Source organism: Paenibacillus sinopodophylli (assembly GCF_005930355.1).
Classification (GTDB): Bacteria; Bacillota; Bacilli; order Paenibacillales; family Paenibacillaceae; genus Pristimantibacillus; species Pristimantibacillus sinopodophylli.
This window is the reverse complement of sequence record NZ_VDBO01000008.1, coordinates 115,344-172,386: the sequence shown is the minus strand read 5'-3', so window position 1 is coordinate 172,386 and position 57,043 is coordinate 115,344. Positions and strand designations below refer to the sequence as shown.

General features: G+C 46.2%; 31 protein-coding genes (1 of these 31 running past the window's edge). 3 read left to right on the top strand and 28 right to left on the bottom strand.

The annotated features are described in order from the left end of the window. From FGT79_RS31315 to FGT79_RS22870, 14 genes are all read right to left on the bottom strand, one after another. The coding region (locus tag FGT79_RS31315) for an Ig-like domain-containing protein (protein ID WP_171056389.1) at positions 1-1,383 on the bottom strand (1,383 nt) is incomplete at its 3' end. A gap of 316 nt (positions 1,384-1,699) precedes the next feature. Beyond that, positions 1,700-5,971: a helix-turn-helix transcriptional regulator gene (locus tag FGT79_RS22930; RefSeq protein WP_138755171.1), complete on the bottom strand. Its 4,272-nt coding sequence runs from the start codon at positions 5,969-5,971 to the stop codon at positions 1,700-1,702. 435 nt (positions 5,972-6,406) lie between these two features. Beyond that, positions 6,407-7,261: a carbohydrate ABC transporter permease gene (locus FGT79_RS22925; protein ID WP_246096566.1), complete on the bottom strand. Its 855-nt coding sequence runs from the start codon at positions 7,259-7,261 to the stop codon at positions 6,407-6,409. 51 nt (positions 7,262-7,312) lie between these two features. Further along, a complete protein-coding gene (locus tag FGT79_RS22920; protein WP_138755170.1) occupies positions 7,313-8,224 on the bottom strand; it encodes a carbohydrate ABC transporter permease in 912 nt (303 codons plus the stop codon). A gap of 109 nt (positions 8,225-8,333) precedes the next feature. After that, complete coding sequence (locus FGT79_RS22915; protein ID WP_138755169.1) at positions 8,334-9,701, bottom strand: extracellular solute-binding protein; 1,368 nt, start codon at positions 9,699-9,701, stop codon at positions 8,334-8,336. Positions 9,702-9,755: 54 nt separating this feature from the next. Then, positions 9,756-11,066, bottom strand: coding sequence for a glycoside hydrolase family 125 protein (locus FGT79_RS22910; protein WP_138755168.1), 1,311 nt, complete (start codon positions 11,064-11,066; stop codon positions 9,756-9,758). Between the two features lie 258 nt (positions 11,067-11,324). Continuing rightward, a complete protein-coding gene (locus tag FGT79_RS22905) occupies positions 11,325-12,500 on the bottom strand; it encodes a GntR family transcriptional regulator (protein ID WP_138755167.1) in 1,176 nt (391 codons plus the stop codon). A gap of 312 nt (positions 12,501-12,812) precedes the next feature. Then, positions 12,813-14,360, bottom strand: coding sequence for an ABC transporter substrate-binding protein (locus FGT79_RS22900; RefSeq protein ID WP_246096565.1), 1,548 nt, complete (start codon positions 14,358-14,360; stop codon positions 12,813-12,815). A gap of 73 nt (positions 14,361-14,433) precedes the next feature. Then, entirely contained in the window at positions 14,434-15,330 is an 897-nt protein-coding gene (locus FGT79_RS22895; protein ID WP_425465040.1) for a carbohydrate ABC transporter permease, read from the bottom strand. Positions 15,331-15,351: 21 nt separating this feature from the next. Continuing rightward, entirely contained in the window at positions 15,352-16,221 is an 870-nt protein-coding gene (locus FGT79_RS22890; RefSeq protein WP_138755209.1) for an ABC transporter permease, read from the bottom strand. A 390-nt stretch (positions 16,222-16,611) separates the two neighbouring features. Then, positions 16,612-18,219, bottom strand: a complete 1,608-nt coding sequence (locus FGT79_RS22885) for a helix-turn-helix domain-containing protein (RefSeq protein WP_138755166.1) — start codon at positions 18,217-18,219, stop codon at positions 16,612-16,614. Further along, entirely contained in the window at positions 18,216-19,967 is a 1,752-nt protein-coding gene (locus FGT79_RS22880; RefSeq protein ID WP_171056388.1) for a sensor histidine kinase, read from the bottom strand. The genes FGT79_RS22885 and FGT79_RS22880 overlap by 4 nt, the downstream gene beginning before the upstream one ends. Positions 19,968-20,251: 284 nt before the next feature. Then, positions 20,252-23,452, bottom strand: coding sequence for an outer membrane protein assembly factor BamB family protein (locus FGT79_RS22875; RefSeq protein ID WP_171056387.1), 3,201 nt, complete (start codon positions 23,450-23,452; stop codon positions 20,252-20,254). A 380-nt stretch (positions 23,453-23,832) separates the two neighbouring features. Then, entirely contained in the window at positions 23,833-28,209 is a 4,377-nt protein-coding gene (locus tag FGT79_RS22870) for an S-layer homology domain-containing protein (RefSeq protein WP_138755163.1), read from the bottom strand. Positions 28,210-28,566: 357 nt separating this feature from the next. On the opposite strand from FGT79_RS22870, the gene FGT79_RS22865 reads away from it, so the two are divergent. Both FGT79_RS22865 and FGT79_RS22860 read left to right on the top strand, forming a co-directional pair. Next, positions 28,567-28,782 (top strand): PspC domain-containing protein, encoded by a 216-nt coding sequence (locus FGT79_RS22865; RefSeq protein WP_138755162.1) that lies wholly within the window; start codon positions 28,567-28,569, stop codon positions 28,780-28,782. Positions 28,783-28,810: 28 nt separating this feature from the next. Further along, positions 28,811-29,476, top strand: coding sequence for a PspA/IM30 family protein (locus tag FGT79_RS22860; protein WP_171056386.1), 666 nt, complete (start codon positions 28,811-28,813; stop codon positions 29,474-29,476). 107 nt (positions 29,477-29,583) lie between these two features. On the opposite strand, the gene FGT79_RS22855 is transcribed toward FGT79_RS22860, so the two are convergent. The 4 genes from FGT79_RS22855 to FGT79_RS22840 all read right to left on the bottom strand — a co-directional run bounded on the left by FGT79_RS22855 (position 29,584) and on the right by FGT79_RS22840 (position 43,473). After that, complete coding sequence (locus FGT79_RS22855) at positions 29,584-32,715, bottom strand: hybrid sensor histidine kinase/response regulator (protein ID WP_138755160.1); 3,132 nt, start codon at positions 32,713-32,715, stop codon at positions 29,584-29,586. A 36-nt stretch (positions 32,716-32,751) separates the two neighbouring features. Then, the gene (locus FGT79_RS22850; RefSeq protein WP_138755159.1) at positions 32,752-33,888 is read right to left on the bottom strand and encodes a response regulator; all 1,137 of its coding nucleotides are present in this window, start codon (positions 33,886-33,888) and stop codon (positions 32,752-32,754) included. Positions 33,889-33,950: 62 nt separating this feature from the next. After that, positions 33,951-42,494 carry a cadherin-like beta sandwich domain-containing protein gene (locus FGT79_RS22845; protein ID WP_171056385.1) on the bottom strand — a complete coding sequence of 2,848 codons (8,544 nt, stop codon included), beginning with the start codon at positions 42,492-42,494 and terminating at the stop codon, positions 33,951-33,953. A gap of 160 nt (positions 42,495-42,654) precedes the next feature. Next, entirely contained in the window at positions 42,655-43,473 is an 819-nt protein-coding gene (locus tag FGT79_RS22840) for a PPK2 family polyphosphate kinase (protein ID WP_138755157.1), read from the bottom strand. A gap of 226 nt (positions 43,474-43,699) precedes the next feature. Between FGT79_RS22840 and FGT79_RS22835 the strand changes: the two genes are divergently transcribed. Further along, on the top strand, positions 43,700-44,515 hold the full coding sequence (locus FGT79_RS22835) for an alpha/beta fold hydrolase (protein ID WP_138755156.1): 816 nt from the start codon (positions 43,700-43,702) through the stop codon (positions 44,513-44,515). A gap of 42 nt (positions 44,516-44,557) precedes the next feature. Here FGT79_RS22835 and FGT79_RS22830 read toward each other — a convergent pair whose 3' ends face one another. The 10 genes from FGT79_RS22830 to FGT79_RS22785 form a co-directional block, all read right to left on the bottom strand. Beyond that, a complete protein-coding gene (locus FGT79_RS22830) occupies positions 44,558-45,250 on the bottom strand; it encodes a hypothetical protein (protein ID WP_138755155.1) in 693 nt (230 codons plus the stop codon). A gap of 176 nt (positions 45,251-45,426) precedes the next feature. Continuing rightward, positions 45,427-45,960, bottom strand: coding sequence for a type 1 glutamine amidotransferase domain-containing protein (locus FGT79_RS22825; RefSeq protein ID WP_246096564.1), 534 nt, complete (start codon positions 45,958-45,960; stop codon positions 45,427-45,429). Between the two features lie 71 nt (positions 45,961-46,031). Next, positions 46,032-50,984, bottom strand: coding sequence for a DUF4132 domain-containing protein (locus FGT79_RS22820; protein WP_138755154.1), 4,953 nt, complete (start codon positions 50,982-50,984; stop codon positions 46,032-46,034). Positions 50,985-51,002: 18 nt separating this feature from the next. Then, positions 51,003-51,455 carry a hypothetical protein gene (locus tag FGT79_RS22815; RefSeq protein WP_138755153.1) on the bottom strand — a complete coding sequence of 151 codons (453 nt, stop codon included), beginning with the start codon at positions 51,453-51,455 and terminating at the stop codon, positions 51,003-51,005. A gap of 168 nt (positions 51,456-51,623) precedes the next feature. Then, complete coding sequence (locus FGT79_RS22810; protein ID WP_138755152.1) at positions 51,624-52,487, bottom strand: STM4011 family radical SAM protein; 864 nt, start codon at positions 52,485-52,487, stop codon at positions 51,624-51,626. Continuing rightward, positions 52,484-53,842: an STM4012 family radical SAM protein gene (locus FGT79_RS22805; protein WP_138755151.1), complete on the bottom strand. Its 1,359-nt coding sequence runs from the start codon at positions 53,840-53,842 to the stop codon at positions 52,484-52,486. Before FGT79_RS22805 ends, FGT79_RS22810 begins: the two co-directional genes overlap by 4 nt. Positions 53,843-53,854: 12 nt before the next feature. Then, the gene (locus FGT79_RS22800) at positions 53,855-54,640 is read right to left on the bottom strand and encodes an STM4013/SEN3800 family hydrolase (RefSeq protein WP_138755150.1); all 786 of its coding nucleotides are present in this window, start codon (positions 54,638-54,640) and stop codon (positions 53,855-53,857) included. 6 nt (positions 54,641-54,646) lie between these two features. Next, positions 54,647-55,882 (bottom strand): STM4014 family protein, encoded by a 1,236-nt coding sequence (locus tag FGT79_RS22795; protein ID WP_138755149.1) that lies wholly within the window; start codon positions 55,880-55,882, stop codon positions 54,647-54,649. After that, complete coding sequence (locus FGT79_RS22790; protein ID WP_138755207.1) at positions 55,855-56,691, bottom strand: STM4015 family protein; 837 nt, start codon at positions 56,689-56,691, stop codon at positions 55,855-55,857. Before FGT79_RS22790 ends, FGT79_RS22795 begins: the two co-directional genes overlap by 28 nt. A 137-nt stretch (positions 56,692-56,828) precedes the next feature. Further along, positions 56,829-57,043 carry the end of an ABC transporter ATP-binding protein gene (locus FGT79_RS22785; protein ID WP_138755148.1) on the bottom strand. 1,816 nt of this gene lie beyond the right edge of the window, so only the last 215 of its 2,031 coding nucleotides appear in the window; its start codon lies beyond the right edge, outside the window — the gene reads right to left on this strand; the stop codon is at positions 56,829-56,831.

The window sequence follows — 57,043 nt, the reverse complement described above, 5'->3', positions numbered from 1 at the left end:
AAAGGTAATCGTGATCGTTGCACTTCCTGCACTGACGGCTTGTACAACGCCTGACGCATCAACTGTAGCTACTGCGCTGTTACTTGTGCCGTACACAGCACTTGGCGTAACTGTCGTTTCACTTTCATCGGAATAACTCGCTTTTACGCTTAGTGCTTGATTCTGTCCTGCAATTAACGATACCGTTGCTGGTGTTGCAGTGATTGCTTCTAGCACAGCAGACTTTGGCGTTACCGTTACTTTAGGATAGACTGGTCCTACTACACCTGTAATCGATACCCAGGAGCTTGTTGTTCCTTCAGATTTTGCTGTAACATTTCCTTCCCAATCGAAGGAATAAATCTTATTATCAATAAAGGTTGGTATATAAGCAACACTTGTCATATCTAATGTAGAACCATCACTCATTGCAGCAATGAGCTTTAACTTCTTACCGACTTCACCCATTTCCATTACTAACTCTTGTGGTTCAATTGCTACTGAAAGTATCACTGGTGGTTTAATAATCGTTACCTCAATTTCACCAATCACTCCCCGATATTCGGCGGTAACTATTGTTCTACCAGGTGAAACTCCTGTAACCCTGCCGCTTGCAGCAACAGTTACGATTGATTGGTCATTTGACCTCCATATAATCTCTGCATTAGTCGGATATTCAAAGCCAGGAAATATATATCCAGGGATCGGTTCCCGCTTAGAATCCCACAGTGCTGCTCCTAGATCTGCTCCGCTTCCAACTTCAAACAATATAGGATGCGTTGAACGGATGTTTAAACTAGTTACCGTCTGCTCTATAATGTTTACATTCAAATCCTGTCCTAGCACAGATTCCGAAGGAACGGGAGCTCCTTTTCTGTCATAAATGGTATGTCCCTCTGATAGCGATAACATTGTTCTTCCTGATTGTGCAGATTCCTTAGCATTTAGACGGAATTTTACTACTGGAGCATTAGCCTGGGGGATAAAATCAACTGAAGTCTTTCCCTCAACAGTTAAAATAATTCGACTAATCCCATTACCTTTATCCTCAACTGAAAAGTCTTTGGAGTAGTTGTCCCCATTCAAAGGACTTTGCCATTCAATAGTACTTCCCAATTGAGATGCATCTAATTGACTATTATCAAACTCAATAGCTAGGGATGCTTTTTTCAGACCTCCTGGCGAAGCCATAAATACATCGTACAAACCAATAACTAAACCAATACTTCCACCTGGTGCTACATCATTATAGGAAACATCACTATTTGCCCTAATCTTCATAGCCAATGGAGTAAATTCAACATCAGCAGCAGATGCAGTAAGTGGAATTGCCGAAAGCATCACAATCACAGCCATTATTGCTGATATACTACGAAGAAACTTTTTCATACTTCTTTGAAACATAAATAAGATTACCTCCCAATTTAGTTCTAGTTGATCTAGCAACTGCTACTATTATTAGTGCTAATCTCTTATAACACATCCCTCAAAAGTAGTAGTACACCAAGTTGTCGTATAAAATATGCTTAATTTCTCTACTCGCTCCTTAGAAAAATAACAATGTATGGGATTTTCAGATATAAATTATAAATGAGTAAAATTCGCTTCCAATTCCGCAAACAAGTTCAACTGAATCGCCTGCAGTTTGCTCATTAATAGATATAAAGAAAAGTGCACGCTCCAGGATATATCATCCAGAACATGCACTTTTGTAGAAATCTCATGAAATCAGGTGTAATTGTCTTGCCTTTGCAATTGCTTGTCCACGACGCTTTACTTGAAGCTTTCCATATATGTTAGAAGTATGTTTTTTGACCGTTGTTTCTGAAATATTCAAGCTTGCAGCAATCTCTTTATTAGACATTCCTTCAGCAATCGTAATTAACACTTCTAGCTCACGATGACTTAATGGTTCGAGAAGCGTCTCTATTTCCACAGAAGACGACTTGAGTTCTTCATCTGATTTGCCGATCCCTTTGTTTTGTAAAAGTATAAGATAAACAAGACGAGTAATCATCAATGCAACCACATTCAAACTTTTCTCATCAAAAGCTGATGATAAATTGCGATTTTCTATATATAGAATTAGCGGCTCTTGTTCACTCGGCAGTTGTATGGGTATCGCCATAATGGAACTTAAACCATTCCCTTCTATGTACGTATCATTAGTTGCATGTAATAAATACGACGAATTTATCAGAATGGGACTTTGACTTACTTGCACCTTTCTTACGACAGACACTGCATAATCTGCTTGCTCCGTGTTAGATTGATTGCGATCAGAGCAGGCTTCAACATGAAGTTTGTTGTTAGCATATCGTAAAATATATCCACGTCCCCCCCCTACTTGACGAAGTGTAATCTGAAGAAATTGTTCTAATATATCTCTATCATATCGTACAGACCAGTCTGTAATTTCTTGCAGCCAATGCTCTTCTTTATCTTGATCCCAGTTGCTATTTGTAGGATTTTTCTCGACATGATCAAAGGCTTGTTGTTCATTCGAACCATTATTCCCCGTTTTCTGCTTAGGCAGATACCACCATAAATGAGGATGATTATCTTTGAGCATATCTACTTTTGCAGAAATTCCCCAGTCTGAGTAAGCCGTACATGCATCTAGTAGAGATACAGTTGAACCAGCTTCACTTCCTGTTTCTTCATAATAAACGGCAAGACGCTCACAGGTAATTCCTTCTACCAATCCATGCTTCTCGCTCTTAGCTTGTAAGACAGCTGCTTCAAACTTGGCATGTGCTTCCTTCAACTTACCAGTAACCTTAAGGCTTTCTGCTTGAATCAACACATGCATAGCGGACCCCGTTCCGTAGTAGCCATTCCATTTGCGCATACGATGAATCCGTTTCTTCAATAGTTTTACAATGTCCGCCTTTTCTGAATAGGTTGCTTGCGCATAGCTCGCAGCATAGGCTAATGCTTCATACACACGTAGCTTACGGTTTCGTATCCAATCTTCATTAAATTCTTGCTTTCTACCCTCCTGTGCCCAAAACAGTGCTTCGTGGTAATATCCAGCTAAGTAAGCAGCCTCTAGCTTCGCGATACACATATAATTATCATTCACGGCAGGATCTTCGCCCTCAGGTATCTTGATAAATTGTGATAACACATCAACATCTTGCATCGACTGGCAGTACTGCTTCACTAATTGAATAAAACTAGCCATTTTGAGATCAATTACGTAGCGTTGATCGCTTTCCATAACATCCAACTGATCTTCTAACAGCTGCAATTTACCATTATAAGTTACGATAAATGTAGTCAAAGCGAGACTAGTAAACACCGAATCACCATGTCGCATGCTTCGACGCATTGCTTTCTGCAAGTAGCTAGCCGTTTCATCATAATGATCTAACTGCTTATATAGTGCTACTACATATGTGACCCGATACTCCTGAACAGGTAAACTTACATAACTTGAAATTTGCAAAGTATATAGCGCTCGAGTTGGCATTAGGTCAACTAATTTTGGAATTGTACGTTGAATGATCATTTCGTAGCCACCAATAATACACAACAGCGAACCATTTATACCGCGCTTTAATCCATAGCGAATAAATTTAGCAAATAGAATTAGAATTAATGCAGGATCTGTCTTCAATAGTGGAAACATAATGACAAGAATGGTCTGGCAAAGCTCTATATACTCAGGATCTTCATTGTGCACAAAGGTTTTCCTTCTACTATGTACACGACTTAGTTCTTTCTGAGTCAATAAAATTTCTTTCACTAAGGATAGTTTGGATGATTTCTCAGGCATGTTCCAACCGAAAACTTCTAAAGCCGTTTTCCCATACTCTACTGCGAGCTCATCGTTAATAAACGTAAAATAATTAATCTGATATCGATAAAAACGGGCGCGATCTATTGGATCAAGTCTATCTACATAGTTTGCTAAAACTTCATATCGTCGCTTCGAGCCTGCAATATCACCACATAAATGCTCACACACAGCTAAATATAACCAAGTTTGATATAGAAAGGGCTCGTTGTCGGCATCCAAGTCTTGAAATTGGGACACTACAAAATCAAAATAACGCTTTGCTTCAGCATATTGATATCCTTCATAATACTTCTTACCAAGTTCAACATTATCTAACACTAATTGATATCTCTCATGATCTAGCATCTCAGAGGAACCTAGAATTAAATGGTCCATATAGGAAGGTGCTTGCTGATCCTCTGTCCTATGAATGGCATGCCTTTGTAGACTTCTACCTATTTTCAAATGCCAGCTTGCTACATCATTGGTCTGTTCTTCATACAAAGCACGACGAACATGCTCATCAAGAAATAGATAGTTAATGATTTTTTCATCCTGTTCGACTACACAAATCCAGCCCTCACGTTCAACTGCGTTCAACATGTCGAAGACTTGATCTTTGGATAATTGACATACATCTGCCACAGTAGAAAGTTCAAAATCCTGTCCAATTATAGCTGCAATGGAAACAATATGCCTCTCCGCCTCAGTAAGCCTCTTGCTTCCCTCTTCCCATAGACGAGATTGGGCAGCTTGATCTGATTCCCTCAGGCCGAGAAGCTCAACATCCCACATCCATTCATGCCGTTCCTCGTTATAGCTGAGCTTTTGCTCACTGTACCACTGATCGAGCAAGAGTCGAAGCGCTCCTCCATTCCCCCCTGTTAGCGCATAAGCAGATTTCGCTAGCATACGAATACGAGCAGTATCCTCATGCAACAGTAATGAAATCCAACGTCTTACCTCATCAAAATGCAGCGCATTTAATCTAATAACCGTTGTACTATTATGTATATTATTTTCTATTATTTCCAATCTGCCCAACATGAGCAGCAACAAACCACCATGCTTTATATGGTCCACTACATTACTCAAAAATGCTCTAGTCTTGTCATCTACCCATTGTACATTATCAAAAATTACTACTAGCTGACCAGAAATGTCTGTCATACAATACAAAATATCTGGCAACCATCGTTCTAGTCTAAGTAGTAGCTGATCCTGACTTTGTGAGTAGGTTACGACGGACTCTGGCCATAAGTATTGAGCAACCGGCAACCAGCTTGTTAGTAATGACAAGTCTGATCCCATAAGCTGTTGCAACTTCCCTTTAGCTGCAGCAATCGTAGCTTCCTCTTCGGTCCATAACATCTCAAACCATTGACTGAATACCTGCCTTAAGCAATAATAAGCGTCCTTTTGACTCTCAGCATAACAACTGCCTTCTATGCACAATACTCCCTTGCCTTTTGCCATACTACTAAACTGTGAAACTAGTAATGTCTTGCCTGTTCCTTGTTCACCTATTAACACAATGGCAACAGTTTCCCTAGATTCAACTTGTTGTAGTGCTTGCTCTAGCTTGTCTAGCTCCTTATTCATACTACAAAATTGTTTAGGATGACGGAACTGACGCAGGGCATCCATCTCACCAATCACCATAATATGCTCTTTGGACACTTCCGAAGTTCTACCTACACATTGCCTTAAGTCATAAAGCAGTCCATACGAAAATTGAAAGCGTTCATTGGTATTTTTATATAGTAATTTCATCACGACTGAGGCTAACACTGTAGATAAACCTGGACTTATCTTGGAGATATGAAGTGGATTAACAGCAAGATGTACATAACTCCAGTCTTCATCACCTTGTCGCTGAAATGGTAACAATCCCGTAAACATTTCATAGAAGATAACGCCTAACGTATACAAATCACTGCGCCGATCTGGAACAGATTGAATGCGCCCTGTCTGTTCGGGGGCGCGATAAGCATCATTACGCTGACCAACTTCTGCTATTCGAACTACAGTAGCATCTGCTTCTACTATTATATTATCGGGACTTAGCGTTCCGATTATTTCTTGTTGAATATGTAAGCTATAGACCATTTCAGTTATAGCTATTGCTGCCTGAAGCTTATCGTCGAGTGATCTATTGTCTCGACCCAGCCATTCCTTTAATGTTACTTTATTCTGTCCAACGACCATACTTAACTAGTAACCTCCCAGAAGCTTTGATCATAAGCATACAAGGCTAATTATAACTTATAGCTAGCTATCTTGCAGTAGCTTATTGGGAACGAGGTCATTCCCGTAGCATATAACAGCTACTATCGATTAGAAGCTTTCAACGTTAAAGACAGTCACTCTCGCAAAGCAAGCTACCTAGATAACGCATACATCGAATCCTTCTTTTCGCATCTCATGACAGAGAAGTTATACATTCAACAATATATTTTCGAAGAAGAAATTCATCAAGCAGTGAAAGATTATATCTAATACTACAATTATCATTGGTTTCAAACCAAACGAAAACAACGCGCACCGATTGAATAGCGGTGCGCGCTGGCTGCTTAGCTTTTTTAAAATTGTCTACGTGACAGGTATGACGGGATTAGAAGCCTTTATCTTCTCTGCTCAGGCTTAGCCTTTGTTAGCTCCTCCGAAGCTGAAGCCTTGGGACATAAAGCGCTGGCCGACGATATACATAATAACGGCCGGCATCGTGTAAAGAATAGAGAATGCGGCAAGCTTGCCGTATTGCACGATTCCATTCTGCCCGAAGTACTGATAGATCGTAACCGCCGCAGGCAGTTTATCAGGACTTTGCAGCAAGATGAACGGCACCAAGAAGTTGCCCCAACTTCCGGAGAACGCATAGATGCCAACCGTGAAGATACCTGGCAGCATTAGCGGCGTGATAACAAGACGCAATGTTGTCCAGATAGACGCGCCGTCCACCCATGCAGCTTCCTCCAGCTCAACCGGAACGGAATCCATGAAGTTTTTCATCATCCAGATGGAATACGGCAAAGCGGACGCCGAAAGGAACAAGATGGTGAAGAACAGGGAGTTTTGGATTTTAAAATAGAGAAAGAATTGATAAACAGGAACCATAACCGCCGTAATCGGCAAGCCCGTCGCAAACAAGATGATGTACATAAACATCTTCTTGTAGCGCAGCTGGTACCGAGACAGCGGATAGGAAGCAAGACCAGCCGTAACGACGACCAGCAGTGCTTGTCCCAGCGCCAGAATCAGACCGTTGACGAAGGACCGCTGATTCTCCGCACTAGTAATAGTAGCTGTGTAATTCCCAAGCGTAGCCTGCTCCGGCAGCTTCAGCAGCAAGGTGGCGTTGGCATCGAACGAAGCCAACACCAGCCACAGCAGCGGAAGCAAGAACAACACGCCGATGATGCTTAAAACGATATAGGGCAGCGCCCTATTTGCCATGTAGCGGTTGAACAAAGGGCGCTTGCGTTTGACGTTGCTCATAGTTGCATCCTCCTTAATTTTCGCGAATTGCCTTGGTGTTCTATGCGGAAGCTACAGCTTCACCTTGAGTACCTTCATGTACACCAGGCTGGCAATAATGCCGATCATGAGCAAGATAAGCGAAATCGCCGTTCCGTAGCCAAGCTGATAGTTGACGAAGGCCTGATGGTACATGTACAGCGGCAAGGTTTCCGTAGAATTGCCCGGGCCGCCGCCCGTCAGCGCAAAAATCAGGGTGAATGAACCAAGCGTCTGAAGCGTGATCAGGACCATGTTAGTCACGACCGAGCTCATAATCATAGGAATTGTAATGCGAACAAGTCGCTGCCACGGAGAAGCGCCGTCAATCATAGCTGCTTCCTCGACTTCCTTCGGAACATCGCTAAGCGCCGTCTGGAACACCATCATGGAGAAAGCAGTTCCTCGCCAGATGTTAGCAATAATGATGGAAACCATGGGAAAGGTATATAACCATGTTATCGGCTCAAAGCCAATGCTTTCAATGATCGCATTGACTGTGCCGGTATCATTCAGAAATGCAAACCATACAAAAGCGGTAACGACCTCTGGCGCAACCCAGCCCGATATAACAATGGAGCCGATGATGCTGCGGAAGGTTCGATTGCGGCCATTCATAAGAAACGCGATGATAAAGCCAAGCACCTGCTGGCCGACAACGGCTGAGAAAATCAGAAATATGATTGTGTTCCACACTGAGATACGGAAGGTTTCATCCTGAAACATGTACGTAAAGTTTTGAAAGCCTACAAACTCGGTATTGGCAGCCGCAGCCCCAGTTAAAGCCATATTCGTAAATGCTAAGTAAAAGGTTAACGCACCTGGTATAAAGAAAAAGAGCAAAAGTAATACCCAAGTGGGCGATAAAAAGAGCGCCGCCCTCCACTGCTCGCTGCGATTCCCATTCCGCTTCCGGTCGGAAGTTCGGTTCTTGGTGTCTCCCATCTGGCACCCTCCTGATGTTATTTAGACAGGCAGGCCGATTGCTGACGAGAGGTTGTTCAAAAGGACTTTTTGAACACGCACTGTAGGCAACAATCGGCTTCCCGTTCTGTTACTTCGTCGTTACTTTATCAGCACCGACTTTTCTTTCCACGCTCTTGGCATAGTCTTTCATGGCAGCATCAGGCTTAAGCGAAGCGCTCGCTACCTTTTCTACCATCTCCTGCACCGCCGTGGATACAGCTGGGTAATCCGAGTTCGTCGGACGAACATGCGTATACGTGATAAATTCAGCGGCTACGCCATACAGCGTGCCCGGTTGGCCTGTATACTCTGTGTCGGATGCAACATCTGTACGAGGCGTCAAAGCGCCATCCAGCATCGCGAACTCTTTGTTATGTTCTTTGCTTGTTGCCAGCTTGATAAACTCAAAGCCAAGTTCCTTCTGTGCGGATTTGGCACCAACACTCAACGTCCAACCACCAGACATCGACGTAAACCCTTGACCTTGTCCATTTTGCGTCGGCATCTTAGCGAAGCCGTATACGTCCAATGCTTCAGGCCATGGCTTGCCGCCTGTTGGCGACCAGTTGCCTGTCAACCAGTTGCCGTTCAGTGCAATGGCAACTTTGTTATTCGGCATCAGATCCGTTTCGAGAATTTGTCCAGCTTGTGCTGTCATCACTTGCGAAAGCTTAGGACCCATGCCTTCGGAATAAATCGTGTTAATAAATTCAAGAGAGCTGAGCAACCCTGGGCTTTCTGTTACCCATTTGCCATCTTCAAACATCGTGTTGTCCGTACCGTAAAGCAGCATTTGCAGCGTCTGCATCGTAGTAGCCTCTTGACCTGCTTTACTGGAGTTCATCCAGAACGGAATAACGTCTGGAAGTTGCGCTTTGATAGCGCGCGAAGCTGTCAGAATATCTTCCCAGTTCTTAGGCTCCCAAGGCACAGGAAGTCCGGCTTGTTCGAACAGCTGCTTATTATAGTAAAGTCCGCGAACGTCCGTGGAGAATGGTACGCCATAGATTTTTTCGTCTGTTCCTGTTACAGCCGCTTTGATGCCTTCATTAAAGTTGCTCCAATCGTCCCAAGCATCTACAGCCAGCGGCTCAAGATAGCCTGCTTCGCTGTCCGCATTAATCATAAAGGAATCTTCAGCGAGTACCTCAGGAGCTGTTGATTCATCCATCATCAATAGCGGGATTTTTGTAGCATATTGCGAGCCTTCAATCGGATTCAATACAACTTTAACGCCGGGATTGGAAGCTTCAAAATCCTCTTTGACGCTTGTCAGCCATTTGCCCCAGTTGTCTGTTTCATTCCATTTGCCGTAAGCGACTGTAATCGTTTTATCAGCGACTGAAGATGAACCGTTGCCGTTCTCCCCGGAAGTATCCGTATTGCTAGAGCATGCTGCTGCCAACAATGTCACTGCTGCTAATGTTCCCGCCAAAACTGTCTTTCTAATCGTCATCCTAATGTCTCCCCTTTTGACTGAATATAATTTTGACTTGACGGTGTTCCTATGTTAACGAGCATTCATGCTCGATGGAACCGAATAACCAAGGTAGGTCAGGATCAACTCGCTGAATAGAGAATTTGCCCAGGAGAACCATTCGCGTGTATATTCCGCAGGATTATCCTTGTGAAAACCCTCGTGAAGGAAATCAGTGCCAGCATCAGTACTCTCCAGCACATTCAGCAGATGTTCAATTTCTTCCTTATTCTGTGAAGTGAGCGCTTGCATGGCGAGTGAGATATGCCAAATGTAGCCTTTCGGCGTATGAGGACTACCAATACCCATGGCTGCCGTACCACTGTAGTAATAAGGGTTTTCTTCACTCAAAACAAATTTCCGCGTATTCAGGTACACCTGATCGTTGATATCGCAGCATCCCAGATAAGGCAAGGACAAAAGGCTAGGCACGTTGGCGTCATCCATGAGGTTATAGCCACCTAGGCCATCTGTCTCGTAAGCATAGATTGTGCCGTGAGTTGGATGCTCCACTGTCGCATGCTTGACTGTGCCTGCCTCGATCTCGGAACGCAACATCGCAGCTTGTTTGGCCAGCTCTTCATCCTTCAAGACTTTCACAGCGATAGTCTTCATGTAGCCCAGAATAACAATCGCGAACAGATTGGATGGAATCAGGTAACCGTACTCACAAGCATCATCGCTTGGACGGAAGCCCGACCAGGTCATGCCCGTTGGAGCGCTTGGTGCTCCTTTACCTCCACTCGGCAAGGTATCCGAAACCGGACAATCAAATCGTTGGAAGCTGTAGGCCGAATGTTGATCGTGATTCTGCTCCGTTCTCCATAATTTCAGGATACTGTAGCAAGCATCGCGGAAATGGTTATCCAAATGGCTGGTTTTTCCTGTTGTATTCCACAACAGATACGCAAGCTGGATCGGATAACATAAGGAATCAATTTCATACTTACGTTCCCAAATCCAAGGCGTCATCACAGTATCATCGTTTTGATGGCCTCTCCCGTCAGCAGTTTCATTAAATGCATTGGCATAAGGATCATGCAAAATATATTGAATCTGCTTTTTGACAACGCCTTCAATCATTGCCGCGAGCTCTTGATCTCCTTTGGCTAGAATCAGATAAGGCCGAACTTGAGCTGCCGAATCCCGCAGCCACATGGCCGGAATATCACCGGTAATAACAAACACGGAGCCGTCTGCTTGCGGCTTAAGTGTGGTTGTTAGCGTGTTCGCGTAACATTTGCCGAACATGCGGGCCAACTTCGGCCGATCAGTCAGCTTCTCTTCTACATCCCGAATCAGCCCTTGCACAGATTCAGGTAACACTCCTATTTCTCTAGACATGCAACACATCCCTTTCAATTAACCGCTTTCATGGTGTTGATTAAGATATTAATATACCTAAACTAATATGTCAATATGTTATGTTATATCAACTTAAGCGAAGCGTTATAGCTTAATATGTACAAAAAATCCCTCTTCCATGTAAGAAGAGGGATTACAAATGAGAGAGAAACAGCCCGTTGGCAATAGGCTGCTGCATGCCCAATAAATAGCTGAAGTAGCTGTTCAAGTTGAATATGGCGCTTAGCCGAATTGTTGTTAAGCCTGCTGCGGCGCCGGACCTGTTGATTTGCCCAAAACTAGCTCTACATCAAGCGATATTTTGCTAGGAAGCGAATCACCTTCGATGAGCTTAAGCACATTGTGAACAGCCAGCTGTCCAATTTCCTTCTGATTTTGCAACAAATGAGTAAAGGAATACAGTGCCGACGTGCTCGGCGGGCTGTCAAAACAAATAATAGAGATTTGGCCCGGTATGTGCATACCGAGTCCCTCCACAGCTTCCTTGGCAATCAGAGCAAGCTCATATTCCATGGCGAACAAAGCTGTAATGCGGGGATGCTCAAGCAACATGCCTTGAATCATTTTGACATTTTTATCAATTTGTTCATCCGCAGGCTCGGATCCTGTCCAATTCATATCCGTCAGCCAGGAGGATCTATCCAGCAGAATACCGCCTTCGGCATGTGCCTGAACAAAACCCTCAATGCGTTCCTCGATCGCCACATTATCCGTTACACGCGAAGCCAGCAAGCCAATGTGACGGTGCCCGCCCTGAAACAAATGCTGTACCCCCATGCGGGTGGCAGCTACGTTGTCTGAACTGATCGCTGTTGTATCCGTCCATTTCAAATAACGGTCCACCAGCACATGCGGGAACTTGTCGATCACAAGCTTGAGAATTTCCGTGCTGAAATTCTGCCCGCGTGTCGGATAAATGATTAACCCGTCAACGCCGTATTCCCGCAGCATCATAATCGCCTTCTCCTCGACCTCCGGCTGGCAGAACGAAATGCGCAGCAGCAAATAAACGCCTAGTTCCTGAGCGGTACGCTCCATCTCCGCCAACATTTCCTTGCCATAGCTATCGCTGAAATCTTCCATAATTAGCCCCAGCACGATCTGCTTGCTCTTCACGGAATCCTCTCCTGATGGCATATGCTCTTGCTGGTGCGTCTGCCCTGGCTCCGCTGTTTCTACGTTATTGTAGTTAATGACAAAGGAGCCGCGCCCTGGCTGTCTCATAATATATCCATCCTGCACAAGCATGTCGAGCGCTTTCTTGGAGGTGATCCGGCTGACAGAAAATTCCTCCATCAGTTCTTTCTCCGATGGGATCCGGTCACCGACCGCATATTCCTCTGCTTGGATTTTGTTGCGCAGCATGAGATACATTTGCTCATAGCGCGGCTTTAAAGATTTTATGCTTTCCATACTACTCACCTTCAGTATCTATTTGACATAAATTCATTACTTCCTTATAGCTTCATTAGTCATTACCATTTAGTATACTATGTTATATCATTTATGGAAAGGTTGATATCGCTTTATTTTCAATCTGACGAGAAAAACAGCACCGCTAGCAGTCTTATGCCGAACAGTGGTGCTCTGGGTCAGACTGATAACAACCTAATGGCCTTCGTCCCTTTATTGCTTACCTTCTATTCATAAAAATAGCCAACAGCTTTGCATGAAATGCACGGCTGTTGGCTGAATTCTTAATACGGGTCTATGGATGTTAGCTAATTATTTGTTGGCAGCTGCCCACTCATCAAGCTGTTTCTGTTTCTCAGCAATGACTTTATCCATACCTGCTGCCTTCAGCTTCTCGATAAATTCTGGCAAGTATTTCACGGGATCAAGCGTTCCGTTCTCCAGACCGATCTTAAATTGATCCTTAACGTTCTGGATGGCTGCAGCTTCTGTTTTGACCGGGTCCACGGTGAAGCTGAAACCCATCGCTTTCGATTTGGTCGCTGCTTTGTTGAACGCATCCTGCAATTCCCAAACTTTCGGATCATCGCCCTCCCATACATGTGAGAGGAACTGGTTGCCCCACATCCAACCAAAATTAGGGTTGTAGGTAGCTGTATTTGCATCAACACCGCTTGGGAAGCCTATGACCTCACCCTTAACTTCATAATGCTTGCCCTCTATGCCATAGTCGATCAGATTAACGAGTTCAGCATCAGAATACAGAAGGTTAAGGAACATCATCGCACGTTCTGGATCACTCGAGTTTTTTGCAATACTGAACATAATGTTAGATATCGAGGACGTCGTGGCAACTGGCGGAAGAATCCGTACCGCAACCATTTCCGTACCTGTCAGCAACGACGTTTTGTTCTCATAGCCAGGCTTCATATGGGCCATAAATGCAAATGCCTTGCCCGCTTTGACAAGCTGTTCAGAAGCGGTCTGATTCGTCGAAATATCCTTTGGAATAAAACCAGCGTCATACCATCTTCTTACCATTGTTAGTAAGCTGGCATATTGCTCCGTTTCGAACCAGTTCACAACCTTCAGATCATTATCCAAACCTGGCAACACGCCATTATCATCATTTAGTGGATCAATAAGTCCAGGAACAAGGGATGTAACTACCGCAACGCTTGCCGCTTCTGGAATAATAGCAGCCATTTCCGGCTCATTCTTTTTAATGATTTCAAATACAGCATCCAAATCGTCGAATGTCTTCACTGTACTGAGATCAATGTTGTACTTGTCTACCAAATCCTTTCGCATCAGTACCCCATAGTCTGCCGCCCAGTCTCTCACGCTCGGCACCCCGAAGATGCTTCCACTCGAGGATGCCGCTTTCAGCACATCCGGCTCCACGATCTTCTTAATATCTTGACCATATTTCTCAAGCAGATCTTCGAGCGGCACAAGCTGACCCTTGGCAGCCTGCGTACCAAAGTTTAATCCTGAACCGGTAACGAGCAGATCCAGTTTCTCATTGCCTGCCAGCATCAGATTGATCTGCTGCTGCCAAGCTCCGAGGTCGATTGGCATAAACTTAACGGTCGCGTTGATTTTCTCTTTTGTAATTGCATTGACCGCAGCTTGTACTTCAGGCATATCTGTTGCTGTTCCTATATTCAAATAAGCGACATTCAGCTCATAGGGTTTAAGCTCGGAGTTCTGCTCTTTGCCATCCGTACCTGCAGCAGCCCCATCATTTGGTGTATTGCTGCTTCCCCCGTTTTTCTGCCCGGAACAAGCACTAAGCACAAGTACCAACGCCAGCATAATAAGACATAAACCTCGAAACGAAGTCATTTTTTTCCCCATTGTAAAAACCCCTCCCAAGCATAATAATTGACATGTGAAGCTGCTAACTCGTTCAAAGCACGAATAGTCTACATTATCCTTTCACTGCACCGATAACTAGCCCTTTTACAAAATACTTCTGGAAGAATGGATACGCACATAACAGTGGAACGACCCCTATAACTGCCATTGCCATTCGAATCGTCTCCATAGGAATTTTGGCACCCGCCGAAATATCCGACATATTCATAGAAGAAGCGTTGCTCTGAATGAACTGGGCATTAAGCAAAATTCGGTTTAACAGGTTCTGTAAGCTGAATAGCTTGCTATCTGTGATGTAGATCAAACCATTAAACCAATCATTCCAATAGCCGATCGTCTGCATCAATCCAATTGTAGCAAGAATCGGCAATGACAACGGAAGTACGATTTTGAAAAATATTTTAAACTCCCCTGCTCCGTCTATGGAAGCGGATTCAATGATTGGAACCGGAATCGAATTCATGAAAAAAGTACGCATGATCAGAACGAAGAAACCATTGGTCAGCAGCCCTGGGATGATGAGAGCCATCATCGTATTCTTAAGCTCAAACACTTGGGTGTAAATAAAGTAAGTTGGAACAAGTCCGCCGTTGAACAGCAAAGTGAAAAATACGAAGAAGGCAAGCGCCTTGCGCATCGGCATCTCTTTGCGAGCCATCGGGTAGGACAGCAAGGACGATATTGACAACCCAGCGAAAGTTCCGACTAAGGTTACCATAATCGTAGTGAAATATGCACGGAATATGTTTTCTTTGTCATTCCATAAGAACGCGTAAGCATCCAGACTAAACTTACTTGGAAAGAAGGAGTAGCCTTCACGCAGAATCATTGTCTCATCAGTGAACGAAGTCATAATAAGCAGAACGAACGGCAGCAGGCACATAAGCACGATAGCTGAGAACACGACATGCAGCCCTATCTGAAACAGCTTTTGCTTCCCATTTACCACGAATATATCCCCTTTCCGCGCTTAAAACAGCGCATTGTCACGATTTCTTTTACTAACGACATAATTGGATAAAATAACGAGAACAAAACCTACAACCGATTGATACAAGCCCGCTGCAGAGGACATTCCGATATCTCCAAGATTCATTAATGCACGGTATACGTAGGTATCGATGACATTCGTCGTGGACAATAACGCTCCCGTATTAAGCGGTACCTGATAGAATAATCCGAAGTCAGAGTAGAAGATGCGCCCAATCTGGAGCAGTGTCATTATCGTAACAACAGGTGCGATGAGTGGAACCGTAATCGCTCTTACCTGCTGCCATTTCGATGCGCCGTCAATCGTAGCCGCTTCGTAGTATTCTGGATCAATACCTATGATCGCAGCCAAGTAAATGACACATAGATAGCCGACGTTTTTCCAAATATTTACGATTGTTAGAATGATAGGCCAATACTTCGGTTCACTGTACCAGGATATCGCTTCTATGCCGAGCATCGGCAACAGCTGCTTATTGATAAAACCCGTCTCGCCGCTCAGCATCGCCAGTACAAGATAACCTACGATAACCATGGAGATCAGATAGGGTATGAGGACAACGCTCTGATAAAATCTGGAGAAAAACTTTTTCTTCACTTCATTAAGCATGATTGCTACTGCAATGGCTATAGTTGTATTAAGCAAAATAAATATAGAATTGTACAGAAGTGTATTTCGAGTGATCAGCAGCGCATCTGATGTTTTAAACAGGTATTCGAAGTTTTTGAATCCGATCCAGTCGCTTGCCAGAATACCCTTCGTAAAATTGACATCCTTAAATGCAATAATAAGTCCGAACATTGGCAAATAGTTGTTAATAAACAAATAAACGACTCCCGGTATAACCATAACGAGCAGCGGCCAGTATCTAAGCGAATTGCTTAGCTTTTTCTTAAAGCCCAGTTTCCGACCGCTCTTTATGCCCGCTTCTTCCTTAGCAGTGGTCTTGGCAGCTACCGTATTCACAGATCATTCCCCCTTCGTGATTTATATCCTCATCTTAATTTTTTTGATCTAGCGCCACTACGACTAATCCGACATCCAACTTGCCTATTTCCGACTTTTTCAAAATATAAGAATGTAGAAGTTTCACCCTTACACGCCGGTTATATTTCTCGGACTGAAACGCGCTGCGCCGCCAAAGAACGGCGACAGCCGTTTCACCCTGCTTGCAGCAAATGAAATACTAAAAAACAGCCAATCCGATAAGGATGGCTGTTCACGATAGTATAGAAGCCTTTACATACAATGAAGCTTGCGATATTCCTGCGGATTCATCTGCGTAGCCTTCTTGAACATTTTGGAGAAATAGGAGTAATTGCCGTACCCAAGCTCATAGGCGATCGTTGTAATTGCGAGGTCTGAGCCCGCTAACAGCTCCTTCGCCTTCTGGATACGCTCCTGCAACACATATTCAGAAATCGTAAGCCCAAGCTCGCCCTTGAACAGTCTAGCCAAATAATCAGGATGCAGGCAGACATGACCAGCAATATCGTCGCGCGACAAATCCTCGTTCAGATGACTTGTAATATATGCACGTACTTTTCCGACCACTGTTTGGCCCTCATCCATCGTCTGAATCTGTCTCATGACTTCATGGATCAGTTTATTCACCCATTCGCCAAGATCAGCAAGTGAACGCTTCGAATCTCTCGTATGACTGGGCTTAATCATTTCGGAGAATACCTGATGTGCCCTAAGCCCCTTGAAATGGAGCACATGATACATCATCTGCAGCATATCCTCGTAGAAGGCATTTAGCCATCGTCCATCGACACGGCCAGACAAACGCATTTGCTCTAGGAATATCGTAATTTCGCGCTGTGCCTCCGCTTGCCTGCCATACTTGAGCATCTCCGTCCAGCCGTTCATAATCGGCAGTGGTGCGGCATCAGGCCTCGAAGCGTACTCCTGCAGCCTAATCACCTCATTACGTCTCGTTACATTATGCATCTCCTGTTCAACCAGAGAATCATACATATCCGGAATGCCTTCCGCTTCTATGGGCTCCCCGACATAACAGCATATATCGCAAAAGAAATAATCGTTGCATGCGGCGATATATTTGCGAAGCTGCTCCATATAACTGCCGCCGACTTCTGCCTGCTCCTGTATAATGACAAGCAAGGCGCCGCTGCGCAGCGAAATGAGCTGGCCGCTGCGCTGCTTCGTCAGTGCCAGCTCCTCAAACGCATTGCGAAGCGCATATTCCATAATCTTCTCCTCACGCAGCGTCAGCTCCTTATGCCAGCGCTGGATGCTGATTAGAACAGGCTGGAATCGTTCGGCTTCCCCTAATTCAATGCGCTCCTTAGAAAGTGCCTCTCTAATCTTCTCCCTGCTTGCAGGCACCGCTCGATTAATCAAATCCTGCCAGAAACGCTCTAGCCGCAGCGGCTGGTACGCCTCCCATAAGTTGTAATAGTGGGCGTACGTATCGACAAAGCTAAGCTTCTCACGCTCACTCTCCACCTTCTCGAGCTTGTCCACAGCTTTACGCACTGCCTTCTCCAGCATTTCAAAGCGTACCGGCTTTAGCATATAGTCGCAGCTGCCCAGCTGAAGAGCCTTTTGTGCATAACGGAAGTCAGCATGACAGGTCAAGAACATCGTCTCCGTACTAGGTGAATGCAGCTTCACCCACTCAAGCAGCTCGAAGCCTGTTTCCTGCGGCATTTCAATATCACAGATCAACACATCAATACGTCTGCCGTCGAACACCTGCTTGGCCATATTGACACTGTAGGCCTCATGAATCTGTGTGAAACCAAGATCCTCCCAGGACACACCTGCTCGGATGCCTCGTACTGCATGCTTCTCATCGTCGACAATGAGCAGTTCTCTCATCTGTGTTCAATCCCTTCCTGCTCGTTTATGATCGGGAGCCAAATATCGATTCGAGCCCCTCCTGTGTCTGCCACGGAAAAAGTAATCCGAGCCTGCCCCCCGTATAGCAGCGCTAATCGCTGGCGTGCGTTCCAAATACCGATCTGCTCACCGTTTGAGTTATGACGCTCCATATTGTGCTGCAGCAGCGTTAGTACCTCTGGACGAAAGCCACGCCCATTATCGCTAATACAAATATGCAGCATACCATCGGGATTGGAGCCAAAAGTAACTTGAATCGCTATATGCAATGGATACTCGCTATCCATCCCATGCTTAATTGCATTCTCTGCGAATGTCTGCACCATTAAAGGTGGAACAAGAACATTCAGAAGCGAGTCAGGAATATCCAGCTTGTAGGTTAAGGAATCTGGAAACCGAAGCTCCTGAATACGCAAATAATTGTACGTATGCTCAAGCTCGTCGCCCAGTGAGACAAATGGAGAGTCGCTGCGGAACATAAATCTGAAATATTGAACCAAGCTGTGGGTCATCTCTTGAATTAATTGGTAGTCTTTCACTTGGGCGAGATTATAAATAATATTAAGCGAATTAAGAAAAAAATGCGGGTTGATCTGCAGCTGCAAATGCTTCAGTTCTGCCTTCTGGCGATGCAACTGCTCTTCAAGCACATTGATTGTGAGCCCTTGAATCTGATCAATCATCCGGTTAAAGGAGCTATTCATCACTTCAAATTCAAGTGCAGGCGCTTCCTCACTTATTCTGACATCCAGATTTCCGTCCTCAATTCTCCGCATTGCTCGTATAATCCGGTTGATAGGAACGAGAATCAGCTTGCGAAGCAGGTATACAATAATAGGTAAAATAATTAAAGCACCAATCGTAATTCCCATTACAATCCGGCGCAAAAAGGGCAGATTCTCCAGTACAGCACTATTCGGAATAATTGCTGCCAGCCCGAACGTCCCCCGATGCGAGCCTTCGCCAACTAAAATATATTCATTCTTACTACCCGTTAATTTGTAATTATCACCTGTGTAATCCAGTTGAATATTCATAGCCGATACAGCTTCGGCATCGTCAACCAATGGCTCAAAATGATCCGTGACGAGGAAGGCTCTTCCTTCATCCCCTAGATCGAGTAAGCTTAGCGGGACTAGATGCTGCTCTATATTACCAAGTGCTCCAATGTATATCCCGCCATACTGTACGACATTGGCCAAGTAGTAGTTGTCGCTGATCGCATGTACGAACCAGCTTTTATCTGGTATAGATTCCTCTGAGAGCAGTAGTTTCCGTAAGCTCTCCTCTGCGGCAACTTGCTCTGAATAACTAATCTCATTACCCGTAACAGCCATCAAATCCTGATTAGCAGGAGAATACATAAAGAAAAAATCAACGCTGCGATAATTGCCAAGATCCTTGAGCATACTTTGGAACAATCTAATCTTCTCCAATGAATACTTACCCTCGTCTCGTGTACGTGGCTGTTCTAGCACGAGCAGTCCTGTATTCTGAGCAGCGATGTTATATAGATACTTCTCCACTTCCTCCAAATTCCGATCGATCTGGTCCATATAAAGGGTGATCATATTTTTGTTCGACTGTGCAACCTGATTTCGAACGACATCAATTGCATACATATTATTGTAGATCATGAAAGCAACTAGCGGAATAATGAGCAGCAGAAATCCAGACAGCAGCTTGAAGCGCAGCGTTCTGCTTACAAGTAAAGAATGTCGTTTCATCGTCCGCCTCCTTCTATCGCCATTATAAGAATTTATGTAATCGTTTACAACATGTATAGCAAAGTCTCTTTCTGTTTGGTTAAGACAATGAAGGCCCTGACCGATTCTTACATTTATAAATAAAGACAGCATGCTGTTACTTTCCATTCCGGTTTATCCCCATTGATGATAGGTGAGCGGTAAAACTTTCACAGAAAAAGAGCTTGCTTTTAGGTCAATGACCTTTAAAGCAAGCTCTACGCATTAATTTTATATGGAAAAAAATCTATAGATTTTCTTACCTGCTAACGTATTAATCTAGACAATAGAATCGCTGCTTCTGCACGAGTCAATGTCGCCATCGGCTTAAAGCTTCCATCCTCATAACCATTAATGATACCCGCATCAATAACCGCGCCAACGAGGCCTCTGTTCAATGACTTAATTGAAGAGCGATCAGAAACCTTATCCAGCCCATCCGATTTCTCCGTTAGTTTCAATGCTTTAGCTGTCCATACCGCCATTTCTTCCCTCGTTACAGGATCATTCGGCTTAAATGTGCCGCCATATGCTGCCGTATCAATCCAACCATCAGCCACGGCAGACTCGATCACTGCTCTCGACCACCTCGTTTTTGGAACATCAGAGAAAGATAACTCGGTTTCCCTCAGAGTAGTATCGAGCTGCTTCGTAAGCATAGTCAAAAACTGCTCCCGTGTGACTGCAGCATTCGGTCGATACGTTCCGTCAGGGAAACCAGAAACAACTTCAGTCTCTACCAGCTTCTCGACAGCTTCCCTCGCCCAATGCACCTTCATATCATGAAATAGATTTTCCGAGGATCGTGTCACTTCAATATCAAATAAGCTTAGTTCATTTCCATTATCAATCACTGCTACTTGAAGATCATTAGTCATACTGCTCACACTAGACTTATCACCCGTAAGATCGATTCTCCATTTCTGCTTGCCAGCCGTATCGTAAGACGCAATGGAATGACGGCTTTTAGCAGCAATAGCATTCTCCTTTAAAGTGAATAGCCATTCATTCTGCCTTTGATTAATTGCTACTGGATAATCTTTCATGTTAAACAATTGAACGTCATTCTCTTCCTCGGTTATACCCCCAGCTATATTTTGTTTGACGATAACTAGTTTGTTCTTGCTTATGAAAGGTGCAGACTGTGAATATATTTTAAAGTTATTTTTCCATTTCAGCTTCCCTTCCATATCAACTGCACTCAATATTCCTTCCGAGCTCGCAACGGCAATTGTGCCATCTTGAAGCAGCAATGGCTTGTAGAACATTGAATTCGCATTTCCAAGATCGTATTTCCAACGAATATGGCCGGACGAAGCATTAATTGCATATAGCGTACCTAAAAAACGAAGACTGATCATCCCTGTCGGATTTGATGAAACCTCACCGACCGCTTCACTGTTCTTCGTAACGACGTAAAGCGTGTCTCCATTGATGTTCAAGACAGGTTCATCATGCGTAATTTCTCCAACCAAGGAAGTAGTCCATCGCAAAGCATCCGCCGTACTAACCGCTTGCAGCTTACTGCTTTCACCTCTCACTGTTCTGGAAGAGGTACTCATGCTGAATCCCGTATATCTGTTCCCTGTACGATCCCAGCCGAGCAGTTTACTAGAATAACCCGACGCGATATTCTCATTATGCAGCTGATCTCCGCTAATGAGATCATAAGAGATTAACCGCCCGCTATTTGTCCCGATATATAGTCGTGCATCAGGACCAAGCAACGGCTTCTTGCTTATTTGCTGATTCAAATTATGCTGCCATTGAATCTTGCCATCCGAGCTGACAGCTGCGATTTTGCCCTGGCTACTTAGCGCATAAATCGAACCATCTTCTGATAGAACTGGCGCTAGATAACTTTCATTTTTACTTACTTCAAGCGTCGGCAATACGTATGACCACTTTTTATAAAGCATAGCGCTATATTTGATTTTCGCCTTCTCCGTATTGGGCCGTTCATTTACCTCTACTTTAATTGTCGTTTTCACATTAAGGTATTCAGCTGTCACCTCCACCTCACCTGGAGCAACCGCATGGAACACCGATTTATCGAAATATGCGATTTTTTCATTACTGGTGCGGTAGATTACACCTGATGGATTCAATTGTTCTTTTCCATCTGCATACTTCACACTTGCTTGTAGCGTGCTATTCGTTCCCACTTGAAACTGTGTAATTATATTTCCGAAAGAAAGGGACACAACCTCACGCTCATTTGTGATGCTTCTTAGCTCCAGAGCAATTACCCTTCCACTGTTTGTCCCTATATAGATCTGTTTCTGGTCTATGTACGTGAGATGAAAGAAAGAACTAGCATCAAATTCTCTAACTGTTTTCATCTCTGAATCTGATAATATAAGCTTATTGTATCCGTCGTACAATACCATTCCATTATCGAGCCATACAACTGGATCATCATATTTTCTAACGGTAGAAGAAATAAGCTTCCCATCTGGACTAAATCGATGGAGCTCAAGTTTGTGGAGTTCGCTTTGATCTGACGAAGCATTGACGGACTCATAACGATAAAGCCTACTATAGAATAAGAGTGTTCCGTCCTGTTCAAGATGCAGAACCATCCCATTCTCATTTAAGTCTGTTCGCTCATCAAGCTGGTTCTTCCAAATAAGCTTGCCTGATGAATCAAATTTAGAAACAACAGCATCCCTTGTAACAACGTAAGCATTTCGCTGCTCATCGAATAAAATCGGTGCTGTCGTACTACCTGATAGAGAATAATTTCTTCTCACCGTACCTTCATTGATAACCTTTACTTCAGATGGCTGCCTAGATTGAACGTAATAAGGCATTTTAGAGTCTCTACTAATTTCCGAAGGTTGAATAAACACCAGCATATTCCCATCAACGTCTACACTTGGATTCGTATAGGAGATCGTGTTATTTAGATTCAACTTCCAGCGTGTTGAACCATTTGTATTCAATTCCTCAGCGTAAGTAGTAAAAGAAGGAACGTATTTATCACCGACATTTTTAGCTGAAATTTCGAGAGAAGTCAGATAAATTTTATCTTCACTAATGCCTTTATATTTCAAAAGACCTGTAATATTTTTCTTTTCGAATGCTTTGGTTCCATCCAAACGAATAGCATGTAAGGATTGAAAATTTAGTATATAAATCAATCCATTACGCTGTAATTCTACCTTATCAAAGCGTGGATAGGTCGTTTCATATACCCATTTCACTGTTCCATCAGCTTGAATAGCATGTAGGTTCCCGCCTGAGCTTACATAAATAACCCCATCGTTCCCTAGTAAGACCTTTCCTTTTTCATTCGTATATTCTTTACTCATAGGACTAACCGTGGCTGTCCATATCACTTTGCCTGCCGGACTTATTGCATACAATTTCCCGATTTTCGTTAAGACGTACATCGTCCCGTCAGCTCCAATAACCGGTTCTGCACCTACTCCGCCTTCGACGTTCAGAGCCCAACGCTCCGCCAAATATGAACCACTTGATGAGGCAGACTCCGCTTGGACAAACAAAGGAGCCATCCAGCTTGGAAAACAACAGACAAAAACTAAGAGTATACAAACTCCTCGTTTATAACAGAATCTCTTTCTCAATTTAGCCTTTCCTCCCATACCTACTACTATTTCTCTATCAAATCTAGATTCATAATAGGAGATTATGTGATTGCTGTAAAGCATACTTTCATATGGAAACGATAGATCAACTTCCTTTTCAGTGAGCCCCTATCCGACTTTTTACTTGCAGAACTTATCCTGAACAGCTTGATGTACAAATGACTGTTTCAAAGTGCTGGGCTTACCCCAAAAAAAGAGGCCGAGATTCGGCCCCTTCAACTAAACCAATATAAAAGCTAAATTAAATCAGACTTGGTTAGAAGTCTTTGAATCATCGCAGCTACCTCAGCTCTTGTCATATGCTCTTTAGGTGCGAGCTTCGTTTCACTTCTACCCGTAATAATACCCGCCTGCAAGCTGTCCTGAACAGATTCCAGCGCCCAAGCAGATATTAGGCTTTCATCCACATACGAATGCAACGCAATCTCTGAACCTACGGTTGGAAGCTTGTCGCTTAGACCTGTTAATTTCATCGCTTTGGAAACGATAGCCATTGCTTGTTCTCTTGAGATTTTGTCCATCGGACGGAATGTTCCATCTTCAAAGCCGTTAATCAAACCAAATTCATAGGCCGTTTGGATATAACCGCTGTACCAATCTGCTGCTTTTACATCAGAGAATGAGCCTGTACCCTGCTCCTGCTTGAGCCCAAGTCCTCTAACAATAATTGCCGCAAATTCTGCGCGGGTAATGTCTTGGTTCGGGTTAAAAAGCTCATTACCAACGCCGCTGATTACCAGACGTGAGCCCATATCATTGACAGCATCCTTCGACCAATGCTGTTCAACATCTTTAAAGGTAATCGGATTCCATATAATGCTGTAAGTGCTGTTAGTTAAGCTATTCACCCTTGCATAATACTTCTTTTCCTTTTCAACAACTCTTGTTGGCACATGACGGACTGTTCCATCAGATTCGACCACAATTCCCGTAGTAATTTTATTTGGGTCGACGCCATCTGGAATAGCGATGGTGCGCTCAATATAAACATCAAATTGGGTCAGTTCAATCAAATCGTTTCCATATTGTACATGTACAGTAAAGTTCAAAGAAGGTGCCGCAAGTACAAACCCGCCTTTTTCTGCAGAGCTCGCAACAACGTTCAGCGTTCCCTCGAGCGGTTCTGCAATACCGATATTGACTTTAATATCATTCAATGAGATCTCTTTTCCCAGCTTATCCGAGAGCTCTTGTATATTAATTTGTGAAGCAGGCAGCGTATACGTAAACTGGTCATTTTGTATGACGATGGTCGCTTCCTTACCCTTCAAGCTCATAATCATTTGTCCATTAAGCTCTACATCAAAAACATCTGATTGCATAGGAAGTGGGAACGTAATTATGGCAAGTTGTCCCTCTTCGGCAAGCCTTTTCTCAAGCCTTGCTTGATCCACTTTTACATTGACAACCTGTTGACCATTAACCGTCGTTGTCACAGCAATTCCTGCATTTTCTACCTTGCCATTCACTAGCACCTCAATACCTGTCTCCGAGATAGCTGGCGTTGATGGTGTAGATGACGTAACATTTGCAGCCGCTGTTACAACCGAGCGTACATTGGAGATTCCCTCGTTCGCACCGCCTGTTATCACAAGGCGGAAATCGTAGCCTGTTGATGCGCTTAGGCCTGTTGCCGTTGCGCTGGTTGCATTCGTTGCAATCGTGCCTGTTGTCGCAGTCGTCCATGTGTTTGTACCGATTGGCGATTGCTCGATCACAATATTTGTTGCTCCGATTGCAGCACTCCATGCGAATGTTACGATAGAGCTTGTTTTGCTAGTGTCAGCGAAGCTTGTTAACGGAACTGCGTTCGTCGTCACGGTTACGGTGTTCGAGTCACCTTCATCCGTTCCGCCTGTCACAACTAAGCGGAAGTCGTAGCTCTCTGCTGCTTCTAGCTCAGTGACTGTTGCTGTCGTCGCACTCGTTGCGATCGCTCCTGTTGTCGCTGTTGTCCATGTACCCGCTCCAGCAGGCGATTGCTCTACGGTTATACCTGTCGCTCCACTAACCGCGCTCCATGTGAATACAGCTGTTGTTCCCGTTTTGCTTGTATTCGCAAAACTCGTTACGGGAATTGTGCTTGTCGTCACTGTTTCCACGTTCGAGTTGCCCGCATTTGCCCCACCTGTTACAACAAGACGGAAATCATAGCCGGTTACTGCATCTAGGCCATTAACCGTTGCTATCGTCGCACTCGTCGCGATCACTCCTGTTGTCGCTGTCGTCCATGTGCCCGCTCCAGCAGGTGACTGCTCTACGATTATACCTGTCGCTCCACTAACCGCGCTCCATGTGAATACAGCTGTCGTTCCAGATTTGCTTGTATTTGCGAAACTCGCAACAGGAACTGAGCTTGTTGTCACTGTTTCCACGTTCGAATTGCCTGCATTCGCACCGCCTGTTACAACAAGGCGGAAATCGTAGCCGGTTATTACTGCCAATCCGGTTACTGTTGCCGTTGTCACATTCGTTGAGATCGCTCCTGTTGTGGCTATTGTCCATGTGCCCGCTCCTGCTGGCGATTGCTCTACGCTTATACCTGTCGCTCCACTAACCACGCTCCATGTGAATACAGCTGTTGTTCCCGTTTTGCTTGTATTCGCAAAACTCGTTACAGGAATTGTACTTGTCGTCACTGTTTCCACGTTGGAATTGCCCGCGTTCGCACCGCCTGTTACCACAAGGCGGAAATCATAACTGGTTATTGCATCTAGCCCAGTAACCGTTGCCGTTGTCGCATTCGTTGCTATCGCTCCTGTTGTGGCTGTCGCCCATGTATTTGCTCCAGCAGGCGATTGTTCAATGGTTACGCCTGTCGCGCCACTAGCAGCGCTCCATGTGAATACAGCTGTTGTTCCCGTTTTGCTTGTATTCGTAAAGCTCGATATTGGTGCTGGATCTGTCGTCACCGTCACTTCGTTCGAGTTGCCTGCGTTCGCCCCGCCGGTTACAACTAAACGGAAATCGTAAGCTGTTGCTGGGCTCAGTCCCGTTACCGTTGCTGTTGTCGCACTGGTGGCAATCGCTCCTGTCGTCGCGGTTGTCCATGTACCCGCTCCAGCAGGCGATTGTTCAATAATAATGCTTGAAGCCCCACTAGCCGCGCTCCATGAAAATCCAGCAGTTGTTCCTGACTTACTATCAATCGCAAAGCTCGTTATAGGTGTTGAATTCGTTGTCACCGTCGCCACATTAGAGCTGCCTGCATTCGATCCCCCCGTTACAACAAGACGGAAATCATATGCTACAGCTGCATTTAGACCCGATACGGTTGCTGTTGTCGCATTGGTAGCAATCACTCCTGTGGTCGCAGTTGACCAAGTATTAGCTCCAACTGGTGATTGTTGAATCACAATAGTTGAAGCACCGGTTACACCGCTCCATGTAAAGTTTGCTGTCGATGCACTTTTATTTGTATTTGTAAAGTTCGTTACTGGAGCCGTATTCGTTGTTACTGTGACTGTATTCGAGTTGCCTGCATTAGCCCCGCCCGTAACAACTAAGCGGAAATCATACGCTGTTGCCGGATTCAACCCTGTCACTGTTGCTGTTGTCGCATTTGTAGCAATCGCACCTGTGGTTGCAGTTGTCCATGTGTTAGCACCTGCAGGTGATTGTTGAATGACAATGTTGGACGCCCCGTTTGCTGCATTCCACGTAAAAGCTGCACTATTCGCATCGTGAACTGTTTTCATGAAATTTGAAACAGGAACAATAACTGTCAAAGTCGCCTGATTCGAGATTGCATCAGGCGCAGCCGCTCCACTAGCAACCACTTGATACAAATATCCATTCATATCCGCAGTTACACTTGATAGAGATAGGGTTGATGTATATGCCCCACTATAAGGAGCGACATTACTTATATTCACAAAACCAGAACCTTTATTGACCTGCCATTGGTAGTTATTCGCATTAGAAGCGGAAGCCGTAAAGGATGTACTCCCGCCTACGGTAACTGACTTATTAGCAGGATCACTTGTAATGGATGGTGGAGTTAGTACCGGATCATTAATTTGGACGTTGTTTATACCAATCCACATTTCGCTCCCTTGAGGTACAATTTGAATCTCATCAACATTGTCAAATATGCTGGTTAAACCATTCCCTCGATTAAATGTGAAGGAACTCGGGGCAGTATTTATTGATAAATCAATCCAGTTCCCGATTTGAGTGCCATTATCAAATCCTCCAATACGTACATTTATTAAGCCGTAATCCTCCAATTGTATTGAGTGTAGCGAGAAGTTTTCTGATGGCGTACTGCTCTTGATATACCATGCGGATTGTTCAGTATTTGCAGCATACCCTGCGGCTAGTGCGGTTGAACTGTAACCCTGTGGCACCTCATGTGTTAAGTTTAAATCGTTGTTTGAAGTACCTTTGGCGGAAAATTCTATATCGATTCCAGCTATATTGCTAGACCCGCCTTGTCCATCCGAAACGACCTTAGTATTCGCTGGAATACCGTTATTTGAACTAAAAGTAATCGTATTTGGACCTATTGCAGCTGATGCTGTAGGAGCTAGCCAAATAACTTGTGTGAAAACAATAAAAAAGCAAAGAACTGCTATTGCAGGCTTTCGTAAAAAGACAGCATTCTTATTCATAATTTCAACCCCTTTTTGATTTTTTAAATATACGCTGAACACATAAGCATTTATTTCAAGAGATGAGGTAACCTCCCTATCTACTTCGTACTATTGCTTTAAAAACACTTAATTAAATCATACTCTATGATCATTTATAAAACGACTGAATTCGACAATTACCTTTAAAGAAATTGGATATTTTATCTTTTTTTCTCCAAGTACATTGACTGCTTCCATCATATATCCGCCCCCGCCATTTGTCGCACCAATGCCCGCCTAAAGCCTAGTATATAGAACGGACCGCGGTCCGTTACGAGATCGTAAGCCTTGCACTACAATAAGGACATAGATGAGCAGATGGGAAGGATGAACGATATGAAAAAGTTATTTCGATCAACAACGGACAGTAAACTAGCAGGTGTATGCGGAGGTCTTGGAGATTGGCTCGGCATTAATTCAACGATTATAAGATTGCTAGTTGTTATCGCTGCATTTTTCAGCTTTGGAGCAGTGATCTTGATTTATTTCCTCGCTGCGTTCTTTGTACCTAAAGCCGTAAACCATGATTTTAGATTCGTTGATCATTACTAAACCAAACCGAATAGGGAGAGATGATACTATGGGAATTTTACAACGTATTGCTAATATGACGAAGGCTGCCGCAAATGAGATGCTAGACAAAATTGAGAACCCTGTCTTGATGTTGAATCATTATTTGAGAGATTTGGATGAAGAAATTGCGAAAGCAGAACACGAAAAACTAAAGCAGCAGGCGCAAGTACGCTTCTTACAGGCTAAGCAAAGCGAGCTTGGCGAGCAAGCCTCCTACTATGAAAGCAAAGCAGAGCAAGCGGCTATAGAGGAACGTGAAGCAGAGGCCCGTACAGCACTTGAAGCGAAGCTTCTCTATTCAGAGCAAACAGAAGAAACACAGAAACTGCTTCAGCTTGCCAACCAGGCTGCACTCGACTTGGAACTACACATTGAAGCATTGAAGGAAGAAAAAACAAGGCTTCAAGAGAAACGCCAAGATCTTGTTGCCAGACTACAGAAAACAGCTAGTACCAGCGGTAGTCCAGCATCGATCTACCAAGGAAGCTCAGCCTCTCAGGGGTTTGATCGAATTGAACAGAAGCTCATGGAACAAGAAGCACAGCAAGAGCTTGCTAGAGGGCGATACGGCCCCGACGTCCGCGGTGCAAATTCGAATCAGCAGGATCTACTGCGCAGTTCGCGAGTAGATGAAGAGCTAAGCAGTCTTCTCAAGAAAACATCGGGTAACTAGACAAGCAACGAATGACAAAGACCGCGATCCTGTTTGGATGGCGGTCTTATTTTCATGCTCTGCTTCGATTCTATCAATAGCTTACAGCTTACAACCTACAGCTAGGATCAATCTTCATAAATTTCATTTTCATTACCCAGTTGCTTAGCTTGCGGAACCTCGAACGAAACAGTCGTGCCTTCGCCTTCCTTGCTTGTAATCACAAGCCCTTCTCCATATAACGAAAGCAGGCGGCGGTGAATATTCATTAAGCCTACGCCCCCAAGAATACGCTGCTCAAGCAGCAATGAGCTTAGATCATTTGCATTAATACCGACACCGCTATCTGTAACCGAAATCTGCAGCTTATCTTCCACCTGTTGAACCTTCAACAGGATTGTGCCACCGGCCGCTTTCTGCATAACGCCGTGTCTTACCGCATTCTCTACGATCGGCTGAATACTGAGGGGCGGAATGAAGCCAAGTGATCGGCCCTCCACTTCATACATCACCTGCAGACGCTTGCCGAATCGCGCTTGCTCGAGTGCGACGTAAGAGCGAACTAGCTCTAGCTCTTTCTCTACGTGCACGATCTGCTGACGGTTATGGAAATCAAAGCTGCTTCGCAAATATTTACTCAGATCCATCAACAGCTCCGTTGCCTTCTGCGGATCGGTAGGGCAAACCGATATAATTGTATTAAGCGCATTATACAAGAAATGCGGCTTGATTTGTGCCTGCAGAAATGCAAGTTCCGAACGAATAGCCGCTTGCACAGATTGGCGCAGCTCCAATAGCGTTCTTACTCTTGCACGCAGCACAATACCATCCACAGGCTTCGCTAGAAAATCGTTTATGCCTGCACTGAAGCCTGTCTGAATATCACCTGCAAGGCTTCTTGCTGTGAGCATGAGCACAGGCAGCTCAGACAGCGCATGACGCTCTCTAATCCTCCTGCACAACTCCAGCCCCGACATACCCGGCATCATCCAATCTGTAATGACCAAATCAATGCGGCGCTTTGTTGACAACGCAAGAAGAGCATCGGCTCCATTATCTACAGCTATGACCTTGTAATGCTCGGTCGACAATAGGTTGATAAGTACTTGCAGATTAATTGGATCATCATCTACAACGAGCACCGTAAAGTGCTGAGTATCTCTATCCATTCCATTATCGTCTCTATTATGAGAGATGAACGTTTCGCGTTGGAAAGGCGACTCAAAGACTCCCTTGTTCCTTTTACCTGCCCCTGCATCTGAGATCGCAGCTTGATTGGCAGCCGGCAGCATGAAGGAGAACGTCGAACCTACGCCCTGCTCGGATTGCACCCATATCTTGCCTCCGTTAAGCTCAACAAGCTTTTTCGAAATATTCAAACCGATGCCCGTCCCGCTAAAGCCCGCTTGAATATCAGCATGTCCTACGCTGTTAAAAGGTTTGAATATCTCATCCAGACGATCCGGGCGAATGCCTATACCTGTATCCGCTATGCGGATAATAACCATTTGGTCCTTCATCTCAGCAGTTATTCGAATATGACCGTAATGGGTAAACTTCACAGCATTGCCAAGCAGATTAAATAGAATCTGCCTAAGCCTTTCTTCATCGGTATCAAGCATAGGCAGACTACTCGGCCATTCCTGAATAAGCTGTACCCCTTTCTTCTCAGCCAGATGTCCGACGACTTCCATAACAGATTGCGCTGCTGCTGGCAGGTCGACAGCTTGACGATTCAGCATAAGCTGACCGTTGCGAAGCGTGGAGAAATCCAAGATATCATGGATCAAATAGTTCAGTCTCCGGCCCGTGGATACGATCATCGAAAGCTGCCTTGCCTGATCGCTGCTCGGATTACCTGCGACACCTTCCAAGAGCGATTCTGCAATATTTACTATGCCATGCAGTGGAGTTCTAAGCTCATGCGACGTATTAGCCATGAACTCATCCTTTAATCCATCAACAGTGAGAAGCTTGCGTGAGAGCTCTTCCACCTCATTGAAAGAATTAGAGAAACGTCTTGCCAACATGGCCACCTGCACGATAACGAGAATAAGAAGCTCATACGAAACATAGAAATGGCTCTCCAGCATGCCAAACACCTGCATAATGCTGACGATAAGATACACCAATACGCTAATCGCAGTTAACAGCAAGTAATACGCATCTTTAGTACGGAGTAATACAGCTTTGATAAGCGTGCTCAGCATGACGCTAAAAACAAACATAGAAATCAGAATTGCGATAAAAAACCACTGAGAATACAGCATGCTGGGCAAAATAAAAGAAGCGATCAATACAAACATCGCAGCAGCCTTGCATGCCTGCCATAGCTTTTCGTTAATAACCTTAGGAATAGACACATAAATATAATAGAGCAGAAATACATGCCCGAATGCTGAAGATACACTTTGCAACTTCAATATAATTTCATAACTTAACTGTGGTATTACTACAGCCAGCAGCTTCTCACCATGCGTCAGCACATACACTAACAAACACAAGCAGCTCAGCGCTAAATAAAGCAGCGAGCGCTCCTCTCTTCGCAAGTAAAACAAGTAAAGAAAAAAAATAGAGAAAATAGAAAAGCTGATAATACTGAAGAACTCGCCAAACAGTCTGAACTCGCGTGTTTTTCGAATGTCTTGTTCACTGCCGAACCAGATCGGATATATGATACCTCCAGTAGAATAGTCGAAATTGGTTACCTGAACGATAATCTCAACGAAGGGATCATTTATTGCAACCACACCTATATAAGGAATATTAGAAGCTTTGTTCGTCTGCTTCGATACACCTGGATCGCCGCTTGCTCCTACTTCCTCACCGTTAATAAATATTTTATTCGTCATTCGGATATTCGTCGTTCTGATGCCATAATACCTTTCTTGCTGTTCACCCATATGTATACGTAAACGATATGTGCCGTATCCCGCGCCAGTTGGCTCTCCACTCTCAGCTATATAGGAGTTCCAATGCCCCGGTACAGCAAAGAGGCCTGTTAGTTCAGGCCCCTTCGATGTGTTTGAATCTGATTGAATGAATTGCTGAGGCGTTAGCAGTTGATCACGATAAAATTCCCATTCGCCATTAAGCGCCACCGATCCGTCCTTGCTAAAATTCCAATGTGTAAGATCAAGTGTACCTGCATTCGAGTGGGGAACTTTGTCTTCATCCAGCTGCTGATAAACGTATTCGTATATCGGAAATGCTACAACGATTAGGAAGAATACAATTACCGTCCACCATTGTTTTTTCATCCTATCGCTGCCTCCTAGCCTATAAGCTTATGCCGTCTAAAGTAGCTGCTTGTACAGATCAGTTGTTTGTCGCTCTGGAATAACACCAAGCTCACTGAATAATAAAAGTTCAAATGCGGTATAGCAATTGTTAAGCGCAGCAACGTCTTTGAGCCTGGAATAGCCCGTCATTAGAAGCCGGCACAGTTCGTCCGAGTATGGGAATCCCGCCTGCGCATTTAATAGCCTTTGTATGGCAGAACGTTCACGACCTTCTTGCAGCTCATGACGCGCCATACTGCATACTAATTGAAAATAGCGTTGCTGCAGATTGGTTCGCCGAGTCTCTGCCCAGTCATAATTATGGTCTTCCAAATATTCACCCGCATAAAGAGATGCTGCATAATCATAGCGGCTCCAATTCGCTCGAGCGTTGTGAGGAAAGTCAGTTAATGCTTCCTCGAATTCGGCTACATCCGTTCGAATGCCCGTTGAGGTAAGCCGGTAGCTCTCATCCTCATACTCGACTGTAATCGATACGCCCCATTCCCGTAGCAGCCATCTGATTCGAGAAACGGAATGATGAAGGTAGGTTATCGCCTTATCTTGCTCCTGTTCTCTCCAGAGCGTTTCGATAAGTCGATCTTTCGTAACCCATGTCCCCTCCAAATGAAGCAAATAGGCAAAAAGCTCCTGTGCTTTTTTCGTACGCCATTTCACTTTGCCATTTAATCCGCCTCCACCTCTAAGCTCAAGGCGCTTGAATAATCGTACTGAAAGCTCGTTTCCGCTTGGCTCGCTGACAACAACCAGTGGCTGCTTGCTCGTAAGCTTCGCGTACTCCTCGATCCGATTTAGCGTTTTCCCTATTCTCGACGCATCCACGGGCTTGAGCAAATAATCAAGAGCGTACAGCTCAAAGGCTTCTACAGCATACGCGGAATAGGCGGTCACATAAATAATACGGATATGCGGATAAAGAGATTGAATTCTCTCCGCTGCTTGCAAGCCATTCATCTCAGGCATGCCGATGTCCAGAAACGCAACATCGGCATCGTTCTGGGCAAGATGATCCAGCCCTTCCTGAGCGGAGGTATACATGCCCGCAATTTGTACTCGTCCATCTGCTTTGAGCAAGCGCTCCAGATGTACCAGTGCAGGCTCCTCATCATCAATCAAAATAGCTTTTAGCATAAAGCATGCAGTCCCCTCTCCGCCATTTCATTATCAGAGAGCTTCTTGCTCTTGATGTTCATTTATTTTACTAAACGGATTTGACCATCTGGTAGTAGCTGCACGTATCCAGACGCCGATGCAATGTCCTGTGATGCCCAGAAGGCTGCAGATACATCCGGCCAGCTGGATAAAGCTTCTTTCGGAATTGGACGTTTAAACACTGCATTCAGTACGCGAACGGCTTCCCCGCGAAGCAGCAGTTTGTTCGGACGGAACGTTCCATCCGGATAACCTTGCAGCATGCCTGCTTCCTGAGCTGCGTTAACCGCGTCGGCTGCCCAGTGGCCAGATAGGTCTTTGAAGACCGAATCGCCATTGGTAGGAGCAAGCTTGTTCCAGCGAGCAGTAATAGCTGCAAGCTCAGCACGCGTTACACCATCTCCAGGTCTAAATTTGCCCTGCTCATCTCCATTCATAATACCATGATTCTTGAGCAGTGTAATAGCCTCGGCTGCCCAATGATTCGCTGGAACATCCGTAAACTTCTGAGCTTCTGAACCGTTTTCTGCGACAGCGGTAGTTGCAAGCAGCTCTGCATCCAGCTTCAGCTCTTTGGCTAGAACAGAAGCAAGCTCCGCACGCGTAATCGTTTTGGCAGGTCGGAATGTACCGTCCGGATAACCCGAAATGTAAGGCTCATAACGCTTATCCTTGGTCAAACGAACCAGTGTGAACAAACTGAACTTCGTCACTTCGAATGCATAGCCGTTTACATTGCCTTGTTCATCATATAACAATGTTCCTTGCTTGAGTACCTTTTCGCCGTCACTGTGTTCAATGTATACAGCTAATTGGGCTGCAAGCTCTTTGGCAGCTTCGCTATCGCGGGCAGCAATCACCCCTGTTAGCGGAAGCACGATGCGGGTAACACTATCTTTGTAGTTAGTCTCAATTGTAGTCGGCACGCCTAGCACGGCCGCATCCCTGCCTCCAAGCAACTGCTTCAAGGTTGACTCGTTTAAGAGTCGATCTTGTGCTTGCTGCTGTAAAGCTTGTGTACGAATCGGTACAATTCGGAAGTACAAGTCGATGCCCGCTTCCTTGATACGACGAATCGTATCAGCCGAAAGCGTCAGCTCGGCATTAGGAGTTGTAATGATAAGACTAATTCCATTCTCCGACAATACCGCTATGGCCTCGGATGGAATATTAAGCTTCAGCTCGTCAGCACGATCATTTGCCAAATCCGTAATTACGATTCTAGCTGTTTTTTGCTGCTTCTCCGTTACTTGCTTAATAATTTCATTCGCTTTTTCAAGTGGGACATTGACAGTATCTATTTTAACCCCGCCTGATGTCACGCTTCTCCTTATGATGACATTCGCAATTGTCGATCCCGTATCTCCTGCAGCAACTGTTGCAGAACGATCTGGAACAGACGTCGAAGCCATTCTTACTACCTCAACAGCGTATTGTCTAGAGCTGCTGCGATCTGCAGATTCTACTCCGATCACAATATAATTGGAGCCTACTGCTAACCTAACATTACGTTTTTCGCCCTGATTAACAGCTACACCATTAACGGTCAGTCTAGCACCTTGCATTGGTGATTTAGCCGAAAGCGTTACTTGAGTTACATCAATTTTTTTATCTATTCCATAGCTGAGCTTGTTGGATGAGAATTCAGGCAATAGATCCAAGCCATCCACCTTCAACTCGCTGAGATATGGAGCAGTGGCAGCAGGTGTCGATTGTTTCAATACAACCAGCTTATAGCTTGCCTCAGTACCGTCTTCTGCTGTTACATCGAGCTGGACGGTCTGTATGCCCTCTGTTAGCGCAACACTATAGGCCAATCCATTGTCTAATACATCACCGTTGTTTGCCAATCGCATAACGGCAGTTGGACTTTCCGTTCGAGCTGCAATGCTGAAAGCGGACGTGCCAGCAGGTACGATTACTTGGTACTCAGTCTCGTTTCCTTCGAAAGCGCGAGTCAACTTACCGCCGTTCAGTGTCAGTTGCTCCAGCTGCGCATTGCTATCCTGCGCTCGAATGACAGAAACATCATACTCTTTAAAATCTTTGCCGTTTGGTGCTGTAACCTTTATCTTAACAGTTGTTACACCTACCTGAACGGGTATAGCCTGTGGAGTTTGTTCCGTCCAATTAGTTTCGTTACCTGTGTATACCTGGACCACAGATCCTTGCTTGTAGGCCTCGCTTGTTAGTTTAATCGTGCTAACGCCATTCTCCACATAGACGTTATATTTGTCCTGTGCTCCGTTGAAGGTTGGCTCCGTCAACAGTTCTTCCGTACCTGCAAACAGAGACAGGTTTTTGAGAACAGCTACTTCAGATGGCTTTCCATGAACTTCGACTACATAGGTTTTGGTGCTGGAATCAGCGCCTGTCACCTTGATTTGGAACGAATTCACACTGTCGCCAACTGGTGCATCAAGCTCCACATAGCCTGCTGCATCAAGCGGTTTGTTGTTCACCGTAATAGCAGCATCGCCAGTTGCAGCGACTGCGTACAAACGTACTTTGCCATCCTCAACTACCGTTTTATAAACGCCAGTATGATCCGGGTGGAAAGGTAGAGACAGCATACCTTGATCAAGCTCCAATGCAGCCAAATCAGAAGACTTAATCTTCGCTTGCGTATCCGTTTCAGTGCCCTTCACAACGTCAAAATGATATTCAGATGTGTTGCCGACTTCATCTTCTGCGATAACAATAACGGTATGAACACCGCCTGCATTCCAACCGATTGGAGCAAAATAATTAAATTTGCCTTCCGAGTTGACTGGAACTGAACGACCGTCCACCGTCAGTGTAGCGCCTATTTCTGTTTGTCCAATGATCGGCAAACGGCTTCCGTACACAACCTGTCCGTTTAACGGCATCCGGTCTTTACCATTCTCCTCTAGCTGACCAGCAGCATAAAGGAATGGCTCTGTGCGATCAATATACAATTTCCGATAATCGAAGCTGTAGTCACCGCGATCATTGATTGCTTCAATTTCAATCGTGTAGTCACGTTGTTCAAGCGCCTGAGCGTTATTAACTGCACCATGAATCACTTGATTCAAATTGAATGCAGCAACGCCGCCTGCCTGCGCAGATTGCGTGCTCATCAACTCACCATTTACATAAAGATTAATTTCCGCAGCTTGATCGCTCTTCACATTCACGATCACTTGCTCTGCAGCTGTGTTCACCATGATCTCTTCTTGCTCATCGTAGCTCTTATATGTGCTAGTCTTCTGCTTCGCACCTGCTGTATCAAATGTAAGCTCGAGATTCGCCCGTTTTGGAGCAGGCAGGAAGGTCTCAATTGAATCAGATACTGGGCTTACGATTACATTGCCATCAAGCTCTCCTACTGCCATTACTTGAATAGAATAGCTTTGCTCGGACTCATATCCAGCAATAATAATTTCTTGCCACTCTCCGTCCATAGGATCAACGCCAAACGTTTCTGTAACTGGATTACCAGCTTCATCCTTAGTGCTGACAGTCAACTGGTAGTACTCCAATCCTTCTGCAGCAATGGAAGGGAAGCGAAGCGTAATTTCACCATTTCCAGTAGAAGCAATCGCTAGCTGCTTCGGTTGCGGCAGCATGACCGATGCTTTCAGTTCAACAGGATCTTTCGTAACGGCGAACAATGGAGCAATATCCTCACCATCTGCGACCATGGACAACCAATATTGACCAGGCATGAACTGCTCTGGAATATCAACGATTTGTACGCCTGAGGTTGGAAGATCCTTCAGAATAACGGGACCAATCGCCTTCTCAGATAGGTCGGTTACCATGAGACTCACTTTCGTTCCCGGCTTGGCGTTTTTTACGTTCCATTTCACTTTAAAGCTATTTAACCCTTCATTCATGGGTTCGGCGTTAAATTCACTAATTTTCGCAATTGGATCAAGCTCATACATCGTCACTTGTACAGGCTGTGACGAGCGAATTGTCCATTTGCCCTTCATTTCAACATCTACCCCTACGGATAACAGATCGTTATCTTTGACAAAAGGCAGATTAGATGTAAAGGTCATATCGCCGTACAATTCTTCATTGTCGGTCTCGTCCTCATAGACAGCCTCTTGCAATACCGCATTGTACGTATTTTCATTCTCATCTTGGAAAACAAGCGGAATGCTGGAAACGTTAGGCGCAATGATTTGAGTATCTCGTGAACCGCCCGTTACCATAAACATGTACCGGCCCTGCTTGTCGATTTGGACGCTTGTTTCATATTCAGCGCTGCCTTCGGAGAAGAACGGCAGTAAGCTCTCATACTTAGCGTTGCTTACAAACTGACGAATCGTAACAAAACCGCTGTCTTGAACGATCCAGTTTCCTGTTTCTTCCTTATCTACTTCAACCAGAATCGTCCATTTTTTCTTGTCTGCCTCATAATAGGCATTCCAGTTCGATTCCTCTCTGCTGGATTGCAGTGGATAGACAGTGCCGTCAGGACTAGACAAGACCGCTGTCTCTTCGGACTCCTCGATTTCGATCAAAGATTGTCCTTCTCCAAGATAAATCTCGGTCTGAACCTGTCCATTCGACTTCCAGTCTTTTAGCTTCTGAGTGGTCGTCTTCTCGCCTAGTACATACACGCTAACTGACGTTCTCTCGCCAGAGTCAAGCAGCCATTCTCCTGTCTGAGCAACATCAATCATCACATTGAGCTTGCCGGTAATTGGATCTAAGAAGCTGTTCCAGCTTGATAAATTCGTATCATACACCAGCTCATACTCACGGCCATCTGGTTTATACAGCTTCAGATCGCCTTTTGGCTGATCAAGCTCTAGCACCGTTAATCCGTGTGCCACCACATCAATTGCAGTCAGCTTCGAATCAGATACAGCAGCCCAATTCCCTGCAAGCTCACTTAACGTTAAGTTCTTGTTCAAGAAAGTAAGCTCGTACAGCTCTACTTGTTGTGATTCGGAAGAAACGAGCTTCCATGCGATATTTGCTTTTAATTGAAGTCTCACATAAGTCTTATCCGCATCTGGCAAATACACCGCATCGATGCTTCTGTTGTTAGCTTCATTATTACCTGTGAAGTCGAGGCCAATTGCCGTTCCGTAAGAATCGACGAGCTTAACCAACTCCTGCTTGCCATCCAGAACAAGCAATGCCTCGTAGTCATGATCGGCTTTCAAAGCATATTGAATTTCATCCTTTGCCGTGAAGCTTGCTTCAGGCGTGTTATCACGCAAGACGGCAGTGAATTGACCTAGAGTGATACGTCCAGTTGCAGATGTATCCACACCTGTCTCAGCCTGCTGAAGCACGTCGCTCGCCAGCTTCAAGGAGTAGCCGCTATCACCAGTGAGCAATGGATTCGTAAGCGGTGTAAAGGACGTATTTGCAAATGCATTAGAGAAGAGCATTACGCCTCCGCCAATTCTAGCCATCGATCGACCTGCTGGCTTCACCATCTCTCTTTTCATCCGCTCAATTTCTCTCTTCATGTCTTTACTAGCACCTAGACTGAAGTCAAAGCTGTTCGGTTTGAACATGTACTTAGCTGATCCGCCGAACCAGCCTGAGCCGACCGAACCGAATATTTCCTGGTTATTCACGCCAACGTCGATCCCGCCAAAGGATTTTCCACCAATAACGGATACCCATCTTGGAATTTGTACGCGCGCACTTACGAAGCCTGCATAACCACTATTGGCAAAATACTGCGCGAACACTTGTCCGACTACGACGTCAACCAAGTTCAATTTCGCATCGAAACGGAATCCTGGGCTGCTGTATTCCTTAAAGCCTGCCGCGTTCCAGATCGTCATGAAATCCAGATTGGCGACCGGCACCCAATAGACTGCAAGCTCACCAGAAGCCTCGAAGTGGTAACGAGAAAGTCCGACACTTAGGTTGTTTCCGTTCACCATGTTGTAGCCTTTAATTTCCGGCGTGATTGCATCGGAAGCACCGCCGAATGCTTTGAGCGTGAACGGTACCTCATTCTGACTTGCTAGACCGGAGAATCCGCCACCTAGCCTTGTAAGTTGGGCACCCGTAGAACCCAGCTTGATTTTGCGACGAACGCCGAAGCTCAGTGAATCAAGCTTGCCGCGTTTAAACAAAATATCAGCTTCAAAGCCGACCTTCTGCTTGCGCAAATCAAATGATCCACCCGCCCCATAAAGCGGTACGCGCGTGTCCAGACGGAAGCGCAGCTCTGCGCCTTCCAGAGGTCCTGTCTCGAACTGTCCTTCTACATTGAACTGTCCAGCGAAATCAAAACGGTCACGTTTGAACTCAAGCGCTTCAATTTCTGAGTTGCCTTTAATATTGGTTGTACCTGCAGTGAAATCAACTTTAATATCGCCGCCGAGTCTTACTCCGCCGTTGATGAAAGTGATCAATGTCAGGTTAACTGGCAGGTTTAAGCTTAAATAATCGGTGCCGCTCATATCCCCAGCAACCTCAATGGAGAACTCATCTGAATTGAATTCAAATTCGCCGAGGAACAACGTATACATGATGCCTGCTTTTTCAACATACAAGCGTCCGAAGCCCTCTACATAAGTCACTTCACCTGATTTATCAATCGTGAGATTTGTACCTTTGAATTTGATATATTCGTTCAGCATGATGACCTGATCAGGCTTGTTAAGCTCAAATACGCCAAGCTTGTCAGGTTTTTCTGTAAACGGACCTCTGATAATCATTTGCTCGATATCTTCGTTGTCCGCATCCGTGCTCGGTATTGCAATCTCGTTATAGTCACGCGGCTCATAAACACCGGTGGACGTTATAAGTAATGAATCCGGGATAATAAAGTCATTATAGAAATCATGATTGAGCTCCAGATCATACTTGCCATCAGGCAAGTCGTCTGTCCAGTTCAGCTCCAGCTCCACATTGTTGCGCACATTCGTCGTCAACGGATATAAGGTGCCGTTCTTGCCTTTCAACGCATAATGAATTTGGTCAGCCGGCTTGCGCCATAGATTCGTAATGCCCTCACCAACGACAACAATCCGTTTCTTATCCTTCGAATGCAGCACCGAAGGGGACGAGCGATCATAGCGCAGATCAGGAACAACCATCGCTGGATCCTCGTAGAACTTGAACGTTGAAATTGCGCTATAAGCCGTTCCTACTGGATTTTTCGCATAAACACGTGCTTCATAGTCTACCTGCCATTTCAAGCCGTTGATCTCGAATGGAATAGCTCCAGCTTCCGTGTCATCATGCAGCTTTTTCTCCCAAGCCGTCTCTCCTACCTCGCGGTATTCAATACCGATCTCAGTCATTGCTTTACCTTTTATTTCTGAGGTGATCTTCACCATATCCTTCGTCTTGTCAATCTTATCCATCAGAATGACTGGCGGGCTGGTAATGCTTGCAGTCGGCAATACCGGAGCCTCATTACCGAAGGTAAAGGTCTCATTGGTCAAGCCGCCCCATTCGTGAAAGCCGCCAAACAATACGAATTGGTTACCATCATAGGCCATGCTCATATAAGTACCTGAACCTGGTCCATCTTTCACGCCGCCGCCTGGGCCTTTCGATGGTCCAACCCATGTAGACCAAGCCGTACCATCCCAGCCAATTGCGGCTTTGTTCCCGTTGCTATCCTGATATTGGGCTACGGGACGAGTCTTGCTAGGGGTAACGGCTTGGCTGCTAGGATTAATCCAGTCAAATTCGCCGCCATAGAACACAACACGACGTCCGTCATAAGCCATTGCTTGGCCCCAGCGACCCCAATCGAGTGCTTCAACCGTCGGAGCACTGTCATCCCACGTCGTTCCATCCCAAATCCAAAGCTTGTTGGAGTTGATTTGGTAGCTTGTGCCGCGCACTTCTTCACCAATATTACCTCCGTACAGCACAGCATGCTTGCCGTCGTAAGCCATTGTTGCCGAATGTGTCGCAGGCGGGCTTTTCTCTGGCGTTTTCTCTTCCCAGCTTGTTCCATCGAATACCCATGTATCCGCAAGCCGTATTTTCGTTGATCCGCTCAGCGTATACCCGCCGAACAGGACAAGATTTTCACCGTCATAGGACAGCGAAGCGCCAGCGCGCGCCGGCGGCGTCGATATCGCAAGCGCCTGCCATTGCAAGCTCTGTCCATTCCACACCCACATATCGTTCAATACGCCGGAAGCACCTTCGCCGCCGAACATAACAACCTTCTCAAGTGCCGGATCATAAGTAATAGCCGCTCCTCTGCGAGCAGCCAGCCCTCCTGGAACGCTAGAGTCGGCAAGCTTCTGCCATTTCTTCTCTACACCGTCCCACAAGAAGTTATCCTTTAGCAGATTAGAGATGCCTTTTCCGCCAAACATGACTACTTTACCGTTCTTTTCATCAAAGGCCATAGCCGCTCCCATACGAGCGCTTGGCATAATGTTACTGATTACTTTCTCCCAAGAATAATCTTGGAGCTTATCTACCGGTGCCTGCGGCGTCTCCGGCTCGTACGTCGAATCGGTTGGCGTCGTGTCGCCTGCTCCCGTTACGTCAATCGGCTCAGCATATACTTGCTGCTCAGACCTGCTAGGATATGCAGGATAAACCTGAACGAACAGCACCACTGCAAGCAGCATGCTGATCATTCTGACAAACCTCTTATTCATTAATTTTGCCCCTCCCGAATGCTCTATCATCGATGTTTTTAACACTATTAACCATTATAGTTGCTGGCTCTATACATGTTCTAAACAAAAATCAAGAGCAATCGGAATGACTTGTCATTGTAGATATGAAACTGTGAGTACCCTCGTCCTCTTTGTTCCGCTAAGCGTCCTTTTCTTTAAGCTTGGCGAGCAGCGGCTGGAGCTCAGGATTCGCGGGGGGCTCTTTCAAATCAAGACTTCGCAAAGCCTCCACCGCTATCCGCAGCACTGCGTAATTGCGGTACCAACGATGATCCGATGGAACAATATGCCAAGGCGTCGCCTTGTTGCATTTCTCGAACAGCTCCTCGTAAAGCTCGGCATATCTCTCCCATGATTTCCGCTCTCTCAAATCGGAAGGATCGAACTTCCAGTTTTTAGTCGTATCTTCAATTCTGCTAATCAGCTTCTCTAATTGAAATGACTTCGAGATGTGCAAGAAAATTTTGACTACCTTTACATTGCTGTCTGCCAGAAGCGTTTCGAAGTGATTAATATGCTTGAACCTTTTTTTGGCCTGCTCATCAGACACCGACCCGTGCACCCTTGTAATGAGTACATCCTCATAATACGAACGATTAAAAACCGTGATCTGGCCAAGCTCTGGCGCCGCACGATGTGCCCGCCACAAGAAATCATGTCGTGCCTCCTCTTCCGTAGGCGTCTTGAAGCTATATGCAGATATCCCTTGCGGGTGAAGCCCGGCAAATACTTTCTTGATGACTCCGTCCTTCCCGCTGCAATCCATCCCTTGGAAAATAAACAAAACCGCCTGCTTTTTGCCAGCAATAAGCTTCTCCTGAAGCTCCTCCAGCTCTTGCTCAAGCTGCTTCATTTCTTTCATAACCTCTTCTTTATGTTGAAATGGTCCTGTGCTCTTAGCATCAATATGCGATAATCGAATCGGTTTCTTCTGGCTTAGCTTATCTTTTTTGGACATCGTAGCACTCTCCTCTTATTTAACTATTTATTTCTACTTATTTGTATCCCTGCTGCGCTGCTCCTAAACAAAGAGCCTATAACTAATCGGATACATCAAAACAAGGACAAGCATCCTACGAACGCCTACATCTTTTATTCTACCTAATTCAGGCGTGCTGAATAAATAAATGTTCAAATGTTTCTTAACTGGGTAAGAAATAGAATAGTACGAGAGGAGAGATGCAATGGGACACTATATCGAGGTTGAGAGGAAAGTTAAGCTCTATGTTGAGGATATTGGCACCGGCACCCCAGTCATCTTCCTGCATGGTTGGCCGCTGAGCAGCCGCATGTTCGAATCGCAGTTCACCCTGCTCTCCGAGCAGGGCTACCGCTGCATCGGCATCGATCAGCGGGGATTCGGCAAATCAAGCGCACCGGCTGGCGGCTATCATTATGATCGGCTAGCCGATGACGTGAAGGCCGTTATTGATTTTTTGAGGCTGGAGCATGCCTATTTGATCGGATTCTCGGTAGGAGGAGCGATCGCTATCCGGTATATGGCCCGCCATGGCGGCTATGCCATCCACAAGCTCGCACTGCTCGGAGCTGCCGCTCCCTCGTTCACACAGCGAGAGGGCTGCCCATATGGAATGAAAGTGGAAGAGGCTAATGAGCAAATCGCCGCCGCCAAAAAAGACCGTCCACAGATGCTGCGCGACTTTGGCGAACTGTTTCTAGCGAACACAGAAGCCCATCCAATATCCGAACCGTTCAAAGATTGGCTGCAGCAGCTCGGGCTAGAGGCATCTGCATGGGGAACCGTCCGCACATTCGAGTCGCTGCGCGATGAGGATCTGAGAGCAGATATGCTCCAAATCAAAGCGGCTACAACGATATTCCAAGGTATGCTTGACCAAATCTGTCCGCCAGCATTCGCAAAGCAGCTGTTGAACGGCATTGACGGCTCTACCCTCGTCACGCTCGAGAAGAGCGGCCATGGTATGCTCTATGACGAACCGGTCAGATTCAATCAAGAGCTGCTCGAATTTTTGAAATAAATAGCCAGAAGAGGAGCCGATGATTCGGCTCCTCTTCCTTTGTTAGAGCGACCTGTCATCTGCCAGATCACTGTAATATTTATTTAATAAGAAGTGAAAGCGCTGGAAGTCACTCGACAGCACCTTTATTTTTCTTTTGATCCGCATCTTCCGTTTATGATCCTTTTCCTCCAGCTGATATTGATCAATGTTCTTATCCAGCTTCTCTCTAAGCGTTATAATAATGCCGATAGCAATATGCGAGCGCTCCATATCCTGCAAATCTGCGGCAAGTGCCTCGCCAAGATACTCCATTGTCTGCTGTGGCCGATTCAACGCACTTGAGACATGCAGCTGCTCGGGCGTAAAATCCTTCCGATAATCCTGACCGGGAACCTGCTCCCAGAAGGCTTGCCACTGCTCCAACTGACCTACCTCATATAGTAAATATTTGTGAAAACCGCATAACCATGCTGTACAGCTTGTATTGCGAAGCTGACAGCCTACTCCATCCACCAAATTCCCGCAATCCTGGCAGCAAGATCCGCTGTTCGCGATGCATACCTTGCAGATGTGATCCGCTCCCCAAGCATGAAGTGTCAGCATGCCCTCATCAATAACTGAAATTCGACTTACGAGCTTGGTAGGTTCTGCTGCCAGGCCTGTCTCCGTATCAATCGAAGCACCTCGCATGCTAAGACCTCCTTCATAAAATACCGTTAGCAAACTCGCGCGCAGGCTTGTTCGCATCATCATTAAAGTATACTCCACCTTCTTGTATTAGACAATTTAACCGTTCTTGCACAGTCCTGCCTGTCCGCTGGGAGTCTTCACACTTAACAAATAGGCTGCTCCAGAATCCGTTGAGATTCGGGAGCAGCCTACTATCACTAATATTGCAATCATTCATTCGCACTTGTGCAAGCTCGTGTTTACCAAGCATTCACGCCTAGCTTCTCAATGGTTTCTCTAATGAAAGCAGGCTCATCCTCTGGGGTTCGCGAAGTGATCCAATTCCGATCTACGACAACCTCTTTGTCGACAAAATGTCCACCTGCCTCTTCGATTTCCGCCGATAATTCAGGGTATGCTGTAAGCGTCCGTCCCTTCAGCAAGCCAGCCGCCTCCAATATTTGAGGGCCATGGCAAATCGCCGAAATCGTCGTTCCGGCTTGGTCAGCCTTCCGGATGAATGCTTGCACAGCCGCATGATTCTTCAAATGCGACGGTGAATTGCCGCCTGGAATAATAACCGCGGAATAGTCGTCCGCATCAGCCTCGTCTATACCCAAATGTGAGGTGTAAGCAATTGTTCCCTGCTTGCCCTTCAGCTCCTCATTGCCTTTCAAACTAATAATAACGGCTTCATGTCCGTTTTTCGCCATCTCATCGAACGGGTTTTTCATCTCGGAATCTTCAAATTCATTAGCCAGCAGAAAGGCTACCTTCTTTGCCTGAGTCATCATTTGCACGCTCCCTTCATTCATTCAAACCATAATTTACTATACCCTTATCGGCCGAATTTGAAGCATGGCAATCAGGCTTGCAGCTGTGCCAATAGCTTAGGATCCTTGAGCTTAACATCCTGTGCCAGCAGAACGATCTTGGACAAAATTTCAGCCGTCTTCGGATCTTCGTCCATAAAGGGCAGGAATACGCGGCCGCGGTGTTGGGAATGAACCGGAATAATAGCGAGAGCACCTTTGGCCAGCTTGTGTACGGTGCCGCTTCCAAGGTGAACGCTGTACTCGCCAAGTTTACCATCAATAAGGGCATGCTTGCCCTCAAGCCGGACATTATCGATCTGAAGCAAACGCAGTGATTCCCGTACAATCGCTGAGCGCATATCAATTGTAGTCAGACTCGCTTCCGGATCGACACCTCCCACATGCGCCATGCTAACGACCAAATCAACATCTCGCATCACCTCGGAGAAAACAAGGCGCGGCACCTGTGCGATATCCAGTCCCTTCAACGTATGCCTATCGAAGAAACGAACTTCCTCCAGTGTTGGACTTTCAATATCCGAAGGAGAGAACCAATCGGCGAGCGCATAAATATTCGCAATCACGTTCTCCTTATAATAAACTTTCTGTAAACCTTCCTCATAGCTGATCGTCCATTTGCGTCCTTTCAACAAGCTGACTGTTTTGCGCGGTTGAACCTGATGACCTGCATAGCGGCGTGAAAGAGATCCGCCATCAAGCTCATCGGCGCTTGGCAAGTACAGCTCCCTGAATATTTGCTTGAACGGCTGCACCGCCTGACGATCGAACAGATCCTTCTGGTAAAGGCTCCACTGGCCGCTCTCATACAAATCAAGGGGATGAGCAATCACGAGCGCGTCATTCTCCGTCAGCTTAATGGCTTCTCCGAAGCCTGTAATGAGCATGCCATCATTGAAATAACCCAGCCTTTTATCTGCTTTGAACACAAGCGCGCCTACTAATGGCGAGATCACCGGATTCCGGCTTAGTCCGTTCACCTCTTGCAAAGTAAATCGGCTTCCCGCCGTCATAGAGCGTTCCAGCTCTCCTCGTGCCCTTCGGTACTGTTCCGTCAGCTCTGTTTTGGTCTCTTTCAGAGCGGCAATATATTCGTGTTTTTTGTAAGCCGCAGGCACTGACTTCAGCGCCTTGCCTTGCTTCATAATTCGAATATCCGCTTTACCCGCTTCATCAATAATCAGCTCGGCTGTGAGAAGTCCATCGAGCTCCTTAGGCTCAAAGTAAGGAAGGAGCTCATCCAGCTTCCTGCCTTCCATATCCCAGGTTAAGCGCGTAACATCCGCATATCCGGTATTGCGAGCCAGATTATCCAGTGCAATTTCCGCGGTTTTCTCCTCGCTTGCACGCCGCTGTGCACCGAAAGCCTTGCTCTCTTTCCTAAACTGCTGAATAAACGAATAGCGCTCCAGCACATCGCCGAATCGATTCTCTTCTCCAATTGGAAGCAGACTGTAGCTAAGCAAATGATCCTTATTCCGCTTCTCGGAAATCGATTCCTCAAGCTCGCTCTTACTAAGTCTGCCGAGCACAGCGTCCGCGAACAGTTGAGACCTTCTATGGTTGGCTCCAGCCGATATATACTTTGCGCATTGATATAGCAGACGGAATCTCTCTTCACCAAGCTCCTCATAGGCTAGCTTGAACCAATCAATATCAAAGGCACCGTCATTGAAGTCCTGCGGCGCTATCGGGGAATAATGGGCAACGACCGTCTCCTTCTCTGCCGAGAACGATTCATTAATATGCGCATGGAAATACCATGCCGCACGGCTAAGACCCTTCCAACCCAAATAGCCCGATACGAGCTCCAGCCACTGCGGCGCATACATGGCCGCCTCAAGCAGTCTAGTCTCAGAGATACTGCGCGTCTGCAGCAGCTCCTGCAGCTGCGCAGCATCCTCACCCTTCAATGGATGACATACTCTCAGCAGATGGCTGAACGTCTCCTTCTTCGTGACATCCTTGCCATAACCGTAAATGTAGCCGCGGACAAAGGTTTCCTTGTCCAGCCCTTCGAGTATCGTGATAAAATGGTCCATTCCTTCGATTCGCTGGATGCTGGTCGCCAGATTAGTTACCTCTGTAGCCAAATCCCCTCGGCTCAGCTCAAGCTCAAGAATACGCTGAATGATCTTCTCCTTCATAGGGATCAGATTCGGACTTCGTTCTAGCAGCTTGCTGTGCGGACTCGTCATCGCCCTAATATGCGTACTGCTATTCGGTCTTGCGATAAGCTCCCTAAGCAGCTCATTCTCATCTATGACCCCTAGGCTCCATGCGCGGGCAAAATCGATTGTTTCCAGCAGCTTCGTTTCAAAGCGATTCAGCTTATATAGACGGTAGGAGGCCTTGAAGTACGCAATAAACGACGAATCGTCAGTTATGCTTGCACGTAGCTGCATGCGCCAAAACGACGTATATAATTCAAGCAGCTCATTCTCCTCTTCCACTCGTTCAACAGGAAAACAGCGGATCAGCACGTTCAGAATAGTGCTTGCTGCCTCGAACAGCTCCTCCCTGCGACAATCACTATAATAGGCATTAATGATTTCGTAGACCTGCGTGCGATATGTAATATTATCGGTTAAGACGTTCGTCTCCCTCAGCAATTCCATCGGATACAGCTGATCCAGCATCTCCTTGCGCCAGCCCTCAGCGGGTTCATAACGCGATGCATGCCAGCGTTCCAACTCCCCATAATAGTACTTCCACAGCGTATCCGAATTCCGATAGAAATGAATTTGCAGCAGCTCAACTGCTCCGAATCCACTCTCATCCAAATAGTCGGCCCATACCTGAGCGAGCGGATAACGATCAAGCACGGGTGAATCGTCGTCCGCCTCATAGTGCCATTGAAAGCTTGTTAATCTCGCGCCTATAAGCAAGGCTTGCTTCGCTCCTGAATAATCAACCGTATCGTATTCATGCTCACGATGAACATGGACTAGATCTGCCAGCCCCTTCAAAAAACCACTAATCTGCTCCGTAGATAACCCGAACCATCGCTTGCCCTCCTGAAGCGCGGATAACGGCAGCGGTTCTTCACCTGCAAGCTCTTCGGGTTCAGCAGCCGGATCGAATAAGCCAAGTCCATTGCTCAGTGTATAGCTATGCTGCTGCTTCAGCTTGGCGATCAGCAAGCGCTCCTTATCGTTCGGAGCCTCGATTGCAGCGTCTACCTCTTCAGTCATGACGCTGGTAAGCTCGGCAAGCGCAGGCTCTGCCTTCATTTCCGTCAGCATCTCCAGCGCAGCAAGACGCTGGAGATCATTGCGGCTGCGCAGAAGCAGCGCCATTACAGCTTCCAATTGGCGAGCAGGCTGCTTCAGCAGCAAGCTTATCGCCCCTTGCCGGAGCGTCCCCGTCTTCAGCTTGAGCAGTGAGGCTACTGCTTCGATTTCATCCTCATTCAGCTCAAGCTCAGCCGCTTTTTGAATAGCGAGCTCGCGGTTGTTCATACTTTTGTCCGACAGGCTTGCGAGTAGAAACGAACGTTGAGCGCTGCTCGACGGATCGTTCATGAAAAACTTAAGCAGCTCGCCCCTCATATCGTTGCTAAGCCGATCCTTCATAGCGAGAAGCTCTGCGATCCACTTTTGATCCATATCGTAGGCAATTAAATAGAGGAGCTTCCGAATGATCAGATCAGGGGAATAGGTATAGCTCATCCAATGGAATACCTTCGATCTCGTTTCAGTTTCCTTCGCCGGCAGTTTGCCAAGGAGCGCAAGAAATTGCCCATATTGCCGGCTTCTCACTGCTTTATCCTCGAGCAGAGCAGACCGGGTAAACACCAGGCGCGTCCGATTCAAGCCATTCTCCCGCTCCCATGTATAGGAGTAGTCGAGCGTATAGTTCATCAATACCCAATACTGTACCTCATAATGAGGCTCATTCAACCAATCTTGCGCAATGAGAAATCGGATATCCTCATTCTGAGTTTGTGCCAGCATATATTGCGCAACAATCTTCCGGTAGTTCTCATCGCTTGTCATAATAACGCTAATTTGCTCGTAAAGCTGCTTTTCCTCCCAGACGGCAAGTGCCCACAAGCTCATATACAGCTTATTAACATCATCGCTTGCTAGTCCTTGCTTCAATATGTCCGATTCCGCAAGACACTGTGCGGCGTAAGCTATATTCTGTCTAGCTAATCTTGCATTAGCAGCTTCTAGACCTAGTCCCGTCCATACATCGAGAGCACGAATAACAGAGCTATAACGTATCAGGTCATGCTCAATTATGACTTCCATCATATAAAGCATCGCACCGATCGCACCCTCATCCATCGACTCTACAATACTTTGACGCAGCCCCTCTTGCAGTCTAGCGGCTACAAGCAGCTCCCCGATCATCCGATAAGCCTCAGCACTGTGGCTTAAGAATATCCCAGCAATCATGCTGCGCGACAACAAGGCGTTCTGGTTATCGCCATATATAATGTCCCTCAAAGCATGTACAATCGCTTCGTTCCCGCTATCGATGCCATAAGCGATACTATCCGCAATTGCGGCAGTAGGAAAGCGGTATTCATTTTCTGTTATGTAATCTGCTTTCGTTAAATAATCTATTACGGAGAAATGACGTCCGTTCAAATAGAACAAGGAAATCATTTTATTCAGCAGCCGATCCAGATGCAGCCGCTGTTCCTTTGTCCGGAATGGTCTGCGCGCATATCCAGTGCTATAGGGATACTCGACAGCATGTACGGTCATATAACGAAATACAAGTGAATAGGAATCATCCAGCAAGCCATCCACAATGTCCGCAAGCGGATCGAAAAGCTGCTGCTCCTCGCCAGATGCCAGAGCAAAAAGCTGCTCTTTAATAGCAGCGAATATATCAGCGTCGTTATAACCGAGTTCGCCTAAAGCGACAAGCTGCAGCGCCAGCCGCCGATGAGAATCAGAGAGTGCAAGCCCCTCCGCCTTGTCTTTCATTTGCTGAAAAAACAGCTTTTGTTCCGCTCGATCCATTCTCATTGCCTCCTCCTCGTCATCCTACCACATTCTTCCTGCCAGCATGGTGAACCGAATAAACGCAAGCTCATCACCGTTCGCAAGCGCAAGCTTCGTCTCCAGCGTCTCAGCCTCTCTGCCATTAATAAATACTTTGAACAATCCGTCCTCGAAAGCAAGCAAAGCCGTCGCAACAGCCTCTTCTTCGTCTGCCTTATTATCATGATATCGCGTTCCGAAGCTTACCTTGCCGCCAGCACCTTTCAATTCAATCTCAGGCGTTGACAGAAAAGAGGCCAGCGGCATGTCTGTCTCCCGTTCGTTCAACTGCCGGACATTCGTCAGCACAATATCTTCAATTAGCGCTTTAAGCTTATCGGGTGAATACTTAAGCGTCCATGGCAAGCGGTCGAGATAACTTTTTCTCTTACCTAAGCTTTTAACCGTTATGAACACATTTAACACAGCTGCTCCCCCATTCTGCAAAAAAAACATAAATCTTCTCTCAATCAAGATTAAACTTTTCGTTCTCTGACCACTGCGGCCTAATAAACAAACCGTTCACGCCATAAAAAAGAAGCTGCAGCGAGGCGCATTTTCATGTCCGGTCACCGCAGCTTCTTTTCGGCTGAATCGCATTTCAGGTACAACTTGCGCATTCGATCAGCGGGCAAAGCCAGCGGGAATCCGCTCAAGCAAGCTTGATCCATATACGTCGCCAAGCGCCAGCTCCGGCATATGAATATAACCGATGTAGCAGCCGCATTTCTTCATTCCGCATGCTCGCTCTGCCGATAATCCTTCCAAACCGTCTCTGTACAAATGTCCTATGACCTTGCGATCGCTGTAACAGCGTTTGACGGTGCCCGCACCCTGTACATAGAACACGCTTCCGCCTGCCCCGCAGGACTTGCCTAGGCTATCGTAATCGGGGACATTAAGCTCGAAATGCGGATCAATATCCGTTAAATAAGCAATCTCGTCTTCTGTGTAATAGTTGCGACGGTCCTTGAATGCATTCACCCATAGGTATACGTCCGGTGGAAGCTTGCTTCGCAGATGCTTAATGGCTCCAAATGCGCTTCGAATGCCAACAGAGCCAACGCTGAAAGCAAGACCCTGCTGGTAAAGCTTCATACATTGGCTCAAAAACTGATCCTCGCTCGTTTGCCCAGGATGATACGTCACCCAGAAGGCAGCTTTGCGCTTATGAAGCCGCTCCGTCCAATCCAGCTTAGCTGACAAATTCGTCTGTACGGCGACTTTCTCAACATGATCCAGATGCGACAGTTCAATCATCGCCTCCCGATACCAGCGATGCACGAGCGCTTCGCCGTACGGGTTGAAAAATATCGACAGAAGATGGCCGGCATCGCCTTGCTTGCGAACCCATTCCATAAAGGAGAGAAGCTGCTGCTTATCCTTCTCCAGCGTCTCCTTGCTATCCTTATTTTTGCTGAAGGGACAGTAGGGACAATCATAGTTGCAGGAAAACAGCGATCCGCGGTAATAAAGAACTGCCCTCATCGGATAACATATCCGTTCATCAGCTCTCTTACATCAGCGGAAATCAGCTCATCGCCAATCGCATCGGAGTAAGCCATTCCCTTTGTCGTCAGTTTGAGCGTTCCCGAATCCAGCTCAGCCAGCTCAATCGACAGCAGCTCACGCAGTTCGGAATGCTCACTTATCGCATCACTTCCGAATCGCTCCGTATAAGCTGATAGCGTCAAGCCTTCCCTGTGCAGCAGCGCCTTCAGGATAAATCTACGCTTCTGCTCAGCCTCACTTAGCCTATAGCCGTAATCAGCTTGATCATGATGCTCTGCAGTCACATAATCCTCTATGATGCTCCTTGTTGCTGCCGTACTCACACCATAACGAGAAGCATAATGCACATCGCGTGTATAGGAACGAGCGCCGCAGCCAAGTCCAGCCATCCCTTCCTCCTGACAGCTGAAGGGCAATATGCGCTTGTGGGTAAAAGAAATATCTCTCGCGAAACGCCTCATCGAGTACTGCTTATAACCAGCAGACTCCAGACGCTGCCTCGCGATATGGTACAGAGCTAGACGAATATCCGAACCTGCACTGCGTATTTGATCTGGCTTCAGTATTGTATTCTCTCGTGTGTACAAGGGATAGATGAATATTTCACCGGGGCCGTAGCTAATTGCCTTCTCCAGCGAATAAAGCCATGTTTCGGCCGTTTGCCCAGGCAAGCCGTAGATTAGGTCAATATTAATAAGCGGAAATTGGTAGCCCATCAGCTTCTCGAGCGCTTCCTCTGCAAGCCGCGGCTTCTGCGGACGATAAATAGCAGCCGCTTCCTCCTCGACAAAGCTTTGAATGCCCATGCTGACCCTGTCGACCAATCGATCCTTCAGCACCTTCATTCGATCCTCAGTTACCGTCTCCGGCGATGTTTCCACCGAAATTGAAACGGTCATTGGATCAAGCCCCATCGTATGCTCTGCGATATCAAACAGCCGGTTCAACTGGCTTGCTTCTAGCAGCGTTGGTGTCCCCCCGCCTACAGCGAACCTGGAGAACGTACGTCCTTTGAACCATGGCGCCCACTCCTCTGCCTGCCGCTGGAGCGCATCAATGTATTGCTCATGAACATTAGATCTGCGGTCCGGCAGTGTGAATAGATTGCAGAAGCCGCAGCGTGCCCCGCAGAAAGGAATATGCATATACAAAAAATAATAATCCGTTAAATCCCGCTCCCACAGCTCCTTGAGCGACTGCGCTGGCTGCAAATCGCGATACGCCGTCTTATGTGGATAAGAATACAAATAGGAGCGATACGGAGCCTGCGTCCAGCGCTGCTCAATCTCTTGCAGCTCGGAAGATATTGGTCGTGATGATGATTGCAGCATGCTGTTCCCTCCTTATTCCAGTATAAATTCGCGGTACGGCACATTCCAGACGACCTCGTGCGCCAACCGATGTCCTTCATAGCCATCTTCGCCATAGGCAGTCCCGTGATCCGAAAAGGCGAGTACTAATGTTTTACCCCTTTGCCGCATCGCTTCAAACAGTAAGCCAAGCTGGCCATCCACATAGCGTAGTGCAGCCCGCTGTGTTTCAACCGAATCCTGCTTCGCGCCTGGAACAAAGTAATGGTTAGGCCCATGCATCGCTGAAATATTCATAAACAAAAATAGTCTCTCGGAAGGGTCCGCTTTCTCCAGCAGCTTCAGCGCATGATTCACCTGATGCTCGGTTGAACGCGGATTCGTTACGCCAAAGGTCATACGCCAATAGCTTTCTTGGAAATAGCCAGGCAAAACCTTAGCCAGCTTATTTTTTTTGGTAAAAAAAATGACGCCTCCGATGCAGATCGTCCGGTAACCCGCCTCCTGCAAGCCGGATACGAGATCCGGAGCGTCAAACAACCATGTATGGGGATGCGTTCTCAGCCCCGTATTACTCGTGTGAAACAGCCTTACATGCGTTGATTTGTCCGTGCTCGCAGGAGTCGGCAGAAATCCACCAAAGAAAGCATGATGTGCCGCATAGGTGAAGCTGCCCGGCGTATGCCGTTTCTCCCACCCGCCGTCCCCGCATAAATTCGGGCAATTCGCTTCCTCCAGCTTGGCTGCATCATAACGAAGCGTATCTAGTGTAATCATCAAAATATCATGGGAACCCACAATTTCGTTCATATCCAGCATAACCATCTATTCCTTTCTGAGAAGCTGGCGCATTTGCCACTCGTAGGTGTTCATCCCCTCATACTCAGCACCATACAGCAAATCACCGAACGGGTTGATATCAATGGGATAGGTCTCGCCGCTGCCGCGCCGAACAAGTACATCCACACCCGCAGTCGAGCTTCCAGGAAATGCTCGAAGGGCATTCTCAGCTGTTTGTATAACCGCTTGCTTTACTACTGCAGGCAGCAGTTGGTCAATATTCATACTGCGTTCATTGCGCAGATGCAAATTCGTTATCGGCGTATGACTCAAACGAGCGACTGTATGACAAGCCTTGCCATTCACAACGAGCTGGCGTATATCAAATGATTTGTTCTCGAAGTTTTCCTTCTCGATCCACCGCTCGATATGCGCACCTTCACGACATACCCAATCAATCACTCGGCGAATGTCCGCAGACTCACTGTAACGTCTCATCTGTCCGGCATTGTAGAAGCTGAAGCCTGCCTTGCTCGGCTCCGAGCCAATCGTAGTAATTGCAAGCTCCGCTCCTGTACGCGGATTAGTCTGGTAAGCGATAACGCCCGCGGCTCCAGAGCCGCAGGCTAGTTTAATAAACAGACGTTTCATCCCGCTCGTTTGTATGGCTGCTTGCAGCTCTTCATAGCTTTTGATTGAACCCGCTGGTGCAGGAAGCGCTGGCATTCGGAGGCCATGACGCTCAAGCAGCTTCCAGCAGGTTCTTTTGTCAAACATCTTAGCAATGCTTCCCGGCGAGTTCACCCAATAGGCGCGAATGCCTGAAGCCTTCATTTCACGCTGCATGTCCGCAAGAAATCGGCAATAACCTCTATACCACTGCGCTGGATACCAGATTCGGCCATGCTCATGAGGCAATTCGAGCGCCTCGGATGATTGAAGGGAAATGATGCTTGGCAAAGCGCCGCCTAGCCAGAGCGAATCGTCACCATCGCGATCAGGAGCTCCCCATGCGATCAACTGCCGCTCCACGACCAAGTTCTCGCCCGGTGCATCAAGGCGGACAATCGTATCTCCTCTACCCGCAAGCTTCCTCAGGGCATGACCAATAGTTGCTCTGCCGCTTAGCAGCTCCTCATAAGACAGCAAGGAAGCTGGGGCAAGCCCCAGCTTCAGCCTCGCTGCCTGCAGCAAAGCCGTCCGTTTACTTTCCGGATTGCAGATAAGCAGAAAAGGCTGTTCGCTGCCGCCCATTATTCCGTAAGGAATGGATAGCGCCATTCATCATCGGATTCCTGCTGGTCCTTGACGTCCACGGGCAAGCCCGATTGCTGAAACCGAAGCACAAGCTCGTCTGACATATAATGATAGCTCAGATCGAGATGCTTCAGCTTCTTGATCCGCTCGCTCGCAAGCAATGCTTCTCCACCCTCATCTGTCAACGTTCCATAAGACAGATCAAGCGTATCCAATTGGTCCAGCACCGGCGCTGAGGCAGCAGCAATGGCGACCTCATCTTGAATTTCACTGTCTTTCAGTCCCAAGTACTTGAGCTTCGGAAATAGATCGCCCTTTAGCAGCGGAAGAACATCTTCAATGCCTCCGTCAAATCCGTAATTATCGACTCCCAAATATAATTCAAGCTTCCGCAGCTCAGGGAGCTTTGCGCTTATGATTTCTTCAAGCACAGACTTCGGGAGTCCGCCGCATATGATAACGAGCTCCTCGAGCTTCTCATGAGCGAGCGGCTGCAGACTGAGGTCTTGGCTGCCCTTGACCGTCAACGACTTCAGATTCGGGAAAGCAGCAAGCAGCGGTGACAGATTCGTTTGGTTAATCCACGATACCTCGCACTCTTCAAAACCCATGTCGCCAATAAATAGTTTCGTTAGATTAGGAAATGAATCCTTGTGGCTGATTAATGTTTCAATAAAGCTGTCCGGAGAATTCTCATACGCCTGACCCCAATCGCCGATCGTTAGGATGGACAGCTGCTGACCATCCGGGCTCGATGCAAGCTTTTCGATTAAGCTGGACATTCTCGCCCCTTCTTCATACTCGTCATACCCTACTGATAAGCGAATTTCAATCAAGTATATCCCTCCAATTGTTACCATATGAAGGTAGCGTAACATGTCATTTTTGACCACGTCAATGGTCCCATAGTCACATCTGACTTCTGATGAATGCCAAAAAACCGAGCAGCCCCTAACGGAGCTCTCGGCGTTTAAGCAGGAAAATGACAGGCAACCCAATGTTCGTGATCGATTTGTGTTAGAGCGGGCGGCTCACTCTTGCATAAGGATGTCGCCGCTGGGCAGCGTGTATGAAAGCGGCAGCCTGAAGGAGGCCGTGCAGGCGACGGAATCTCACCGCTTATCGCTTGCAGCTCCCGCTTACGACTGGGATCTGGCCATGGAATCGACGCGATGAGCGCTTTCG

Excerpts from the sequence above, each read along its gene's own strand:
- FGT79_RS22800 (WP_138755150.1), bottom strand. The coding sequence starts at position 54,640 with ATGCTGGATATGAACGAAATTGTGGGTTCCCATGATATTTTGATGATT.
- FGT79_RS22820 (WP_138755154.1), bottom strand. The coding sequence starts at position 50,984 with ATGAGAATGGATCGAGCGGAACAAAAGCTGTTTTTTCAGCAAATGAAA.
- FGT79_RS22825 (WP_246096564.1), bottom strand. The coding sequence starts at position 45,960 with ATGATGACTCAGGCAAAGAAGGTAGCCTTTCTGCTGGCTAATGAATTT.
- FGT79_RS22890 (WP_138755209.1), bottom strand. The coding sequence starts at position 16,221 with ATGGTTATACCGGGAGTCGTTTATTTGTTTATTAACAACTATTTGCCA.
- FGT79_RS22830 (WP_138755155.1), bottom strand. The coding sequence starts at position 45,250 with ATGATGATGCGAACAAGCCTGCGCGCGAGTTTGCTAACGGTATTTTAT.
- FGT79_RS22910 (WP_138755168.1), bottom strand. The coding sequence starts at position 11,066 with ATGTCTAGAGAAATAGGAGTGTTACCTGAATCTGTGCAAGGGCTGATT.
- FGT79_RS22905 (WP_138755167.1), bottom strand. The coding sequence starts at position 12,500 with ATGGAAAGCATAAAATCTTTAAAGCCGCGCTATGAGCAAATGTATCTC.
- FGT79_RS22850 (WP_138755159.1), bottom strand. The coding sequence starts at position 33,888 with ATGCTAAAAGCTATTTTGATTGATGATGAGGAGCCTGCACTGGTACAT.
- FGT79_RS22925 (WP_246096566.1), bottom strand. The coding sequence starts at position 7,261 with ATGAGCAACGTCAAACGCAAGCGCCCTTTGTTCAACCGCTACATGGCA.
- FGT79_RS22795 (WP_138755149.1), bottom strand. The coding sequence starts at position 55,882 with ATGGCGCTATCCATTCCTTACGGAATAATGGGCGGCAGCGAACAGCCT.
- FGT79_RS22930 (WP_138755171.1), bottom strand. The coding sequence starts at position 5,971 with ATGGTCGTTGGACAGAATAAAGTAACATTAAAGGAATGGCTGGGTCGA.
- FGT79_RS22865 (WP_138755162.1), top strand. The coding sequence starts at position 28,567 with ATGAAAAAGTTATTTCGATCAACAACGGACAGTAAACTAGCAGGTGTA.
- FGT79_RS22860 (WP_171056386.1), top strand. The coding sequence starts at position 28,811 with ATGGGAATTTTACAACGTATTGCTAATATGACGAAGGCTGCCGCAAAT.
- FGT79_RS22900 (WP_246096565.1), bottom strand. The coding sequence starts at position 14,360 with ATGGGGAAAAAAATGACTTCGTTTCGAGGTTTATGTCTTATTATGCTG.
- FGT79_RS22880 (WP_171056388.1), bottom strand. The coding sequence starts at position 19,967 with ATGAAACGACATTCTTTACTTGTAAGCAGAACGCTGCGCTTCAAGCTG.
- FGT79_RS22870 (WP_138755163.1), bottom strand. The coding sequence starts at position 28,209 with ATGAATAAGAATGCTGTCTTTTTACGAAAGCCTGCAATAGCAGTTCTT.
- FGT79_RS22845 (WP_171056385.1), bottom strand. The coding sequence starts at position 42,494 with ATGAATAAGAGGTTTGTCAGAATGATCAGCATGCTGCTTGCAGTGGTG.
- FGT79_RS22835 (WP_138755156.1), top strand. The coding sequence starts at position 43,700 with ATGGGACACTATATCGAGGTTGAGAGGAAAGTTAAGCTCTATGTTGAG.
- FGT79_RS22810 (WP_138755152.1), bottom strand. The coding sequence starts at position 52,487 with ATGAGGGCAGTTCTTTATTACCGCGGATCGCTGTTTTCCTGCAACTAT.
- FGT79_RS22885 (WP_138755166.1), bottom strand. The coding sequence starts at position 18,219 with ATGAGAGAACTGCTCATTGTCGACGATGAGAAGCATGCAGTACGAGGC.
- FGT79_RS22815 (WP_138755153.1), bottom strand. The coding sequence starts at position 51,455 with ATGTTTTTTTTGCAGAATGGGGGAGCAGCTGTGTTAAATGTGTTCATA.
- FGT79_RS22915 (WP_138755169.1), bottom strand. The coding sequence starts at position 9,701 with ATGACGATTAGAAAGACAGTTTTGGCGGGAACATTAGCAGCAGTGACA.
- FGT79_RS22805 (WP_138755151.1), bottom strand. The coding sequence starts at position 53,842 with ATGCTGCAATCATCATCACGACCAATATCTTCCGAGCTGCAAGAGATT.
- FGT79_RS22855 (WP_138755160.1), bottom strand. The coding sequence starts at position 32,715 with ATGAAAAAACAATGGTGGACGGTAATTGTATTCTTCCTAATCGTTGTA.
- FGT79_RS22920 (WP_138755170.1), bottom strand. The coding sequence starts at position 8,224 with ATGGGAGACACCAAGAACCGAACTTCCGACCGGAAGCGGAATGGGAAT.
- FGT79_RS22840 (WP_138755157.1), bottom strand. The coding sequence starts at position 43,473 with ATGTCCAAAAAAGATAAGCTAAGCCAGAAGAAACCGATTCGATTATCG.